Here is a 57671-nt window from a genome sequence, read left to right as displayed (position 1 = left end):
GGCAAACGGGCTCTGGACGTTGGCTGCGGCGGCGGCCTGCTGTCCGAAGGCATGGCACTTCGGGGCGCCCATGTTACCGGTATCGACATGGGCGAGGCGCCATTGTCGGTGGCCAAGCTCCATGGCCTGGAGTCCGGCGTGAAGGTGGACTATCGCCAGACCACCATTGAGGAACTGGCGCGGGATCCTGAACATGCCGGCCAGTATGACGTGGTTACCTGTCTGGAAATGCTCGAACATGTACCCGACCCGGCATCGGTTATTCGAGCCTGCGCCAGTATGCTGAAACCCGGCGGCCACCTGTTCGTGTCGACCATCAATCGCAACCCCAAGTCGTTCCTCTTTGCCATTGTCGGTGCCGAATACGTTCTGAACTTATTGCCCAAGGGCACCCATGAGTGGAAGAAGTTTATCCGCCCATCGGAGATGTCTGACCATCTTCGCCATGCCGGGCTGGAAGTCCGCGAGCTCACCGGCATGACCTACAACCCTATCACCAAGGTGTACAAGCTTGGGCGGGATGTAGACGTCAATTACCTGATGCATGCCCGGGATACCCGTGAAGACTGAGCAGACACCGGCGGCGGTGCTCTTCGACCTGGACGGCACCCTGATTGACACCGCCCCGGATTTCATCCGCTGCCTGAACCAGCTCCGACAGCAACACGGCATGCCGGCACTGCCCGCAGAACAGATCCGGCGCTCGGTTTCCAACGGCGCCCGGGCGATGATTCGGGTGGGATTCGGGCTGGAGCCCGAACACGAGGGTTATCCTGAAAAGCACACGGCCTTTCTCGATCTCTATGAAACCGGTGTGGCCGTTGAAACCAGCCTGTTCCCGGGCATGGACGAGTTGCTGAGCAGCCTTGAGAGCCGGGGCATTCCCTGGGGGATTGTCACCAACAAGCCCGCACGCTTCGCAGTGCCCCTGATCGAAGCCCTGGGCCTGGCGCAACGCTGTGCCGCCCTGATTTGCCCGGACCATGTGGCTGAACGCAAGCCGCACCCGGAGTCACTGCTGCTGGCCTGCCGTCAGATTCAGGTGGAACCGACAAAATCTGTTTATGTCGGTGATCATGAACGGGACATTGAAGCGGGCCGGAACGCTGGAATGCACACCATCGCGGTGCGTTACGGCTACATAGAGCAACCGGAGACCGTTGACCTGTGGCAAGCCGACCGCATCGCCGATACCGTCAGCGACCTGACAAAGCTGTTACAATAGCGCCCAAATATTTTCGACCGACCCGGCCAAGGCCTGGTCTGGCCTGATTTACGGAGACAGGTTATGCAAGATTACCAGGCACCCGCCGATCTTCTGAAAGACCGCATTGTCATGGTAACCGGTGCCGGCAGTGGTATCGGACGCGCTGCCGCCAAAGCCTATGCTGCCCATGGCGCCACCGTCATCCTGGTTGGGCGCACAGTCTCGCGGCTGGAGGAAGTCTACGACGAGATTGAAGCCGCCGGCCACCCCAAACCCGCGATCGTGCCTATGAACTTTGAAGGGGCGGCGGTCAAGGATTATGAAGAACTGGCCATGACCCTGGAAGACAATTTCGGTCGCCTGGACGGTCTCCTGCACAATGCCGGGATTCTGGGTGCTCGCAGCCCGGTTGAGCTGTACGATCCGGAAACCTGGAACAAGGTCATGCACGTGAACGCCACAGCGCCATTCCTGCTGAGCCGGGCGATGATTCCGCTGCTGCGCAAATCCGATGACGCCTCCATGATCTTCACCTCGTCCGGCGTTGGCCGGCAGGCACGGGCATACTGGGGCGCCTACGCCGTATCCAAGTTTGCCGTTGAGGGCCTGGCCCAGTTACTCGCCGACGAACTGGACGACGAGCGCCACAATATCCGGGTAAACAGCCTGAACCCGGGCGCGACTCGCACAGGCATGCGGGTGCTGGCCTACCCGGCGGAAGATCCGAAGAAAAACCCGGACCCGGAGCAGCTCATGCCCGTTTACCTCTATCTGATGGGCCGGGACAGCAAAGGCGTTAATGGCCAGCAAATTGACGCGCAGCCGAAAAAATAATGGAACTGCTTTTTTACACCACAGCCCAGTGCCATTTGTGCGAACTGGCAGAGGCGCTGCTGGTCAGCACCCCGATGCCCGAGCCCATTCCGGTGGATGTGGTGGACATCGCCCAGTCCGAAGCCCTGGTGGAGCGCTACGGCACCCGCATCCCGGTGCTGCGCCGCAACGACACCGGGGCGGAGCTGGACTGGCCGTTCACCAGGGACCAGTTACTCACGTTTCTGCAATGAGGATCCTCTGACATGCTGATGATCATCTCCCCTGCCAAGACTCTGGATTATGAGAGCCCCCTGGCAACGGAAACCCATACCCAACCGGACTTCCTGGACGATGCCTGTGAACTGATTGACCAGCTCAAGGAGCTGGAACCACATCAGGTCAGCAACCTGATGAGCATCAGCGACAAACTCGGGCAACTGAACGCCGAGCGCTTCCAGAGCTGGCGCACACCGTTTACGCCGGATAATGCCCGGCAGGCCGTTCTGGCGTTCAAGGGCGACGTCTATACCGGTCTGGATGCCGAGAGTTTCAGTAGTGAGGATTTCAGTTTTGCCCAGAAACACCTGCGGATTCTCTCCGGCCTCTACGGACTGCTGAAACCGCTGGACCTGATGCAGCCCTACCGACTGGAAATGGGCACCCGGTTTGAAAATACCCGGGGCAAAGACCTGTACGCGTTCTGGGGCAGCAAGATTACCGATGCCCTGAACCAGCTACTGGCCAGCGACGACAAGGTGCTGGTGAATCTGGCCTCCAACGAATACTTCAAGAGCGTGCAGAAAAAACACCTGGACGCCCGCCTCGTTACCCCCCAGTTCAAGGACTGGAAAAACGGCCAGTACAAGATGATCAGCTTCTACGCCAAGAAAGCCCGGGGGCTGATGTGCCGTTACGCCATCCAGAATCGAATTACCCAGGCTGATGATCTCAAAGGCTTCAACCTGGAGGGGTACTATTTCAGCGAAGACCAATCCGATAACAACAACTGGGTTTTCCTGCGGGACGAGCAGTAGTCAGGCGGTTTTCCGACCTGTGTTTAACACCTTCAGACATCTGTTGATATCGGAGTAGCAATGAACGAAGCAGTATTTTCCCAGATCGCCATGCTGGTGTTTCTGACCGGCCTTATTGCCTGGATGGGCTTCATTGTTTGGGATCTGGCCAAGAAATCCCAGGCCGGCAAATTTGGCACTATCGCGCTGTTTACCGTACTTGGCGCCGGCGTTGTCGGCTTTATCGTGAAAACCGTGTTGGTGGAGGTTATGCAGATCTGACCGGCCTGCCGTCACTTTACGGCTACCGCCTGGTAGCCGTATCATCCCTCCCCCTTTTTCGATTCGACAAGCTCCGACCTGACGCAAGGATTCAGACCCATGTGGTTTCGTAATGCCCGTGTTTTCCGTTTCACCAAACCTTTCGATATTTCCGCAGAAGCGCTGGAAGAGAAACTCCAGGCGGACGCGTTCAAACCCTGCGGCCCTCAGGAAACCAACCGCCAGGGCTGGGTTCCGCCCCTGGGTAAACACGGCGACCAACTGGTGCACAGCGCCAACGGTTATCACCTGATTGCCCTGAGAAAGGAAGAGAAGATCCTGCCCGGGCCGGTGGTGAAGGAGGCTGTGGAAGAGCGTGCCGAAGCCATTGAGCTGGAGCAGGGCCGAAAGGTGCGCCGGAAGGAAAAAGACGAACTGAAAGAACAGGTGATGCTGGAAATGCTGCCACAGGCATTTTCCCGCAACCGCCGTTGCTTTGCTTACCTGGCCCCTCAGGACGGCGTGCTGGTGGTTGATGCCGGCTCTGCGAAACAGGCCGAAGATCTAGCCTCGACCCTGCGCAAGAGCCTGGGATCACTGCCTGTGCGACCGCCGGCGGTTGAGCAATCCCCCGCCTTCACCTTCACCGGCTGGCTGAACGAAAGCATTGATCACCCTGCCAACATTACCCTGGGCAGCGAATGCGAACTGAAAGACCCGTCAGAAGATGGCGGCGTGGTACGCTGTAAAGGTCTTGATCTCAAAGCCGACGAGATCCGCAACCACCTGGAAGCTGGCATGCAGGTGACCAAGCTGGCCCTGACCTGGGACGACAATGTCTCGTTCGTACTGGACGAAGAGCTGGGCATACGCCGGCTGAAATTCGGTGAAACCCTGCAAGAGCAATTGGACGACGTCGATGTCGACGACGCCCTGGCCAAGTTTGATGCAGCTTTCACCATCATGACTCTGGAGCTGTCACGGCTGATTCCCGGGCTGCTGGAAGCCCTGGGCGGAGAAGATCGCTCCGCCATCGTCGAGGAGTAAAGGAACGGGGGGCTACAGATGCCCCCCTTTGCCCAGCCGTTCCTTCTGCCAGTCTTTCTGCGGCTCGTTCAGTACCAGTCGCAGATCCATCACTTCTTCCTCCGGGTTGTATTTGATTTCAAACCCCAGATGCTCGGCCAGCTGCAACATCGGCCGGTTGTCCGGCAACACATTGCCGATCATTTCCATGGTGCCCCGGGCACGGCAATAATCAATCATCTTCTGCATAAGGGCCACGCCCAGGCCTTCGCCTTTCATCCGGTCATCTACCATGACGGCGAACTCGCAACGCAGATTGTCGGCATCGGTCCAGGTACGCACCGTACCCAGGGTCTCCTCGCCTTCACCATCTTCACGGGGCGCATTGGCGATGAACACCATTTCCCGGTCATAGTCGATTTGCACCATCTGGGCCACGTCTTCCCGGGAAAAATGCTTGCGGTACTGGAAGAATCGGTAACGGATGGATTCCGGAGACTGATGCTCGTGAAACAGCCGATGAGCAGGCTCATCCTCCGCCAGCACCGGGCGAATAATCACGCGGCGACCGGATTTGGGCAATACCAGCCACTCCTCCAGCTCTCGCGGGTAGGGCTGGATAATGGGCTTGATCGGATGTTCATCCAGGTCAATAGCGATGTTTACAGCAACGGCGCCCTGCTCATTGAATAGCAATGGCGAGATTTCCAGGCCCTTGATCTCTGGTATATCGATCACAATCTGTGACAGCGTCACCAGGGTTTCGGACACCGCCCGGATATCCTCTTCCGGCTTCAGGCTGTGTTCTTTAAGCAGTTTGTACATGTAAGTACGCCGCAGCAGCTCGCGGGCCAGCACCATGTTCAGGGGCGGCAACGCAATCTGGCGATCGGTCATGATATTGATCTGGGCACCGGCTGCCCCGCAAACCACCAGCGGCCCGAACACCTCATCACGAGTGATCCCCACACTGAACTCGATGCCGCCAACATGCTGGTAGGAACGCTGGACGGCAAAACCCAGGAACCCGCTTTTCGGGAAATGCTCCCGATATTCGTCCATCAGGAAGCGGCAGCTGTCGATGATCACCTGTTCGCTGTTGAGCTTTTTGACCGTGCCCTTATAGCGGCGCTGGGTCGGGCTCAGATCCAGGAACGGATAACACACATCTTCGTGGATAACAGTTACATCAATGGGGCGGCGCTCGACTGCGAAGACCTCCAGCACCTCTTCCACGTCATCACAGTAGACGGTTTCAATGGTATTGATGCCATAGTCGCAAATCACCCGCCGGGCTTCCCGGTTGGACAGATGCCGCCGGCCATCCCGCAAGGCCCTGGCGACCAGTTTGCGGGTGTTGGCCCGGTCGGCGAAGTGGTCTGTAAACGATTCGGGCGTCTCGGTCAGCAGCCGCTGAATGCGCTGATGCCGAACATGCTGCATGAACGCCATCACCGCTTTTTCCGGGTTAAAGAACGATGGCAACCCCGCCCGGTAAAACTCTTCCCGGGAATCCATCACCGTGCTCTGCCCCAACCAGCAGGTAAAGATGTTCAAGCGGGTGCCCTTGGACGCCTGCACCACGGAATCGGCAATCTGCAGGCTGTCTTCGATCAGTGTGGGTGCGTACATCACCAGTACGTTAGCCACGTTAGGGTCCTTCGCCAGAATCTTGATAGCCTTGCCATATAGCTCGGGCGTTGCATCATAGTTAAGGTCAATGGGGTTCTTGCGGGTCCAGTACGGCGGCAGCAGTTCTCCCAGCTCCCTGACCGTATCTTCCGACAGCTCCGCCAGTTCACCGCCGAGATCCGCCAGCCGATCCACCGCCAATACGCCGGGGCCCACGCCGTTGGCCATGATGGCCAGGGATTCCCGACGCAGCGGGCGCATCCGGGTCAGGGTTTCCAGGGCATCAAACATCTGGCCAAGCCCGTCCACCCTCAACACACCGGCGCGCTGAAGCATGGCATCGTAGACCGGGTCACTGCGTTTGATACCAGCGGGCAAGGCATGGGTAAACCACTCGGATTCGGGCACCCGTCCGGATTTCACCGCAATCACGGGCTTGGTCCGGGAGGCCACCCGGACTGCCGACATGAAGCGCCTGGGGTTGGGGATGTTTTCAATGTGCAGCAGAATGGCTCGGGTCTGGGTGTCCTGGGCCAGATAATCGATCAGGTCGTCGTGATCGATGTCCATACCATCACCCAGGGTCAGGAAGTAGGAGAATCCCACCCCCCTGGCAAAGGCCCAGTCCAGCACCGAACTGGCAATGGTGCCGGACTGCCCCACGAAGGCCACCCGGCCGGGAATGGCCCCCATATGGGCATAGGTGGCGTTCAGATGCCGCGCCGGCACCATCAAACCGATAGTGTTGGGGCCCAGTACGCGGATGCCGGTCTCCCGGGCGGCATCGCGTACTGAATACATCAATGGCTGGCCGGTTTTACTGTGAGTCCGGGACATGCCCCCGGTCATTACAATGGCGGTACGCACGCCACATTCACCCAGCTTGCGGATCATTTTCGGCACCGTGTCCGGCGGGGTACAGATGATCGCCAGGTCCGGACTGAAATCCAGTTTGGACACTTTGCGCACACAGGGCACCCCGTGCACGTTTTCGTAGTCGCTCTGGTTGACCACCACGAGCCGGCCCGGATAGCCGCCGCCCAGCAGGTTCCGCAACACCATACCCCCGAGGTTGTCAGCGCGTTCCGAGGCGCCAATAACGGCAATGGATTCAGGATTGAACAGGCTTTCCAGATAGCGGGTACTCAACGCGGCTCTCCCAGTGGTGTGCGCGACAGGAATGTACAAACTTCAATAAAACGGCTTGCTTATCAGTGTATACCTTATCTTAGGTGGCGATTTCATGATGTAAATCGACTAACGAGTTATTAGACCAAAGAAATACGACAGGCTTCGGTTATCCCTGATAACATGAAAGCGATAATAAGCATACTCAGGTTCAGGCATTACCCATGACCACGGCATTTTTTTCCCACGACGACTGCAAGAAACACAACATGGGCCCGGAGCACCCGGAAAGCCCTGAGCGTCTTTCAAGCATTCTCGCCTACCTCGCGGATACCAACCTACAACAGGAACTGGACTGGGTTCGTCCGGAAGAAATCACCCGGGACCAACTGCTGACCGTGCATCCGGAAAGCTATCTGCACCAGCTGGACCTGATGCAGCCAACCCGGGGCCGGGTGTTCACCGACCCGGACACCGCGATGATGCCGGACACCCTGAGAGCGGCGAAGCTGGCCGCGGGGGGCAATGTGCAGGCTGTCGATATGGTGATGAGCAGCCAGGTAACCAACGCTTTTGTCTGCGCCCGGCCACCGGGACACCACGCCGAACGTGCCAAGTCGATGGGGTTCTGTTTCTATAACAATATCGCCCTGGCGGCGATGCGGGCGCTCACCTTCCATCACCTTGAGCGGGTGGCCATTGTCGATTTCGATGTGCATCAGGGTAACGGCACGGTAGATATTGTCAGTGGTGATGAACGCATACTGATGTGTTCCAGCTTTCAGCATCCGTTTTATCCGCATTCCCATGTGCACCGGCAGGCCGACAATATTGTCAATGCGCCGATTGCAGCCGACTGTTCAGCGGCTGAGTACCGCAAGACGGTTGAAGCCGCCTGGCTCAAGAAACTGCAGGATTTTCGTCCGCAACTGGTGTTGATCTCGGCAGGCTTTGACGGGCATCGGCTGGACCCCATGGCGGAGCTGAATCTGGAAACCGAGGATTATCGATGGTTAACGGAAATGCTGGTGAGTGTCGCCCATGACCACTCCAACGATCGCATCATCTCCACGCTGGAAGGCGGGTATCACCTGAAAGCCCTGGCAGAGGGTGTGGCCGCGCACCTGGAAGTCCTGAACGCAGTATATTGAAACTCGGGATGGCGTGTTCCGGCTATCCCGAAAACTCGCTCCCCATACCGTTAGCCTGCAGCAGTTCCGGGCGCTCACCCTGGCGTTGCAAACGAATGGTGGTGCGGCGGTTATCAGCCGGCCGGCGGGAAACCGGATACTGATCACCGTGGGCCCGGACCGTCAGCATAGTCTCATCGATTCCCCTGGATTTGAGATACTCGGCCACCACGTTGGCTCTTTCCTCCGACAGCGCGCGGTTATCAATCCGGCTACCAATACTGTCGGAATGGCCGTCCACGAAGATTCTTTCTACCGTGCTGTCGGCCATCACGTAGGTCACAATATTGTCGAGCAAGTTCATGTCTGCCTGTGACAGGCTGGTACTCCCGCTGGCAAACGGAACCCGGCTGCGCCGAACCTGGTCGAAGTTAACCGGCAGCAGACTGGCAACGCATTCACGATAGCCGGCGTACGGGCCGGAAAAATTCACATTCGACAACTGCACCCGCACGGGCTGGCCGCTGTATACCGCGGCTCGGGTTACTGTCGGCTGCATACCTCGGGACAACCCCTGGGCAATCAACACCGCTTCCCGATTCCCCAGGTTCACCGAGCGCGGACTATCCGTTACCTGCACAGCACCAATGGGGCTCGGTGGAACTCCTGGCCGCCAGGGCGGCGCTTCAACCACTAACTGGCCCTGGCCGGGGCGCATCACACTCAGATCCGATTCGAGATAGAAACGCAGGTCTTCCCCTGCCCGGTGCCTGAGCACGGCGCGGCCAAAGCCAGGAACCTCATGGACAAGGGAACACTCAAAGACCGACTCGGAGAGATACCACTGGCTGTTTTCAATACCGGCACCATAACTGGATGACAGCACAGGCGCAGAGGGCAATGACATCAACCCTGCCGTCGCCAGCAATTTCAGCAATCTGCTCTGCCTGAAGAACCAATTGGGTGAAACCATAGGAATGCCCCGTGGAGCCTTTAAACCAGTGAACTAACCGGTTAACGGCGACCCGACCGGGAACTTGAGCCGGATAACTTACGATCAGGTTAAAAACATCTGCTTTTCGCTTCTGATATAATCCGCGAAATTTTGCGCTCGCTTTCGGATACCTTCTCATGACCCGACAGATAACCATCACACGCCCGGACGACTGGCACCTGCACGTGCGCGACGGCGACATTCTGAACGATGTGGTGCCCGCCACCGCCGCCTGCTTCGGCCGCGCTATCATCATGCCTAACCTGGTGCCGCCGGTAACCGATGCCAGCGCAGCCATGGCGTACAGGGATCGCATTCTGGCCGCGGCCCGGGGAACGGACTTCCAGCCCCTGATGACCCTGTATCTGACCGAGAGCACCACTGCCGAGACCATTCGTGAAGCCAAAGCCGCCGGCGTAGTGGCAGCGAAACTGTACCCGGCTGGCGCCACCACCAACTCTGCCTCCGGCGTAACGGACATTCGCAATATCTACCCGGTGCTGGAGGCGATGGCGGATTGCGGCATGCTGTTGCTGGTACACGGCGAGGTGACCGACAGCGACATCGATATTTTCGATCGGGAAAAGGTGTTTCTGGAGCGGGTTCTGGCGCCCACGCTGACTGCGTTCCCGTCGCTCCGGGTGGTTCTTGAGCATATCACCACTGCCGATTCGGCCGAGTTTGTCCGTAACCATCAGGGCAATAACCTAGGGGCAACTCTCACACCGCAGCATCTGATGTATAACCGCAATCACATGCTGGTCGGCGGTATTCGCCCACACCTTTACTGCCTGCCCATCCTCAAGCGCAACAAGCATCAGGAAGCGCTAAGAGAGGTCGTGGCCAGCGGCGATCCCCGCTTCTTCCTGGGCACGGATTCTGCCCCACACGCGAAAGACAAGAAGGAAGCCGCCTGCGGCTGTGCTGGCTGTTACTCCGCCTACGGCGCCATCGGCCTGTATGCCGATATCTTCGAGGAACTGGGCATTCTGGACAAGCTGGAAGCCTTTGCCAGCTTCAACGGCGCCGATTTCTATGGCCTGCCCCGGAACACCGACACCGTGACGCTGGTGCGGGAACCCTGGACCATGCCGGAGAACCTGCCTCTGGCCGGCGGCGGAATTGTTCCGTTGAAGGCTGGCGAAACCGTTAACTGGCGCCTGGCGTAAACCCTATTCATTCACTACCACGAACATCGGAGTTCGAGTGTCAGACGAAAACAAACAGCCCCACCCCATGTCCCAGCGCTTTCGCGGCTTTCTGCCGGTGGTGGTCGACGTGGAAACCGCCGGCTTCAACCCGGAACGTGATGCTCTGCTGGAAATCGCTGCCGTAATGCTGACCATGGATGAGGATGGCTGGCTGCGCCGGGGCGAAACCCACGTGCAGCAGATCGACCCGTTCGAAGGCGCCAATCTGGAGCAGTCGGCTCTGGATTTCACCGGTATCGATCCCTGGAATCCGGAGCGGGAGGCGGTACCGGAACGGGAAGGCCTGAGCGAGATTTTTTCTCCCATCCGCAAGGCGGTAAAAGAACACGACTGCAAGCGAGCGGTACTGGTGGGCCACAATGCCACGTTTGACCATAATTTCGTTTTCGCGGCAGCGCTGCGAGCCGATATCAAACGCAACCCGTTCCATCCATTCTCGACGTTTGACACGGCTACCCTGGCGGGCCTCGCCTACGGCCACACCGTGCTGGCCCAGGCCTGTAAACTGGCGGGTATTCCCTTCAGCAACAAGGAAGCCCACTCGGCCGCCTACGACGCGGAAAAGACAGCAGACCTGTTCTGCGGCATCGTCAATCGCTGGCGTGAACTGGGCGGGTTTCCGCCGCCGCCAATCGAAATTGCCGAAGAACCCCAGGAATGAAATCTCCAACCTGAAACGAAAAAACCCGCCGAGGCGGGTTTTTTCTTGGCTTATAACGACGATTACCAGTATATCCCCCGCATAATCGCCGCAAAGGCCACCTGCTCGGTAGAGACTTTCGGCTTTTCGCCGGACTTGCTGCCAGCGGCTGCTGGAGAATCCGGGAACATCCGGTAGCCAGTGTTCATAATGATCTCACCCATCTTCGGTGCCAGCGCATGCAGAACCTGCGCGAACACGCCAAGACGGGTGGCAATGCGCTTGGGCCGGTACACAATCGCATCCGCCACCATCTGCGCGGCTTCATCCGGTGTCAGCGTCGGCACGGAATCGTAGATCTTGGTGGGCGCGATCATCGGCGTTTTCACCAACGGCATGTTGATGGTGGTGAAGGTCACGTTGCGATCCGACCATTCCGCAGCGGCACAGCGGCTGAACGCGTCCAGTGCGGATTTCGAGGCGACATAGGCCGAGAAACGCGGAGCGTTGGTAAGTACCCCGATGGAAGAAATATTCACCACGTGCCCGCGGCGACGCTCCAGCATGGCTGGCGCAAAGCCCATGATCAGCCGAACGGAGCCAAAGTAGTTCAGCTGCATGGTCCGCTCAAAATCGTGGAACCGGTCAAAAGACAACGCCAGTGAGCGGCGGATGGAGCGACCCGCGTTATTCACCAGAACATCCACGTGGCCGTGATTATCGAGCACCGTCTTCACAAAGCGGTCGCAGTCGTCCATGTCCGAAAAGTCGCACTGGTAAGCATGCACGTTGCCACCTTTGGCCTCCAGACTGGCCGCCACTTCATCCAGAGTTTCCTTGGTGCGGGCACCAATGACCAGAATGGCACCGGCCTCTGCCAGTTTCTCTGCCGTTGCCAGGCCAATACCCGAGGTCGCGCCGGTGACCACGCAAACCTTACCTTCAACCGTGCCCTTGAGGGTGCGGTCCTTGAACAGATCCGGGTCCAGATTTCTCTCCCAGTAGTCCCAGATCACCGGGGCATAGGACGGCAGTCGCGGCACCTCAATGTCTGTACCCTTCAGTACCCGCTCCAGCTCCCGGGTATCAAAACGGGTCGGATAATTAATGAAAGACATCACCGAGGGCGGAATGCCCATGTCATCCAGAAGCGCACCAGTAATGCGCTTGACCGGAGGCAGATTCTTGATGCTCTGGCGAATAAACGGCGGAATAAAACCGAACATCCGGGAATCGATGCGCATACCCATGCGGGGGGCATGGCCGGCCTCGCAGAAGATATTGAGGATCTCACCCACCTTGTACGGATCGGAGTCCACCAGATGGAAACAGTTGCCATCTTCGCCCTCCAGATGGGCAATGTGATCCAGGGCGTCGACCACGAAATCCACCGGTACAATGTTCAGCCGGCCACCTTCAATACCGATGGTGGGTACCCACTGGGGCAACGCGTGACGGATCTTCTGAATCATCTTGAAGAAGTAATAGGGCCCGTCCACCTTGTCCATTTCGCCGGTTTCCGAATGGCCAATGACCATACCAGGGCGGTAGATGCGGAACGGAACCTTGCATTCTTCACGCACAACTTTTTCGGATTCGTGCTTGGTGCGCAGGTAAGGATGATCAAGCTTCTCGGCTTCTTCGAACATATCCTCCCGGAAGATACCCTTGAACAGACCCGCTGCCGCGATGGATGACACATGATGGAAATGCTTGGCGCCCATGGCTTCTGCAGCCTGAACAGCCGCCCTGGTGCCTTCGATATTGGTGGCCGCCTGGGCTTCTTCGTCTGCGCCCATGTCGTAGACCGCGGCAAGATGGAATACGTGGTCAATATTTCCTTTCAGTGATTTCAGCGTTTTCGCGTCAATACCAAGGGTTTTGCTGGTGAGGTCGCCGATCACAGCCTTCACTTGCTTGTCGTCTGCACCCCAGCGCTCCCGGAGTCGCTCCAGCTTGTCCTGGGACTGCTCGCGAACCAGCACATACACGGTGCCGCCGCGCGCCAAGAGTTTCTCAACCAGAAAACGACCGATAAAACCGGTGCCGCCTGTCAGGAAATAATTCATAGGTACTCCATTCTGCCTGTTGTGTTTTTTGTCTTTAACCGACACAGATACGACTAAAGTCGTAGCCGATTCCATCGGTCGGCAATTCTACTTAATTGCAACCTTCATGTATCGAACTTTTTTAGAGTTTTTACTCTGTAACCCATTGTTTTTATTAGAGCCATTACTCTAAAAGCAGCCAACCCCACCTCACTCCCTGTCCGGTTTATCGACACAATGTGATTGAGATTAGCACAAGAAACCGCGACCACCGCATTGGGTCATTTAATTACGACCAGGCAATGCAAGAGGTTCTTACCAATGACATAATCGGGAACTTCCAGCGCCATCCGGCGTCACTAACCGAGCCAGACATCAAGGTTTAAAAGAAACTCCCATGCCGAAAAACAATCCGAACACCGAACGCTATATTGCCATCGCCCGGGCCTGCCTGAAGGCCATCAACGACACTGCCGCCGACAGTGGTTCCCGGGAAGACAAGATCCAGGCCGTATACCAGGCAATCGACAAGGCGTTTCAGGCCGAGTTTGCCGATTATCGACAGTCCGTTGCGATCATGGCGACGGTGCTGGAGCGGATCGCCTCTGGTGAACTCGACGCTGACCAGGCGGCCAAACTCGCGCGCCAAACCATAGAACAGAAGCCTGAGAGCGCCAAAAACAACCAGATGCACTGATCCCTTTTCCGACCTGAACGCCATTCCGGAACCCGAGGCCCCATGACTTCGAAACATCCGTTATCTGTTCGATCTCGCTACGCTCTGCTGCAGAGGCTGTTGCTTGTCGTCACCGTGTTACTGGCTCCACTGGCGACAGCCAGTGTGTCACCCACCCAAAGTCCCAACGATCCGAACCAGTACCGGTTCATCGAACTCGACAATGGCTTGCGCGTGATCCTCGCTTCGGACCCGGAAACGGACAAAGCCGCCGCCTCCATGAACGTTGCCGTGGGCAGCGGAAACGACCCGAAAGAGCGGGCAGGCCTGGCGCACTTTCTCGAGCACATGCTGTTTTTGGGCACCGAGAAGTACCCGGAGGCAGGCGAATACCAGCAATTTATTCGCAGCCACGGCGGCAGTCATAACGCGTTCACAGCGTTTGAGGACACCAACTATTTCTTTGATGTCGAAGCCGAGTTTCTGGAGTCGGCGCTGGACCGGTTCGCCCAACAGTTTTCTCATCCTCTGTTCACGCCGGAACTGGTGGATCGTGAGCGCAATGCCGTCCACTCCGAGTACAGTTCCAAGCTTAAAGATGACGGCCGGCGCCTGCTTTCTGTCAGGAAGGCTGCGGGCAATCAGAAGCATGCCTTCAGCCAGTTTGCGGTCGGCAACCTGGAGACCCTGGAAAACACCGAAAGCAACCCGCTTCGGCCTGACCTGATTCGTTTCTGGGAAGAAAACTATTCGGCGAACATCATGACCCTGGCAGTCTACGGCCCACAGCCGCTGGACGAGCTGGAACGCATGGTGCATGAGCGCTTTGGCGCCATCGCCAACCGTAACCTTGAACCCAAGGTTCACCCTCACCCGCTGTACGACACCTCCCGGTTGCCAGAGAAAGTGACAGCCGAGACGCTGAAAGACAATCGCAGCATGACGCTGTCTTTTCCGATCCCGTCTCAGCAGCGTTACTACAAAAGCAAACCCGCAGCCTACGTTGCCAACCTGCTGGGCCATGAGGGCCCCGGCAGCCTGTTTGACGTTCTGAAACGCGCAGGCCTGGTAGAAAGCCTTTCCGCAGGCACAGGGATGGACACCGGTGAACACGCCACTCTCGACATCAGCATGTCGCTCACCCGGGAAGGCCTGGAGCACCAGGATGAGATCGTTGCCCTCGCCTTTGAGTACATAGATCGTATTCGTGACAACGGCATCAGCCAGCAACGCTTCAACGAGATGCGACAGCTGGCCATGATTGATTTCCGTTTCCGGGAACGCGCTGAAGCGCAAAGCGAGGCCATGCGCCTGTCCAGACTCCTCAAGGACTATCCGCCTGAAGATGTTTTAAGCGCCCCCTGGCTGTTGGAGAGGTATGCCCCAGAGCAATACAAGGCGATCCTCGATCAGCTGAAACCAGCCAACCTTAAAGTCTGGGTTGCCGCCCCCAACCTGGACGCGAGCGAGCCGAACCTCACGCGGTGGTATCAGACGCCATGGGTCAGGACACCCCTGAACCTCGATAATCCGGCTGCTCCCAGCCTGGCTGAACAGCTTGCCCTGCCCGAATCCAACCCCTTTGTTCCTGAAGATCTCGAACTGGTGGGGGGGGACAGCATGGCTCACCCGGAGAAAATTGCCGAACTGGACGGACTGGATATCTGGTACGCCCGGGATACCCGTTTCGCCACCCCGAAAGCCAATCTGTTTGTCAGCCTGAGAACGCCGGCAGCGCGGGAATCCGCCCGGAGTTCAGTGCTCACACAACTGCTGGTGGACGCCATTAACACCAACCTCAACGCCTGGGCCTATTCTGCCCGGCTGGCCGGGCTGGACTACAGCGTCTACCCCCATCTTCGTGGCGTTACCATCCGTGTCGGCGGCTACAGCGACAAGCTGCACAAGCTGGCTAACCAGATACTGCTGGAGTTCGCCAATCCCGCCCTTACCGAACAGCGATTCAGGATCGCGCGACAGAACCTGATGGATGCTCTGGAAAACAAGAGCAAAGAACGACCGGTGCAGCAGACTTCGGAATTTGTCCAAACCGCCTTGCTGGAAGGCACGTTTCCCGCGGAGGAGCGCCTGGCCGCTGCGCGCGACGTCACACTGAATGAGCTGAGAGGGTTTGCCGGCAGTTTCCTCGCCCGCACTGATCCCGTCATGCTCGCCCATGGCAACCTGACACAGGCCAGTGCCCTGAATATGGCCAGACAGGTACAGGCTCTGGTGCTGAACGATCACCAGCGTACCAACGTGGATCGGGCGCGAATTCGCCAGCTGCCTCCAAGCCAGACCGCCGCGCATCTGGCGGTTGAGCACCCCGATACCGGTTACACCTTATACCTGCAGGGCAACAACACTTCCTACGCCGAGCGAGCCCGATATCGGTTGCTGGCACAAATCATCAGTAGCCCGTTCTATGAGGAAATCCGGACCACGCGCCAGCTCGGATACATCGTCTACGCGACCGCGTTCGAGATTCTGGAAACGCCGGCGCTCGGGCTGGTTGTGCAATCCCCATCCGCTGATGCATCTGCCATCGACTCGGCCGTCAAGGAATTCAGCCAAACCTTTGCGCAACAACTGGCGGAGATGGATGACACCCGGCTTAAGCGGGAAAAACAGGCGGTGATCAGCCAACTGCTGGAGCGTGACCGGCAACTGAGCGAAGTCTCCAGCCGATACTGGCGGGAGATCGACCGGGAAAATGCCGAGTTTAACAGCCGACAAGCCCTGGCCGACGCTATTCGGAACGTATCGCTGGAGGAACTGAAAGAGACCTTCGAACAGGCCATGCTTGAACGACAACGGGCTCTGCTGGTCACCACCGGAGGCGATGCCGTGAATGATGAGGCGATCCTTCAGACCCTGCGGGACCTGGGCCCTGTACCGAAGGATTGACGAGAGATACTACGAACCTGCCCGGCGATCATTCGCCTGCCGGGCAGGTTGTCGGGTTAACAAAGCCGGTTACAGATCCACCGCAAACTGATTGAAATACACCACAGACCCAGTGCCGGTCCCCACATTCAGAATGCTGAATGCCACCTTGCCCTTCTCCTGAATAAAAGCAAACTTGTCGCTTTCATTCTTTAATTCGTAGTTCTCGGTGTCGTTTTTCTTCTCGTTATACACAGACAAGGCTCCGTCCTGGCTGCCATGACGAATCTGGGCCATGGAGACAATAATCTGGGGAATATCCTTTGCCTTGTTGAACGTCAAAATCCAGATGCCCGAGTCGTTGGTGGGCAACATCACCTGCACAAAGCCTTTCTCGGCGCCATCCTGGTATTTAGAGCTGGCCAGGTCGTTCATGCCAACCCAGTAGGAGTACCAGTTGCCTTCCAGAGCAACGTCAATGGTGTCAAATACCTTGACCTTCACACTGTTGTCGGGATCACTGACACCCAGCTGTTTCACAACGGTAGTCAGCAGGGATTTCGTGCCCTCGCCGTAGGAGTCAAAGCCACCAAAACTCTGAGCCAGACTGGCCTGGGAGAAAGACACGACCAGCAACAGCGCAAGCAACTTATAGAACTTCATGCAGATTTCCTTTTTATCCGGTACTTGATCCGACGGCTCCGCGCCATCCCCTGCCTGAAAACAGGCCGAGCCTATGATAGTCAGCGACTACCCACGTGATCTACCCGGAAACGGCAAGACAGTGTGAACAAATGAAAAATGACGCCCTTGAGCCCGCTGCCTCAGGCCGTTATCATACCGCCTCCTTTACGAAGCCCCCGTAGCTCATCTGGATAGAGCGTCCCCCTCCTAAGGGGAAGGTAGCAGGTTCGAGTCCTGCCGGGGGTACCATTCTATTTTCAGGCTGCCCGCGGATCCGTTTCCCCTACCCCGGGCTGACCTCGGTGCCCGTCGCGAAATGCCACCAGACTATCCACTTCGGAAAAGTCCACCAGGTCACGGAAATCCAGCCAGTCCACCAGACAATAGAGACAGATGGCGGGATAGTTCCACTGTTCAAACTGCCCCGCTTCCACCATAGCTGCCAGGGTTCGCAACGTTGTCATGATGCGTTCGCGCTGAAGGTTGTAGAACATCGCATCCTGGCTGGTATCGATTCCGGACCTCTCAGAAAGCAGCATAGTTACCGCAGAATCGTTGGCGCCATCAATCAGCGTTAACTGGTTCTCCTGGTCCCAGGTGAGGGCGTCAAGCCCAAGCTTCTGACCAAGATAACGGGCGATAACCCGTGAGTCATAGAGCTCCTGATCGCCATCAATCAGTACCGGGATTTTCAGGGTGGGATTAGTACGCCGCAGCTCATCACGGCCTTCACCATAAATATCGAGATTGATGAACTCGTACGGTTCATCGCTCAGCAGGAGCCGAATGCGGCGTACGTAGGGCGACGTGGTAGATCCAATCAGTTTCATGATACCTCCAGGGAGCCAGGGTCAGGACCCCAGTAAGGATTCAGGGTCTGTATAGGGGTGCCCGGTAGCGTCTGCGACTTCCCGATAGGTGACTTTCCCCGCAGCGACATTGAGACCGGCCTTCAGGTGCGGGTCTTCCTTCATTGCCCGGTCAGCCCCCTTGTTGGCCAGCGCAACAACATAAGGCAAGGTCACGTTGTTCAAGGCCAGCGTGGATGTGCGCGCGACGGCGCCGGGCATGTTGGCAACACAGTAATGCACAACGCCATCAACAATGAAGGTGGGATCATCGTGCGTGGTTGCCCGCGAGGTTTCAGCACAACCTCCCTGATCAATGGCCACATCAACAATCACGCTGCCCTCGGGCATCCGGCGAATCATATCCCGGGTAATGAGTTTCGGAGCCGATGCACCCGGAATAAGCACGCTGCCAATAACCAGATCGGATTCAGTGACCGCCTGGTCAAGCGTCTGAGTAGTTGAGAACAAGGTGGTCAGACGATTCCCATATCGATGATCGAGTTCCCTGAGCACGTCCATATTGCGATCCAGTACTGTCACCTGGGCCCCCATACCGATGGCCATGGCAATGGCATTCTGACCAACCACGCCCCCGCCAACCACCGTTACTCGCGCCGGTGGGACACCGGGCACACCTCCCAATAAGACGCCGCGACCTCCCATGGCCTTTTCCAGGCAGTGAGCCCCCGCCTGAATGGCCATTCGTCCGGCCACTTCCGACATGGGTGCCAACAAGGGCAAATGGCCGGTACGGTCAGTCACGGTTTCGTACGCGATACAAGTGGCCCCAGAGCGCACCAGGTCGTCAGTCTGCGGTTTGTCCGGCGCCAGATGCAGATAGGTGAAAAGGGTGTGCTCCGGCTTCAGCATCGCCCGCTCTTCAGACTGGGGCTCCTTGACCTTCACGATAAGCTCGGCCAGCTCGAAAACTTCCCTGGGGCTTTCCACAATGTGTGCCCCTGCCTGCCGATAATCCTCATCGGAAAAGCCGATGGCGACACCTGCACCAGTTTCGACCAAAACCTTGTGTTTATGGCCACACAATTCATGAACCGCCGCTGGCGTCAAACCAACCCGATATTCGCGGTTCTTGATCTCCTTCGGTACACCAATCTTCATGCGCTACCTCCTTACGGCCGGCCCAAATGGACCTCTGTTGCAGTGTAGTCAAGGCTATCGGTCAGCACTCACTCCTGATAAATCATCTTGCGCGTCATGCCTCCGTCCACCACAAAATTCTGCCCGGTGACGAAGCCAGCCTCGGAGGAAATCAGGTAAGCCACCAGTGTAGCGATGTCTTCGGGCCTGCCAACGCGGCCGGCCGGATGCTGCTGGTGATCCGCTTCTGACAGAGGCTCGACAGCCTGCTCGCTTCCCTGCCAGTCGCGGGTATCTATCCAGCCCGGGCTGATACAGTTCACCCGTATTTCTGGTCCCAGGCTAATGGCCAACGCATGGGTCAGTGCCACAAGGCCGCCCTTGGTGGCGGCGTAGGCTTCAGTATCCGGCTCTGATTGCAGGGCCCGTGTGGAGGCCATATTCACAATCACGCCCCTCGCCTTTCGGAGATGCGGTATCGCATGTTTGCTCACCAGAAACGGCCCGGTCAGATTGACATCCATTCGACGCTGCCACTGTTCAAGGCCCAGTTGTTCTATCGGGCCGGTATGAGGGTCCGCAATGCCAGCGTTGTTAATAACGGCATTCAGGCCACCACCCCAGTGCACCGTTTGGGAAATGATATTCTCAACATCCGCTTCGCTGGCAACGTCGCCTGCCAGAAACACGACTTCACCCTCTGCGTTGGCAACCAACTGTTCACCTACGGCTTGGTCAGTATCACAGAATGCCACTTTCCAGCCCGCCGCCGCCAGGTGCAGCACTATGCCTCGGCCAATTCCCTTCGCGCCTCCTGTCACCAGGACTACCTTTTGCATTCGTTCCAAGTCTGCCTCCAACGGTTTCGGTTCCGTCATTACTATTCGGCGGGCTTTGCGCCGGACGGATTGATTGCTGCAGTTTAGCAGCAACTGATTGATACGGTTTTCGCCGAAGGCTGTATCAACAGGTTAGAATGCCCGCCTGCCCACACTACCGGAAACCAACCATGGCCCGCTTTAACGAAATTGGCACCGCAACCATCCCCGGCAACGGCACCTGCTTGCGACTGCTGCAACGTAATGACGAGTTTTCCATCAAGATTGCAGGCGCCCCGGGTGAACTGATGAACAGCCGCTTACATGGTTCGGAGGATGCACTCGCCACCCTCGCCTGTGAACGCCTGAGCCATCTGCCCGCGCCACGGATCCTGATTGGCGGGCTGGGTATGGGCTTTACCCTGGCGGCAGCGCTTTCGGCTACAGGCGATCAGGCTCAGGTGACGGTGGCAGAGCTGGTTCCCGAGGTAGAAACCTGGAATCGCGGACCATTGGGCGCAGCCGCCAGCTACCCTCTGGACGATCCCCGAGCCGCCGTTCACATTGGCGATGTGGCAGAACTTTTGCGGCAGGGCGATGGCAACTGGGACGCCATCTTGCTGGATGTGGATAACGGTCCGGAAGGTCTTACCCGTAAAGAAAACAACTGGATCTACTCTCCGGAAGGCATCGCCGCCGCCCAGAAATCCCTGAGCAACGACGGCATTCTCGCCTACTGGTCGGCCGGTCCGGAACAGGCCTTTACCGAACGCTTGCGGCGCGCTGGCTTTTCGGTGGAACCCGTTGTTGTGAGAGCCCTGCGTCCGGGTAAAGGCGCCCGTCACACAATCTGGCTGGCGTGGTAATTTAGGGGATGGCGGGCGATTCCCGATCGGTTTGTTGCCATACGGTCATTCGAAATACAGGTTCAGGTGTACTAGGGTTACTGATGAAGCCGCTATGTTTTGACGAGGATCTGGTCCTCGGCGAAACACTCAGGAGGTCTTTCCATGAAACCCTCAGTGAGTATTACCGGTGAACAGGAAGCCCATAAAGTAGCCGCAATATTCGAGACAGAAACCGATGCCAACGGCGTTGCAAGGGTGCTGTCGCAGGAAACCAGTCTGGATCACGAGCAAGTCATTGTTGTAAGCCCCCAGGACCAACACTCGGGTGAAGAGCTGGAGCCAGAGAATCAGGGCATATGGCAAACGCTGGTGCGTTCGCATCTCTGGCTCGGTATCGGCGGTGCAGTCGCAGGCTTTATTGTGTTCCTGATACTGAGCGCTATCGGCGTGGGGTTTATTGCCCAGAATGGCGTGGTTGCCGCAGCCGTTCTTGCGGCGCTCGGCCTGATACTTGGCCTGTTGGTGGCTGGAGGCGTTACGCTCCGGCCTGACCACACTCCCTATGTTGCCAAAGCGCAGTCGGCTCTGAAGGAGGGCAAGTATGTACTGACCGTGCATGCCTCCAGTTCTGAGCAACTCAAGGAGGCCACGACGGTCCTGAAAAACCGCAACGTCCGGTTAGTGCGCACTATCTGAGCCTCCGCCCCCGGAGCCACGTTATTGGGAGCAACCAGAGCACAGTGGCCAGTAGCCAGCGCGTAAGCAACAGCAGTGGCAGCATTACCAGGAACCATCCTGGTATCTGCACCATCCAGGCCGGCACGCCCAGTACCCGGGCAGCGCCGGCGAATACGTCGTTCAGTAAGGCGGGGTGTTTGACAACGACATAGACCAGAGCCACCGCAGCGGGCCACTTTGCGTTGCTAACCATGACCGAAGCCATTCGCCCGGCCCGCGCGAGGCGGGAAGAATAGGCCGCGGAACGGGCGGCGACACTCGAGGCTCTTGCAGTACCTGCTGCCGCCCGACCGGCTTTCAGGAATTTCACCGCACTGCCAATAATCAGCGCGTCTACGGCGGCCCAGCCGACATCTTCCATGCGGATCGGCTGATCGGTACGGTACCGGGATTCCAGAGTCCGGATGCCACTGGTGAAGAACTGCGTAATGCCCTCTGTAATCCGCTCCGTCCAGATCCACTCTATGTTATTGCCATCGGCCCCCACCACGAACTGGCCCGTGAAATCCTGCCCTTCTTTATTGGCGAAGTTGACGGCATACCAGGCACGCTGTTCCGGCGTCAGGACTTTACCGGTGCCGGCAACCCGGTTCATCATCTCAATCGAGCCAACCGGATTCTGATAAAAATGCATCACAGGAGGCATCAGATACTCGCCATGGGCTCGCAGGGCCTGCCGAAATTCCGGTTCTTCACCAAACAGATCCATTACAAACCTGGTCCACTCGGGGTATACCTGCAACGCGGCCTGAGCTTTCAGCAACAGCAGGCGGTCGTCCCGGTAATCCAGCAGGAGCGCCTGCAGAGCCAAGGCTTCGCCCAGCAGCGGTGATTCCGTACCGAATTCATTCTGGGCATGCAGGCGCACAAGCCGTTCTTCAACCGGTTGCGGTTGCAAGCGTACTGACACCAGAACGGCCACCACCAACGAGAAAAGCGCCAGCCACAATAGTCGCCGTCTGGGCCGGGACTGGAACAGTGCGGGCTCTGTCATTCAGTACTCCTGCTATAAAAACCTCAGTCTACATGGAAAATCTCAAACATGAAGGCTGACACATGTCAACATCGGTTACAGAAAACAACTCTAGGTGGGTATACCCGTTGCAAAAAACGGATACCATGTCCTTATAACCTCGCTTTCGTCCGACGGCACCTATGGATATCTTCGAGCAGAAACGCCGCATTATCACCACTGCCATCGTTGCAGTTGTTCTCACTGGAATCAGTATTGCCGTGGTGGTCTCCACCCCCCTGATCAATCAGATCCATACCCAGGCCGCAGACACTGCGAGCCTGGTGGCCGATGCCAAGGCCGAGAGCGTTCGGGCGGTATTCGATCAGCATCAGGATCTGGCGCGACAAACCGCCAGTCGCTCTGAGCTCGCGCGGGTTATGGTCGAATACAACAGGGGAAACCTGGCACTCGCTGACTTGCGGACCTTTTCTCGCCCCAGGCTTGACGATGCCGCAAAAAACATCGACAACCTTGCCGCCATCGTCCGGTTTGATGCCAGTGGCGCCGAAGTTGTGCGCGTCGGGCCTCTGGACGATCAGCTTCCCGCTGACCTGCCTATGCCCTCCGGGCTTGATATCCAGTCTTACCCGGTAGGGGTAAGTAACGAAGCGAGGCCGTTACTGCACGTCATCGCTGCGATACGCGTGGATGAACAGATCGTAGGCTATGATCTTCTGCTGTTCGAACTCTCCTCACTGATTCCCATCTTTCGCGTGGATGCGGACTCCAGTCTGTGCCTGCTTGATGTCGAGAGAACGCGGCGACTGATCTGGACCGAGGGCAGTCATCAGTTTCAATTGACAACACCCAATGGTTGCCTGGCCGAACAGGAAGGTATCGATTACAAACCAGACCTCGACTTTTTCCAGGCTTCGCTTCCAGACGGCACCCGTGTGCTGGCATTCATAAGACTAGTGGAAGGATATGGCTGGGAAATCCATATGAATGCCAGGACTTCCAGTGTGTTCGGTAAAGTGATTGAAGACATTGTTATCAGTGTTGTGCTGATACTCATGCTCTCCGCCCTTGCCGGCACAATGGTCTGGCGTTCACTGATGCCGATTGTGCAAGCACTGGCCAACCAGGCCTCCCAGATTGCCCGGTCTACCGATGAGCTTCGGCTGGCCCAGCAGGTCTTTAACCACACCCACGAAGCCATCGTGATTTGTGACACCGGTTTACAGGTTATTCGTGCTAACCCGGCCTTCAACGAGATTACCGGCGCAACAACGAAGACACTTCGCAATACAAACCTGATGGCATTTATCGACAGTGACAGATGCAAGGAGATAGACCGGGAAGAAATCCACCGGCATCTTGTCGCGGAAAATGCCTGGCAAGGCGAGGTCTGGCTGACCGGGCCCGATAATGATCCGTTCCCCAACCTGCTGACGGTTTCGCCGGTACGCAATGCCCGGGGACAAATCCAGCAACTGATCCTGACCTTCAGCGATATTACCGCACGGGTACAGGCAGAAAAGCAGATGTTCCGGCTGGCACATTTCGACAAACTCACTGGCCTGCCAAATCGCACGGCCCTGGAAACCCACCTGGAACAAGCCATCGAGCAGGCACGGCGCCAGCATCATCACTTCGCCCTGATGTTCCTGGATCTGGACAAATTCAAACCGGTAAACGACACCATGGGCCACCAGGCTGGCGATGAGCTGCTACGGAATGTCGCGAGAAGGCTCAAGCACAGTATTCGGGCCAATGATGTGGTGGGGCGCCGGGGTGGGGATGAGTTCGTGATCATAACCGGGCCATTGACCAACGATGCCGATGCCCAACCCATTGCTCGCAAAATGATCCAGGTGCTGAATGAGCCGTTTCACATTCAGGGCCAGACTGTGCACATTGGTGCCTCGGTGGGAATCGCCTTGTACCCGGACAACGGCCAGACCGCTGAGCTTCTACTGGCCACCGCCGACAAGGCCATGTATTCCGTGAAAACCAGCGGTAGGAACAACCTGGCGTTTGCCTGACCGGCAACTAACTCTGCTCATACTCCTGTACCAACTGGTGCAGGAAATAGCTGCCGGCGGAACTGAGGAAATAGCGCCCCGCCCCGGAGCGAAACAGCAGGTTCCGTTTTTCCAGGTAATCCAGCGCTTCGCTCAACCCTTTCTCGAAACGGGCGGCCCGAAGGATGTCCTGATACTCCTCATCCGCCCCCAGATTTGCCAGATCCTGCTCGTTTAAACCGGCTTCAGGGCGCCCCAGATAATCCAGATCTCTGCCGCTTCGGGCAAAGTAACGGCCGATCAGAAGCAATACCACCTGCACCCGGAAAGCGTTTTCATCGTGCTCTTCGCTTTCGTCGTCACTGCTCTCTTTCAGGAAGAAAAAGGCGCCGGTTTCATTGAACACCAGGTCGCTACCCAAATGCTCATAGAAAGTACGGAAGTGAGACAGGTGGTTATACAGCAGGTTGTAGAGGGGGTTGGCACGAAGTTCCGAGCGGTTGTTGTCCCACACATCCCGGACAATCACCCGGCCAGCCTGGAACTCCCGGTAGATGGCGGCACTGTGAGCCGGCAGGATCTGCTCGAAGCTGGTCGCGCCCTGCTCGTTCAGGGGGCTCTCTGTATCCCGGGTTTCCACGAAATCAGGCATGGTCTGGCTCTTGTTCTGTATCAGTCGTATTGGTTTCAAGGCGTCGTTTGCGGTACACAAACTGTTCACAGTCCGGCGCCTGTTCCAGGGTGCGGAAACGGTTAGTGGTTGTCACCTGCATACCCTCCGGCGGCGAATTGACCAGCCGGTTCAGGGCTGCCAGCAGGTCCGCAAAACGGTAGCCCGGGATGAAGCCATCCAGCCGGCCGTGAAGCTCCCGCACCAGATCCGCCGTGGGACGCAATTCCAGGGTTTCCAGCCATTGATACAGTTGGTTGATGCGCTGAACATCTACCCGGCTTTCGCGGCCGCTTCCGGCCACTTCCTGCAGTACCGGCACTTCGGATTGGCGGCGCAGATCGCTCAGGCGCAGCTCCAGTTCGCTGAACAACAACTGGTAGTAGCTCGACGACTGGCCAAAGGCATAATGCTTGGGCCGCTGCTGTGCCCGCAGGCCCACCAGGAAGCCGGTGCTGCGGGCAAAATCGCCGCCTTCGAGCCATTTTCGGCGCAGGCTGAGGGTTTCGGTGTCGTCTTTGAGCGCACGCAGCTTGCCGTAGAAATGCTCCATGGCGTTGTACTGGGCCATACCCCGGCGGGTTTTGCGCAGGAAGTGTTCGACCTCCTGGGCCACCGCCTGAATGGGCTTGTACAGGGCGTTCAGGCTGATAGAGGAACGGAACAGCTGATCCGCCAGGCTGTGGTCATCGTGGCCCTCCAGCAGGCGCACCATGGCTTCCAGGGTTTCGAACAGATTGCTGCCGTCAGGCAGCCGGGTGTCCGGGTTCAGGAACACCAGCGTGGGTTTGATATGGCGTTCATAAAGGGTCACGATCTGCTCAAACAGATTCTGGCGGAACTCCAGGTACTTCTCCGGCGCCCGGCTGGCATCACCGGACAGGTCCGCCAGCTGGGCACTGATGGTCTGCATGCGCAACACGTTCTGGCGCAACAGGCCGATCAGTTGGCTGACCCGCTCGTTCAGATCGTCCCGCAGCTCGGTGTAATCCGGATCAGCATCACTGAAACTGCTGGTTTCCAGGCGATTGCGCACATCCCGAAGAGTCACCAGATGGCCGCGCAGGCGGGCGTCAGTAAGCTCCTGGTAGAGCGAGGCGTTACAGGCCCGCATCAGATTGATCAGTGCGTCCTGAAATACCAGCCGGCGTTCGCCGTCGGCCTTGATGATGTCGATGATCAGCCCACTGCGAAACAGATTGTCGGTGTTCAGGGCCAGCCGCACGCGCTCCCGATCGGCCTTGCCCAGGCCTCGAGTGTAATCCATCACCTCGGCCACCAGGTCGCTTTCCCGGATGAACCGGGCTTCATTGCGGTCCATGCGCTCGATCATCCGGAACAGGATTTTCGGGTGCTCAAACAGCAGCCGGGTGGTGTCCAGGGTGCTGAAGCGTTTACTCATCCACCGGCTCCAGCAAGCTGTTCTGGGTCTGGTCTGCCCAGTGGCTCAGCGGTTCACCACCAGTAAAACCTTCCGCGCCGCCCCAGAACACCAGAGTGCGTTCCTTGCTGTAGGGCCGCGCGGTGCGCATCTGCCCCACTTCCAGGTGCCGGCCAATCAGGTAGATCACTTCGGCGCTGGCGCTGTGGGTAGCGGCAGAGAACAGGTTGAATCCCTGCTTGCGCAGCCGTTCCAGCAACGACGGCATCTGGCTAATATCCACGCTGGCCAGTTCGTCGAGCACCATAGGGAATGACAGCTGCACGCCAGGGTACAGCACCCGCTTGAGCAGGCGGTAAACCAGCTCCAGGTTGATCAGCGCGGTAGTAGAGGTGGATTGGCCTTTCTTGTCCAGATTGGCGGCGTTCTCCTTGCGGGTGCGGTAGGAAATGCCGGTGATGACTTTATCCATGGTGAGGCGCTTGCTGCCGCCCTGCTCCCCGAAAAAGTCCGCTACAAACACCCTAAGGCGGTCGTAGAAAGCATCGGACTGAAGCTTATTGCCATACGGATCAATGTTGTTGGCTTCTTCCACCAAGTTACGGAATTTCGGATCGGTGTGAATGTCCACCCGGATTTCCACCAGATCGTTGATGCGAACGCCGTCCAGTTCCCGATTGAGCTGGGCCTCGAACCGTGCAATGTGTTCGTGGTTGGACTTCAGGGCCTGGCGGTAGCTGGCGACGGTTTCATTGTGGATGCCGACCTGCTGCTCCAGAACACTCCAGCGCTCGGCCATGCCGGCGTACAGATCTGAAAGGCTCTTGAAGGTGCTTCGGATAACAGACGACGCGGGGCTGTCTTTCTGCAATCCCCCTTCGGTATCTTCATGGATACCCAGGTACACAAACTGGCGAAGGTGGTCGAGAATGTTGCGACGCCGCTCTTCCAGATCATCCAATTGGCTTTGCAGGGCGTCGAAGGCGGCCGCCGATACACGATCAATGTCCAGTGGCTGCTCCGCTTCAACCGCTCTCAGGTGCGGGAAGCGGTGCTCCACAGTGCCGACACTTTTACTCAGGGCCGCCAGCTCACGCTCTCGCTCTTCGATGCGATCTTTCTCAGATTTTGCTTTCGCGGCTTTCGCCTGAACCGCATCCTGTTTTTCCTGCTCCAGCCGGGCCTGCTCATCCAGCTTGGCGAGCTGTTCTTCCGCCGCCTGTTTTTCTTCGGTGGCATCTCTCAAGGTGGTGGAGGCTGCCGGGTAGCGCTGGAGCGTTTCCAGATCTTTCTCGATAGACCGGATTTCTTTCTCCGTGCGCTCGATCAACTGAGGTCGGTCGTGTTCCTGGTTGGCGGTGTCGGCCAGCTCTGAGCGTTCTTTCTCCAGACCATGAAGTTCACCTTCAATATATTGGCGTTGCTCGGCAAAATTGGTGTGCCGGGCAGGCTGGCTCTGGTATTCAGTATCAAACCAGTCAAAGCCGCGATCGTTGGGGGCAAACAGGCGAGCGAAGGCTTCAATGGTGGCTTTGCTATCGGCATCCAGATCCTGTCCGGGGCTTGCCATCATCAGCCGGGGATCAACCGCCCGCAAAGGCGCGGCGGTCGTTTCGTCCAGCTGGTTCTGCAACTGCCACTGCTGCTTGCTTTCCCGGTCTTTCAGGGTTTCCAGCTTGCGCTCCAGATCCTGCTTTTTGCGCTGAATCTGCTCAAGTCGGATTTCCGCGTGGGCGGCGCTTTTCAGGGCAGCAAGATGGCCTTTCTTGCTTTCCAGCTCCTCTGTCTGGATCTCTGCAATTTCCTGCAGGGTCATATCGCCATACTGCGAGATCAGCAGCTCACCGTCTTTCTGGCTCTGTTCGGCCTGCTTGATACGCCGATCGGCGGAGCGAATCTCGCCCTTCAGGCCGCTGGCCTCCTGCTCCAGTTTTTTCAGGGTTTGCAGCACGTGGCGCAGGGTGTCGTTCTGTTCGTTGAAAGCCTCAAGCGCCGCCCCGCGTTTGGCAGCAATATCGGCCAAGGCGTTGGTCACCCCGTCCCGGAAGGCGGCAAACTCGTGCTGGCTGCGCAGCAGGGTCTGGTAGGCCTGGTAGTCCCGGTTCAGCTTCTCAAACCGGTGTCGCTCTTTCTCGATACGGTTGAGCTGGCTTTGCTGCTGCTTGAGCTGATCGTGGCGATTGAGGAAATCATCGATGTTGAAGTCAAAGGCATCGTCAGCAAACTTCTTGTCCGCTTCGATAATGCTGGCCACGGCGTTGGCCATGGCCTGATCGTCCGCCTTCATCTCGAACAGCAGCAGGATCAGGGTGCGCAGTGATTGCACCCGGCGTTCGTCCGATTCGCCCAGGGGCAGCACGGAGTAACGCACCGCGTCGGCGTTCATCAACTCACTGCTGTAGAGCATGGTTTTCAGTTTGGCCGGGTCGTTGACCAGCCTGGTCTCTTTCGAGAGCTTTTTCAGCGCCTCCGACAGCCGGGTGAATGAGAGCTCCGGCACCGCCTGGCCAATGCCATCTTCATCGTCGCCGTTCCAGAACAAAGGTCGCAACTGGTCGTAACTGACCGGTACAAAGGCCCGGCCGTAGCTAAGCTGGCTTGCGTTGTCGCGATACAGGATCTGGCAATGGCTGCCCGCCGGGTTTTCCGCTTCCATAATCAGGAAGCTGAACTGGCTGGGGAAGTAGTGCTGGAAGCTTTCTTCGTTGGTGTAGAAGCTGCCGGCGCTGGCGTTGCGGAAGGCAAATTTCTTGCGGCTGTTCTTGAAGTTATTCTCTGGCAACAGGAACAGGCGCAGGGAGTTCAGCAAGCTGGATTTACCCAGGTTGCCCGGCCCAAGAATCAGGCCGTGGTTGTCCACCGGAATTTCCACGTAACAGAAGCCGGCGGAATCCACCAGCACCAGGCGGCGAATGCCGAAGGTGAACGTGCTCGCGCTCGCCTGTGAATCACTCATCCAGAATCATCTCCTGTTCCATGAATTTGCAGGTGGCCCGGAAAGCCTGCGCCAACGACACAAACCCCAGATCTTCCGCCAGCGACAGGGCTTTTGTAAACCTTTCGGTGGAGTCCGGGGTTTTGCGGAAACGGCTCAGCCAAGGTTGCCAGTCAGCCGGCTGCAGATAGCAGGCCTTGTCGCCCAGTGCCGATCGCACCGATGAAAACATCTGCAGGCCGCCGGCATCGTAATCAAAGGCGCAGAGCACCTCATCGTAACTGGTCAGCCAGTTCAAATCCGCATTACCGGTAATCCGATTGCCGCCACCGAGCACGACATCGCTGTTTGTGAGATCAACTGTCTGGCCCAGGCAGTCACCGGCAAAGGCCAGCATCTGTCGGTAGTAATAAAAATTTCGCTCATTCTCCACCACCAGCACCCGGGGCGCTGGCCGAAAACCGATATCCACCGAATCTCCGGTAATCACCACCGAATCCGGCCGGTTGCCTGTCAGGGCGTGATGATACACCAGCAGAAAACTCACATCGGTGCCGTGGCGGTGGGAATCGCCCTTCTTCGCCGCATCTACTCTGCTAACGGGTGAAGCGGCCTGTCGATGTAACTCCGCAAACGCAGCTTCATCAAGAATGGTTACCTGCCAGCGATTGGCGCCAACCTTCTCCGTTGCGAACAGCTCCCGATGCCGCCGACGCTGGGAATCCGGCAGCTTCTTCAGAAAGGCCTCGTAGTTAATCGCCTGGCCCTGAAAGATTTTCTGGAGGTAGTTCTTCAATAGCTCACCTGTCCGCAGATTGTTATTATCGGTCTACCAAAATATGACACCTTATGAGCCACGGAGGGCCCATGCCAACCATCAGTGAATTCTTCGGCATTCTGATACGGATGTATTACGATGACCATAATCCTCCCCATTTTCACGCTTATTATGGGGAACACGAGGCCATCATTCTGATCGAAACGCTGGAGATTGTTGAGGGCAAACTGCCCAAAAGAGCCAAAGCGATGGTTATCGAATGGGCCTTTGAACACCGGCAGGACCTTATCGCAGACTGGCGCCTTGCCGAGCTGCACCAGCCACTGAAGAAGATAGAGCCATTGGAATGAACAGCATGCCCAGAGTCACCCATGTGGAAGCCAAGGCCGATTACGTACTGGCCGTCACCTTCGATGATGGTACTCACGGCGAGATCAGCCTTGCAGATCGTTTGTTTGGCCCGATGTTCGAGCCCCTGAAAGACCCGGCATTCTTTGCTCAAGCAAAAGTTGATGAGTTCGGAGCCATCTGCTGGCCCAACGAAGCAGACATTGCCCCGGATGCTCTCTACCGCAAAATCAAATCTGAACAAACTGGAACAGTATGTCGCTGAAGTACAAGATCGTACCCGTCACACCCTTTGAACAAAACTGCACCCTGCTCTGGTGTACCGAAACCCACAAAGCAGCGGTGGTCGACCCTGGCGGGGACCTGGATCGCATTCTGGCGGCAGCCGAGGACGAAGGCGTGATTCTGGAAAAGATCCTTCTCACCCACGCCCACATAGATCACGCCGGCGGCACGGCGGAGCTGGCCAAATCAGCGGGGCTGCCCATTGAAGGCCCGCACAAGGACGACAACTTCTGGATTCAGGGCCTGGCCATGCAGGCACAGATGTTCGGGTTTCCGGCGCCGGAGGTGTTCACGCCCAATCGATGGCTGGAAAACGGGGATACAGTGACCGTTGGCAATGAAACCCTGGAAGTACTGCACACGCCGGGCCACACCCCTGGCCATGTGGTGTTTTTCCATCGAGGTTCAAAACTGGCCCAGGTGGGTGACGTGCTGTTCAATGGTTCCATTGGCCGCACGGATTTCCCGAAAGGCGATTACAACACCCTGATTCACTCCATCCGGGAAAAGCTGTTCCCTCTGGGGGATGACGTAAACTTCATCTGTGGCCACGGCCCCATGTCTACGTTCGGCCAGGAACGCGCCACCAATCCGTTTGTGTCTGATCACCGGGGCTGAACGCCCCGGTAAAAACGCCCACTTCAGCCCTGGGACAGGCGGAACTGCTCGATGGTTTTGCGCAAGGTTTCCGCCATGGACAGCAGATCCCCTGCAATCCGCGCGGTCTCCTGGGCATCGCTGGAGGTCTGCTCGGCAGAGCGGCTGATTTCAATCACATTCTGATTGATGGAGTCCGACACTTCGCTCTGCTCGTTAGCCGCACTTTCCATTTCCTCATTCAGGCCCGTGATCTCACGCACCGCTGCAGCAATAGTTTGCAGCTCGGTTTCCACTTTCAGAATTGAGTCCACCTGATGCTGAGCAAGTTCCGAGGCATGGCGCATGGTACCGACACAATCCACCACCTCTTTCTTCAGTCCTTCAATGGTTTGGCGAATTTCCTCAGTCGACGTTTGCGTGCGCGAGGCAAGTGCCCGGACTTCGTCTGCAACCACGGCAAATCCCCGGCCCTGCTCACCAGCTCTGGCCGCTTCAATCGCCGCGTTCAGGGCCAACAGGTTAGTCTGGTCGGCAATCTCGGAAATCAGCTCCAGCCGTGAGGCCATCTCCGTTGTCCGCTGATCCAGCTGCTCAATGCGCTGCGCACCGTTCTGGACTTCCGCATTCAGAGATTCAATACCCTGAACCGCATTTCGAGCCAGATGCTCTCCGGTTTCTGCCGACTTGGTGGTATCGGCCGATTTCCGTGCGGTAGTCACCGCGTTCTCTCGAACCTGCACCGCGGAAGCGGCCATCTCGGTGGTGGCACTGGCCACCTGGTCGGTATTGTCTTTCTGGGCCAGCACTTCCTGCTCGGTGGTCTCTGCCTTACCGGCGATGGTGCGGGCCGCCGCTTCAACCTGTTCTGCGTTGTCCATCACCGTATGCATGCTGGCGCGGATCTTGGCGACCATCCGATTGAACGCACGAGAGACCGAACCAATCTCATCGTTTCGGGTTACCTCCAGCTCTATGGAGAGATCCGAATTGCGGGAGATTTCATCCATTCGGTCGTGTAGCCGACGTAAGCGGGAAAACACCAGGCGCCCCAACACTACGGTAGTCAGTATGAAAATAACCACAAAGATCAGAATCTGGATACCGCCACTCACCATCAACTGCTGCTGCAGGCGCGCGTCGCTCTCCGCCAAAGAATAGTCGACCCGAATAGCGCCAAGCACGTCCCCTTCCTGGGCCTGGTGACAGCCGAGGCAGTTCACGCCCTGATAGTTTTCGCTGGCAATAACCGGCTCGATCAACGTGTAGACACGACCCGCGTCGTTCTCCGAATAGTGCTCTACCCGTTCACCATCCAGCGCTTTCATGTCCAGCGGCTCACGGCGTTGTTCCGCAGCATTCCCAGCACCGTACATGGCATTCAGCTGATCGCTGCGGATCACCCGAACATCCAGTACGTCCTCGGGAGCCATCACCTTCTCGCGCAGAACATCACGGTTATTAATGGTGCCCGTCACCATCATGGTGTTCAGGCCATCGAAAAAGGACTTTGCCAGACCATCCACGTATTTGTGACTGTACTCTTCGAGGTGGGCTCGCTGGGACTGCGCGCTGTAAACAACCGTAAACACGAGAATGACGGTGAAAGCCGCAGCCAGTGCTGCCAATAACAGGAAACGGATTGAATATTGTTTTTTCATGTGACCCCGACAACGGAAGATGATCTGGACATCCAAGAGTAATGACGGCGAATTGGCGCATAACTTTATAGATATGCATCAATTTTTTTATGACGCAGATCATCCGGACGCGCCCGCTATGTCATTCCTTGCAATGTTTTACATTCGTCCCGGCACACTCAAACCAGAAGGCAAGGCAGATTGGCCCGAAACCTGCACAGCCTGATGCGACACGGGCTAATTCCGTGATATCCGGCAGAGATTTTCCGTTCAGGGGAGGCAACCATGTCATTGCTGACATCACTGTTACAGGCCAGCACGCGCTTTCAGCAAGCCATGGACAACCGTGTGCCGCGCACTGACGTACCCGCCGGTAAAAGCAATGAAGGCGCCGCCACAGGCGAGCCCCAGAGCAGCACCGACGACCGCTTCACGCCGTCACAGTGGCAGGAGCGCAACCCGGCCAGTCAGAAAACCCGGCAATTGCCACTGACCCAGTACAAGCAGACGGTTGCCCAGGACCTGTCCTACGTTCGTGAAACCTTGCGGCACAAACTTGCCGAATACAACGTACACCCGGCAACGGCGCTGAGCGTGAGCAAAACCGAGCAAGGCAGCATTCAGCTGGACGGCAAAATTCCCGACCAGGTGCGGGAGAGGATACAACAGGATCTCAACAACAACCGGGGATTTGGTGAGGCGTTAAGCCGCTTGAGCGTGACCGAACCCACCCTGCACTTCATGGATAATGCGCTCAAGCTCAATCAGGCTTATGGCGTGAACAATTCCCTGCTGGATTCACTGCTCAGCGAAAACCAGCAGTTCAATGGACTGCAAGATGTCATCCACCGTTATGACAGCCTTCGCCGCACCGCCACACCCGCCGAGACGGGTATCACAGCGCAGCAACGCTACGCCTTCAGCCTGAATACCCGGGCCTGAAGCCCGGGGGTAACTGCTAATCAGATCAAACCTGAAACGGGGCCGGATCACCCTTGCCCACCCGCGTAACTTCAGGCACATCACCGGTAAAGTTGACCACCGTGGTAGCCTCCATACCGCAGAAACCGCCATCAATAATCAGATCAAGCTCATGCCCGAGGGTCTCGCGAATATCGTAAGGATCGGTCAAAGGTTCGGTTTCACCCGGCAGAATCAGGGTGCTGCTCATAATCGGCTCACCCAGCTCACCCAGCAATTCCCGAACAATCTCGTTGTCCGGAACCCGGATGCCGATAGACCGCCGTTTGGGATGCAGCAACCGGCGAGGCACCTCGCTGGTCGCGTCCAGAATAAAGGTGTACGGGCCCGGCGTGAAATTCTTCAGTAACCGATACTGGGTATTGTCCACCTTGGCATAAACCCCGATGTCTGACAGGTCACGACACACCAGGGTGAAGTTGTGCTTGTCGTCCAGGCGCCGAATTCGCTTGATACGGTCTGCCGCCTGCTTGTCACCAAGGTGACAGCCCAGTGCGTAGCCTGAATCTGTGGGATAGACAATCACCCCACCCTTGCGCAAAATCTCCACCGCCTGCTTGATCAGACGCTTTTGCGGTGTTTCCGGGTGAATCTGAAAAAACTGGCTCATCCATTAGCTCCTTGTTGAAGCTTCTTGTCCATTGCTGCATCACCTTTCGACCCGCCCATACAGTTGGGCGAAACCGGAGACGCCTGACCACTGGCCGTCCACTCTTCCGGCGTATACAGATGCAATGCCAGAGCATGCACCGGCCCCGCCAGTTCATCCGCCAGAACCTTGTAAATTGCCTGGTGGCGCCGCACCTTCATCTGCCCTTCAAAATCCGCTGACACCAGCGTTACCTTGAAATGGGTTTCAGAGTTGGGTGGCACCGAATGCATATGGCTTTCGTTCTCCACAGAAATCACGCTGGCGTTAAAGCCCGCGACCAGCTTTTCCTCTATGCTTTCCTGTACTTTCATAAAACACCTACTTCGGACTTTAAGCATCAATGTCCCGACCTGCTGTGTAAACAGTCTACTACAGTACGCCGCGGAACCCCGAAGCCCTTGACACAAAAGCCTCAAAGCGACACATTCCCCTGCCAGCAACCAATCCCCAGATACCCATGCACCTGTACATCGCCGAAAAGCCAAGTCTGGCCAGGGCCATTGCCGCCGCACTGCCCGGCCCCCACGAGAAAGGCCAGGGCTGGATACGCTGCGGTAAAGGACCAGATGCTGCCACGGTAAGCTGGTGTATAGGCCACCTGCTGGAGCCCGCCGAGCCTGCGCGCTATAACCCGGCCTGGAAAAAATGGCGCATTGAAGACCTGCCCATGTTCCCGGAACCCTGGCAACTGGTGCCCAAAGACAGCGTGCGCCTGCAATTCAAAGTTCTTGAAGCCCTGGTTCGCAAGGCCGACCTGATTACCCACGCCGGCGATCCCGACCGTGAAGGCCAACTACTGGTCGACGAAGTCCTGCGCTATCTCGGCACCAAGGCACCGGTAAAACGGATACTGATCAACGACCTTACCCCCAAGGCGGTAGCCCGCGCCATACAGAACCCCCGAGACAACCGGGAGTTCCGCCCACTCTCCCATTCTGCGCTGGCGAGACAGCGGGCCGACTGGCTCTATGGCATCAATCTCTCCCGGTTTTATACCCTCAGCTATCAAACCCGGGGCGAACAGGGCGTCTTCTCCGTGGGTCGGGTGCAAACTCCGGTGTTGGGGCTGGTGGTGGATCGAGACAACACCATCGAGCACTTCCAGCCCAAGCCCTGGTACCGGGTCGAAGCCACCTTCCAGGCCAGCGAGCCGGAGGCCGACCAGCGACCGTTCATTGCTCGCTGGTTACCCGGTGACGAATTTCAGGATCATCTGGATGAAGAAAACCGGCTGCTGGACAAGTCGGTAGCCGAGCAGATTGTCTCCGCCATCAGCGGCCGACCCGGCAGAATTGATGAAGCCCGGTTTCGCGATCGCCCGGAACCGCCGCCGTTACCTCTGTCGTTGTCTGCACTCCAGATAGAGGCCGGCCGACTATACCGGATGGGCGCGAAAGACGTGCTCGACACCGCCCAAAACCTGTACGAACGCCATCAACTGATTACCTACCCAAGGTCAGACAGCCGCTACCTGCCAGAGGAGCATTTCAGCCAACGGGAGGCGGTGATTCGTGCCATCGCCCGTGTCGCCCCGGATTTGTCCGGATTCTGCGAGAAAACCGGGACAGAACGCCGCTCTGCCGCCTGGAATGACCAAAAAGTGGATGCCCACCACGCAATCATTCCCACAGTGCGGCCCGCACCAAACGGCAAGCTGTCTTCGGCCGAACAGAAAATCTACGATCTGATCAGTCGATTCTATCTGATGCAGTTTGCACCTGACGCCGTGCATCGGGAAGGCCGGCTGACGGTCGCGATTCAGGACTATCGCTTTCGCGCCGCCGAGACAGCCGTGATCGAGCCAGGCTGGAAAACGCTGGAAATCCGCAAGCGGGAACCCGGGCAAGAGCCAGAAAAAGCTCCGTTGCCAAGACTGGAAAAAAACGAGCCGGTCCTTTGCACTGACCCCCAGACTAACGAGCGCAAAACCCAGCCGCCACAACACTTCACCGATGCCACGCTGCTATCGGCCATGACCAATATCGCCCGTTTTGTCGCCGACAACGAGCTGAGAAAAACGCTGCGGGAAACCGATGGCCTTGGCACCGAAGCGACTCGCGCAGCCATTATCGATACGCTGTTCCGCCGCGATTACCTGTTCCGGGAAAAACGCTTTATCCGCGCCACCGACAAGGGGAAATCCCTGATCGCGGCGCTACCGGAATCGATTCGTACGCCAGATCGCACCGCTGTCTGGGAGGCCACTCTCGAGGGCGTTCGCCGGGGCGAAGAGGACCCAAGAGCGTTTCTGGAATCCCTCAAAGATGAAATCCGCGGATTCATGGCGCAAGCGCCCGCTGCGGGTTTGGCGAATACAGAGACACCAGGCACCGCCATTCACTGCCCGAAATGCCGGGCGCCGATGGTTGAACGGGAGGGCAAGTTCGGCGCTTTTTTTGCGTGCACCCGGTACCCCGCCTGCAAGGGCACCCGCCCCCTGGAGGACCATCAACCCGAGGACGGAACCAGCCAGAAACCGGTACCCTGCCCCCACTGTTTCTCGCCCCTGGTGCGGCGCAAAAGCAAAAAAGGCTGGTTCTGGGGCTGCAGCAATTTCCCCGGCTGCCGACAAACAGTTGATGATCACAACGGCCGGCCAGCGGTGGACTTACGGAATTCTACATAACGATACTGAACGGGAACTCATTTTTTGGGATAATCCCCGACACTGCAGGGTCTGACCAAGGGCTCTGCGCTACGGTATATAAACCAGGCAACACGATCGAGGGCCAGGCTTAATGCGCATTGCTCTGCTGGAAGACGAACACGAACAGGCGCAGCACATCCAGTCCATCCTTTCAGAGAAAGGACATCACTGTGACAGCTTTCCGACCGGCCAATCGTTTCTCGGTGCCGTTTTGCACCGCAGTTATGATCTGATCATTCTGGACTGGCAGATCCCGGACATGACCGGAATTGAGGTACTGGAAAACATCCGGGCACAGCTGAACTGGCCTGTGCCGGCCGTTTTCCTGACCCAGCGTGACAGTGAAACCGACATCGTTCGTGCCCTGGATGCCGGCGCCGACGACTATATCGCCAAACCGGCACGAGCGGCTGAACTGGTCGCACGCATCAATGCACTGGCCCGCCGCAGCAACCCGGAAATCGAAAAGGAGGTTCTGGTCTACGGGCCCTTCGAGATCAACACCAACCAACGCATAATTCTCCTGCACGGGGAGCCACTAACGCTCACCGACAAGGACTTCGACCTGACCCTGTTCCTGTTCCAGAACCAGGGCCGCCTGCTCACCCGCGAAATGCTGCTGGAGCGGGTGTGGGGATTGACCAGGGACATCAATACCCGCACGGTGGATACGCATATGAGCCGCCTTCGCAGAAGGCTCGGGCTCAACCCTGAAAACGGATTTCGCATCAAGACCATCTACCAGCGAGGCTATCGGCTCGAAGCCATCAAGCCCGGTGACGCAAACGAAATTCGGAACGATGACACTGCAAATGCCTGACGCTCTGAGCAAGCACCTGAAAACCCTGGCCTTCCTTGCACTGGCGTTCATGGTACCAGCGACCACTGTCGCGGAGCTGTCAATCGCACGGGGTTCTGCGGTATCCGGCAGCCAACAACGGGACAATGCCCCAGAGTGGGTTTATACCTTACGCCAGGGTGATACGGTTGCGAGCATAACCCAGACGCTGCTTTCCCGGCAGACCACACAGCAACGACTGCTGGAGCATAATGGCCTGGCCAGCAACGCCAAACTCGGCGCCGGGGATACCCTGCGCATTCCCGTAAACTGGCTGAAACGTCAGCCCGAACCGGCCCGGGTGATTGCGGTCACCGGCAACGTGCAACAGATCTCCGGAATGGATGGGCGAAAACTCCCTCTGTCCGAAGATTCGATTGTCCGGGTTGGCGACGAAATTCTCTCCGGTGCCGGATCGGCAACCATTGAACTGGCCGACGGCTCGGAACTCCGGATCTCCCCGAACTCCCGCCTCATGTTCAATCGCCTGACCCAGTTTGGCAAATCGGGCATGGTCGACACCCGGCTTCGCCTGCAACGGGGCGAGGTTCACACCCGTGTTCGCCCGGTCATTGAGGGCGGAGCCCGCTTCGAAATCGAAACACCATCCGCTGTCGCCGCGGTCCGGGGTACGGTATTTGCCATTCAAGCCACCACCAACGGCAGCAGCGTGCAGGTTACCGAAGGTGTGGTGGACTTCGGCCAGCCAGGCAACACCCGCCGCATTCCAGCCGGCTATGGCGCGAGTGTTTCCACCGCCAACGGAGGCGCCCTGAATATTCGGCAACTTCCGCCAGCGCCAACCATGAATCCCTTGCCATCGGTGCTTACTCAGCTTCCGGCCGAACTGTCCTGGCAGGCAGGCGGTTACCCGGCCTATCGGCTGGACATTTTTGACCAGGCATCAGGCACCTGGGTGCAGAGTCGTGATGTGGCTGGTACCCGTTTCGACATCGCCCAACTTGACAATGGCCGCTACGAAATCCAGCTCGCCGCGATTGATCAGCGCGGTATTGCCGGAATGCCCGGTACCGCGGAACTTGAGGTAGACCTTCAGGCAAAAAAGCCGGACCTCACCGCACCGGCTGATGGCGAGAGCGTGAACGACGACATGCCGGAATTCCGCTGGCAACTCAATGGCGCCAACGAAGTTGCCCGGGTGGAGATCGCCGAAGATGACAGCTTCCGGCAGTTGGTGACAACCAGCGAGTGGGCGCCGGAAAGCCAGGCGCTTCCGTCGCGCCCCCTGAGCCCCGGCCAGTATTACTGGCGCGTGGTTACGGAGGCGGGAGGCAGCTCTGTTGCCACCTCCGAACCGCGCAAGATCGTTGTTAACGGCACTCTGCCGCCAGTCCGGATTATCAGCGTGAACTATCTGGACAGCCAGGTTCGGGTGTTCTGGGAAAACATCGACACCGCCACGGATTACCGTCTGCAACTGGCTGAAGAGCCGGCGTTTCGCAATATCATCAAGGAAGCCGATATCGCCGATACCACTGCGGCCTTGCGCCTGATTCCCGGAAGAAGGTATTTTGTCCGCGTCAAAGCGCTTTCTGACGGCCCTCTTGCCAGTCGCTGGGGCCCGGGCAGGGAGCTGTATCTCGACTAACCTTCTACGACAAAAAGGCCGATGCGAAGGGACTGGTTACCGATAACAACAACACCGTGGTCCTTGGGCCTGCTACTCGTCACCACCCTGCTACTGATTCAGGCGACTGAGCTGCCGAGTCGAATCAATGACTGGATGTATGACAGGGCGATCACAACCTGGCCAGCGCCCATGGATGATTCGGTGGCCATCATTGCCATTGATGAGTTCAGCCTGGAACAGGTTGGCCGATGGCCCTGGGACCGAAGTCTGCATGCCTCGCTGATCGACACCTTGCGGCAAGCGGGCGCAGAAACCATTGTACTCGACATCCTGTTTCCGGAAGCCGGGCCGGGCGATGAGGAACTGGCTAGCGCCATGGCCCGCCATGGCAACGTTGTTCTACCAGCCTATCTTACCGCTCCAACCCGGGAACGGCTGATCAGTGAACAACTCCCCACACCCAGCCTGGCAGGTGCCGCAGGGGCAATCGGGCATGCCCATATCGAGCTGGACACAGATGGCGTCGCCCGCGGGCTCTATCTGTACAACGGCCTTGCCGGCCGATTATGGCCGACCCTGTCACTCGCCGCTCACCTGCCAATATCGAATCAGATGCAGGCGCAATTGCCGAACTACATCAACGTCCGGGAGGATTATCGGCTGGTGCCCCTGGCAGGCGGGGCCGGCACCTTACCCACCTACTCCTACGCGAGCGTGCTGAGCCACCCGCCCTCACCGCAGGAGTTTGCCGGCAAAACCGTTCTGGTCGGCGCTACCGCTGCGGGGTTTGGCGACATACTGCCAACGCCGTTTTCCGGTCTGAGCCGACCAATGTCCGGGGTGGAATTCCATGCCAATGTCTATTCCGCGAGTAAGCAGAATATACTGATCGTGCCGGCGGAGCCCTGGGTAGCACCCGCACTGAACCTGCTCGTGCTGTTGTTGTTAGCTCTGCTTCTTCCTCGCCTGCGCCCTGCTGCCACCTTGCTGGCATGTGCAACCATTGCCGCAGGACTGGTAGCCGGTTATGTATTGCTGCTAATTGGGGCCCGGGTTCAGCTGTCCGTAGCCAACGCCCTGATTCTGCCGATGGCCGCGATGCCCATTGCCAGTGCACTCCGGCTTGCCATGACCAATCGCTTTCTCAACCGGCAACTGGACGAGATGACCAGAACGCCGCGGCTATCCCTCCCTGAACCTTCGAACCGGCATCCTCACCAACTGCTGATGCACTTGCGTGCGCTGTTCCACCCACCCGGATGGCTGCTGGCAGCAGAGGATGACCTGTTGGAAGTACAGGAAATGACCCTTGCCCAGGCCCCACCCACGGAAACGCCAGGACGGTGGGAACACCAGCAGAACCAAAGCTGGATAACGCTGATTCGTGGCGGCACCAGCTACCTGCTCGGCCTGACACTGCCGAACGACCTCAGTCGGGAGGTCATCCAGCGCTATCTGAACCAGCTGGAGCTGGAGCCCCATGCAGACAGTGAACGCCAGAAGGGGCCCCGGGAAAACATTTCGGCCCGGATCGAGAAAGTGCGCATTGCCACCCAGAAGCTGGCAGAAATGCAGGCGTTTATTCGCCACAGCTTCGAGCACATGCCCGATGGCATCATCGTGACCGATGAATTAGGCGTTATACGGTTTACCAACCGTCACATTGAAGACTGGTTTTGCGAGCCTATGCCAAGTCTCAGCGGCATGCCCCTGGCCACCCTCCTTGATGGCCACGACCCCCGGGACTTGCCGCCCTGGTTCGAAACCATTTCAGAGGCGCTGACCCTGAGACAAAGCCGAACCGTAGACCTGACATTGAACGGTAAAGATTTTCTCATCCACCTGGCACCTTTTGCCCTGCAAAACAGTCGCCAGTTTGGCATTATTGCCAACATCTCAGACATCTCCGAACTCCGGGAGCAGCAACGGCAGCATCGTGAGGCGATCGACTTCATCTCACACGATGTTCGCTCACCTCTGGTCTCTCAGCTGGCCCTGATTGAACAACTGAAACGGGATCCCCGCCATATTGACGCCAACCAACTCGACCAGTTGGGGCGGCTGGCGCGGCGTAGCTATCATCTGGCCGAAGAGTTTGTGCAGCTGGCTCGCGCCGAGCAACTGACCGAAACCCGGTTCTACGAGTGCGAATTTCTGGCGATTGTTGAGAACGCTCGGGATAGTGTGTGCGAGCAGGCCCAGGAAAAAGGCATTTCGATCGTGCTGAACGGTACCGAAGACCTCTGGCTGAAAGGCAACGCCGAACTTCTGGAACGGGCCGTCATCAACCTTTTGACCAACGCCGTGCAATACAGCCCCCCGGACTCTGCAGTCAGCGTTCACGTCTATCAGGCAGCGCATCTGGCCTGTCTGGCCATATCAGACGAGGGCTATGGCATTGATCCGGAGGAACTGCCTTTACTGTTCGACCGCTATCATCGACAGAAGCGCAGCGAGATAGCCGGAGCGCATGGCACCGGCCTGGGGCTTTCGTTCGTTAAAACGGTGGTGGAAAAACACCGAGGGGAGATCAACGTCGACTCACGGCCGGGCGAAGGCACCACTTTCACTCTGAAGCTACCAATCGCAGACCCGATGTTCTGAACCGGTATGCCTGCTCAGGACTGGATGGTCTTGCTGACCGGCTCAGAAGGCTCACTCAGAAGACCGGCAGTGTCCTGAACCTGGATGGTGAAATACCAGGTACCCGCATCAAGATTATCGACCACATAGGACATCTCTGCCTCACCACTGGCACCATCTACGGTGATCTCTCTGGACAGATCATCAGCATCCTGCCCGTAACGAATCACGTATCTGTCCAGCTCTCCCATCGCGATCGACTCACCGTTTACACGAGTCATAGGCGCAGACCAGCTCAATACAGCAGAGCGCTCTGCAACCGGCTGAGCACTGCCAACACTACTTCCGGTATTGGGTAGGCTGCCAGATTGAGTCGCGGATTCACTACCCCCGGAACCACCGCCGCCGCACCCCGCGAGCACCATCCCTACCAACAACGCGGCAATCCATGCCCTTGACATATAAATGACGCGTTTCACGGTTATTCACCACCATATTTCCGTCGATTTTGTGAAATACTATAAAATCGACGCCGATGATGATGCGATAAATGTCATTTTTATAGATAAAAAATCGTCATTTTTCCGTCACCATAATGCAAGACGGAAATCGAAAGGAATTGAGGGGACACCGGCACATCGCAGAGAAGCGGAAACAGCGAGTAGGGTGAGGCGTTACCGCCTCATCCCTCTCACAGAACCGTACATACGGGCCACGTATACGGCTCATGCCATTAACTTACCCCGAACTCGGGGACAGTGATGCCGGTTTTGACCTTCGCAAGATCCATCAACTGCAGGTCATTGTGCAGGTAGGTGTTGGGCAGGGCCAGACTGGCCAGTGGAGATGCTGCATTGCGCCAGCTTTGCATCCGGATGTGCCGGAACGGGGGTTGGTAACCCAGCTGTTTCAGCCTCCGATGCAGCCGACTCGGCTTTTTCCACTGCTTGAGCTGGATGCAGCGCAGGCGCCGCCTTAGCCAACTCATCACCTGCTTTAACACCCGCGCGCAGTTCGCCACCCGGAAGTAGCTGACAAAGCCCCGCAACACCGGATTCAGCTCACGTATAATGGCCGCGAGTCCGATGCCCCGGTTTCGCTTCGTCAGTGATTTCAGCTTCTGCTTAAGCCTGACCACCTTCTTTCCCTGTATGCGGGTGTACTTGCTATGTATCACCACGCCCAGGAACTTAACCCCTTCATCACTATGGGCGATGTGGGTTTTGGTGGTATTGACCGTCAGCTTCAACTCATTTTCCAGATAGCGCCGGGCAACCCGTAACGCATTCTTCGCGCCCGCTCGTGAGCCGCACAGGATCAGGATGTCGTCCGCGTAGCGGACGATCCGGTGACCCCGGGCTTTCATGAACTGGTCGAAGGCGTCCAGATAGACGTTCGCAATCAGCGGGCTGATCACGCCGCCCTGCGGGCTTCCCAGCTCCGTTTCTTCAAGGTGGTACCCCACCATCACGCCGCTTTCCAGGAACTGGCGCAGCAGTGACAGGACACTGCCGTCCGTGATCCGTTGGCGGAACTGGCGGATGATCAGGTCATGGTTGAGCGTGTCGAAGCATTTCGACAGGTCCATGTCCACAACCCAGTCACGCCGGTAGCGGCGGATAAACAACTCCGCCTTGCCGATGGCGTGGTGACCACTGCGTCTCGGACGATACCCGTAACTCGACGGGTGGAAATCCGGCTCGAAGATCGGTTCGATAATACGGCGCAGCGCCTGTTGCACAACCCGGTCCCGAACCGTCGGAATGCCCAGCAGACGCTCACCGCCGTCATCCTTGGCGATGGCAACGCGTCTGACCGGTTGCGCCTGATAGCGCTTTTCCTTCAGCTCGAGCAACAGGCACGACAGCTCCACCTCCAGATTCGCCTCAAACGCACTCAGGCTCTGCCCATCGATTCCGGCCGCGCCCTTGTTGCGTTTGATGTGTCTGAAGGCTTCATACAGGCACTGTTTTGACAGCAATTGCCCGTACAGACTGTAGTATTTCCTCATGCCTGCTCATCTCTGTGGTGACGGCTTCGAGGATCGGTCTGGCTGCCGGTCTGTTTCAGGCGATCCGTCCGGGTACTAGCGCTCTGGCAATCTGCCGCCACGGTATCGCTCTACTCCCTTGTTCGGAGAACACCAGAGCCACTGCGTTCCCGCAGCACCCCGATGCACGTCCCTGCCCCGTCGGGCAGCTTGTGAACGCAGCGTCCACCTGTTCGCTCGTCGTCCGTCACTCTCGTTAATGACTTCCGCCCTTCGCATCCGACCAGAGCTTTTGACCCTGACCGGTCCGCTGAACCTCCGCCAGCGGTCGTTCCGGTTTTGTCCTCCACGCTGTTACCAGGCTTCTCAGGCCGGAACTTCCTCACTACTACGGCTTCATCTGCCACCTCGCACCGACTACGGCCTCGGCTTTCACCTTGCGCCACAGCCTCCGGCATCGCCGGATTCGGTGTCAGGCTTCCCCGGTTACTGCACCGGCTCCCTGTTAACGATGCCACCCTCAAGCACAGCCCAGGTCTGACTGAGTATCGGGCTTCGCGTTATTTTGCACGCTGACCCACCTGGACTGCCGAAGCAGGTTCACTTGCGTTGTGTACCGTTAACTTCCTATGGCTTCCTTCAGACCCCACCGTTGGCCAGTGACGCCCTTGCCAGTCGGATTGTCTTCCCCTCAGTCGGGGTGACGCCATCTTCTTTCAGATGGCCGGGTTTGCCGGCTTCGCCGGGCAAACAAAAAAGGCAGACCAGTAAAACTGGCCTGCCTTGCAAGAATCAGGGCCAAAACAAAACACTGGCCCCGGAAACGAGAAAAGCCAGCAAAAGCTGGCTTTTCTGGATTGGTAGCGGGGGCTGGATGGTTATGAGACTGATGTTTTAGGCACACTTTTTTTGTGCCAAATTGATGATATTTGATATAAATTGATGTGTGAATTAGAATTTTGGATAGAAGGGAGAGTGGAGACTAAGTACAACAATGCCAAGTAACGACAAGCAGAAATGGCACGGGGCTGATCAATCAGACAACGAGGACTTGACCTTAAGGCATCCAGGCCCTCACTTTCAAGCCATCCGTTCTTGGGCTGAACAAAACAACGTCTCCGACATCTTCGACGCCATAGCGCTCGCCTTTGGCTTCACTGAAAACTTCACGATCATCGGAAACCTGTATCGCGAACTCTCTAACCCGGACTCAAAGGCCATTCTGCATCAGTGGGCTGACAATCCCTACATCAGCCACCTAAACAGGCTTCTTTTCTCATTAAACCAAGATAAAGACTTTGCCAATAACTATTCTGGTCTTCACCAGGGCGTATCAAGAGGCAACACGAAGACTATTCTGCGGTCGGCAGGAGCAGATCTGAAAAACGAGCATTTTCTACTCGAACTAATTATCCAACCTCAGCCCCCTTCCGACAATAACCTGCTCGACCGTTTACGAAGAACTTTGAAAATATGGCTGATCGTACAGGCACTGGAAAGAACCGCAGAGCATAACTGCCCACACGATAACCAGATTCAGCAGGTCGCCAGCACACTCTGCCTCCCCGGAGAGAACAGCAAATGGACACTTATTGACAACATTCTTGAAATGTCATTGAAAGCCTGCCCGTCAGACCACTACTCCTACTCCCAATTCAACCTGGCCATCCGACACGCTGCATCTCAGTTAATTGCCAGATACTCAGGGCCAGAAACCCGTAAAGAGCTGCTGCTTCTTAAAGCCATCCAACGGGTTGCAGAGGGCCAACTCAACCCCACCAGAGTTCAAAAAACAGAGACCGCTTTTCAAACTTCCTTTACAAACCTGCTCAAAGCAACAGAGAGCGCATTGGATCTGAGTAGCTCGGCGGGTGGGCCTCAACTTCTTGCCTATTCAGACAGCGAAACAGACTCTGCTGACGAAGAAGCCCTGCAACAAATGCTGCTGTTCGGCATCAACCCGGAAGAAACACCAGAACAGCAGAAACTCTCGGGCCGAAGCATACTAATGCAGACGGCAGAACTGTCGAACTATCTTCCCTGGTCATGGGAGAAACCTCTTCCCCCAGAAGCTCATCAACTCGATCAGTGGATTAACTGCACTCTGGCTGATGACCGTCCTGAAGACAAACTGGGGGCTGCGTTAGTCTGGCTGGCCGTTCATCTTGAACGCTCCTTGGAGTTCATACAGGAAATTGAAATAACGGATGACTTACGCGATGAATGGAGCATTTCCCAAGACCTAGTAACAGCCCACAGGGAACGACCAAGGCGACACAGCTCTTGGCTTCCGGATGCCGAAGCTCAACCTCTGATCGAACCCTTCCAAGACAGTCTCCGCGTCACTCTGCCAGAGCAGATACAGAGCGTTCTCCGAGAGGCTACTCATGTTTTCCCAGACATCTCCACTCTGCGGCAACTATGGGCGAGGGCCAGCCCTCTTGCTCTAACAACCTGGTTCAGGCAACACGCAAATCGGCATTTCCCGAGACTCACCAGCGCCAAACTCGCTAACGCACAGTCCCAAAGTGTTTTCGATCAGTCGAGCGATCATTCATTGGCCCGCATACTTTCTGCCCACCCTCGAGCAGCGCTACCAGCAGCTTGTGGGTACGCCAACTGGAGCATCGCTCAAGTCCAAAACGGATTTGGGCTTCCATTGCAGAACCCCGCATTAGGCGATGAGAGGACCAATCTCCTCGGGAGTCTCCTTACGCCACTCGAGTCCATTTTGGTCGAGGGCGTTCGGGAAGCCACCCAAACACTGCTGGATAGCTCGCAAGGCGACCCCATCATTTTCCACAACCATCTGGTCCAATACACTGTCACGGCACTGAATGCCGCAACCGGTTGCCGTAACCTGTCAGAGCCTTTCGAGTCGATCGCCCACTTTTGTGATCACCCTCCGGCCGTCTTTATCAACGATAAATCCGACGACGGCCTTCATTGCGGACGAATGGTTCCGCTTGCAGGTGGCGCAAACAGGCTATTGGCGGACTATCTTGAGCACCTTCGTCGGTTTAAGGCGAGCCTTCCAGATCAACACAAAAACCTTGCACATCGCATCCAACAGGTTCTGGAAGGAAACTCCGACACCCTGCCCCTGTTCTTCCTGCTCGATAGCCATGGTGCCTGGCATCCCTTAAACGATTTAGCTGTCCCAGGGACGGAACTCTTCTCGTGGCCTCTTCCAAAGAACTTGTTTCGGCACAGGTTTGCCCAGCAGCTGGCTCGAATGAACGTTCACCCCGAAGTCATAGACGGCTGGATGGGCCATGGGGAGCGGGGAACAACCTCCTACAGTGATCACTCGGCGAGGTGTTGGCGAGAGGACCGTGAACGGTATAAGGACGCCCTGGACGACTGCTTTGACCGGCTAGGTTTTATGGTGCCGCTACCCAAAGCCAGCTACGGCATCACTGCTTTTGAACCCAAACAAACCGTTGATACTTACCGGGAGCCTGATTGTTTTGGCCAGGCACGGCGACACACGGAACGGCTCAGAGCTCGTGATCTGGCACGCTCTGCAGCCCGGAAAGAATTGGACTTGGCGCTAGATGCCAGGCCAGCAAGCGATGAGCACGAACTAAACCAAAGCGACGTTGATGGCCTGGTAAAAAGGATGATCACCCGCGAAAACGGGATGCCGCACCCTCAGGCGGCTGTTCGGATGGAAGTATTGGTCCAATGGCTGGAGGAACACAGTCCCCATACACGACAATTCATACGACATAGAACATTGAGGCTAGGCTCCGAACGCTCACTGGTCAGAGACACTTGCCCCAAAGCGCTTCAAATCATGCCTAATCTTGAACGGTGGGCACAGGACACCAAGCAGGCCATCCGGCAAGCCCGACTTTCAAAGTCTGATAGTCTGGCTCTGGCCACAGCATTCGTTGCAATCGAAAAGCGCATTTCCTATCTCGGACTGCTGGAAGATCTGGTTCAAGGAAAAAATTTCCGGGTCATACAACACAAGCAACGAGTGTACGTGGAATACTCCGAGTCCTTGGAGCTAGAAAATTACAATCAACCGGTTCAACGGCATCAGATCGACCACACCACCGGACGACTGCTGGCAAAAGGACTCGGAATCAAAGACAGCAAGGATCTCGACACAGCACCCTGCCCGAAGTCGTTACAATCACTGGCCACAATACTGGCGGAAACCAGACACCTTGATGATGTAAAAAGAAACGAGCGGTCGGTAGGCGCGCTGTTAAAAGAGCTGAGCCGGTTAATTGAACAGGCCAACCTGATTGACCTTCCAGGTATGGTGGCAGGCGCTCTCAGCAATAGAAACCCTCCTACCAGCCTGTGCTTGTACGATTATTTTCGCCTTACAGAAGGTCAGCGATATCAACCACCAGAATCCGCTCCAGAGCAGAGCCTACCAGAAACTGAAAATTTACCCCCGATTCCAGCATCAGCCTCTGGTACTTATCCCGAACCTTTTTACGACTCAGCGAAGGCTTTTCTTGGAGGGCTGCAGGACATCCTGAACCAATACACAAAAGCCAAGTCACGAGAGATCGCCAAACAGGTCGAACAGTATTGCCGGGCCCATGCTCACTCTGTAAGCAGCGCCATTTTGCTACTTGGCTACTGGGTCGCACACCGAATCCGAAAAGGTAAAGGCCGAGCTAACCTCGCGCACAAAGCCTACGCGACTGGGTCTATCAAACGGTACTTAAGTGAACTGTCTGGCCCATTTCGTGGTTTCGCCTACAAGGCGGATTTGCTGTTGATGGCCGAGGAGGACGTCACTGAGCTTTGCGCCAAAATGCTGTCTCACTGCGCTGACAAACTGAAAGACCTGGCGTATTTTTCGGCACGCCTTATTGAGTTCTTCGACTGGGCGAGTGAGCGCGGAGTATCCACTCCCGACTGGGACGAACTTGATCTCGGCAGTGCCCGACGCTCGGTTCGCCCCAGGCTCTTTTCAGAAAGCGAGTACCTCCAGGCCCTCCAACTGCTCCTGCATCCTGACACCGAGGAGATCGAACGGGGTATGCAAGCCGCCTTTGTACTTCTGTTAGGTTTCCGCTTCGGGCTCAGGGCCCAGGAGGCTATTGGCTTACTCCGCTCGGACTGGTGCGAAGCCGCTGGGTTGACCTGGGTACTGGTTCAAAGCAATTCCATACGTGGCCTGAAAAGCAGCGTCCACAGCCGGCGAGCTGTACCGCTGGTATTTCAACTGAGTGCTGTCGAGCGGTCACTGGTTACATCAATACTGACACGATATACGACCAGGCTGGGTAACGCCGACAATAAGCCGATCCTTGCCGACAAAGAGGGTAACCTCACGCCGTTTGCGGGATCCATTCCATCGGATATTGCCCGGACGCTTAAACTGGTGACGGGAAACACCCGCATGAGCCTGCACCAGGCCCGCCACGGATTCTGTAATGTGCTGAACAGCGCCTTGTTTGAGATAGACACACCGCTTGCCCAAAAACTCACTGAATCGGTCGATAGGGAGAGCCTCCGAAAGATACTGCTCGGCAACCACGGGCTGCCGTCAAGACGCGGCTCTATGGCGATCGCCCGGGCGCTCGGGCACCACTCGCCTCGAACGCAATTTCGCTCCTATAACCGCATGATGACAGAGTGGGCAGACAGGCTCACTCCGGTAACCACCCACTACGCCGGCACGATTTCAAAGGCCCTCCAGATTGATCGTTGGCCTGTAAAATCCGCCAGTGAAGTCGAGAGTGCGGCTCCCACCATTTTTGCACAGCGAACCAGACTCACGCCCCTTATTGTGATGGAAGCTCTGAGACTGATGGCGCTTGGGTACGCGGCTCACGGAATCGAACCGATGCTTCGCCTACCACCAGGAGAACTTGCCGATGTGGAAATTCTAGTTGACCGGATAAATGCGGGGCTGCGGTTCAAAGTCTATGACCCGGAACAAATGAAGAAAGCATTCGTGTATGGCACCAAATTGCCGAAGTATTTACTGAAGTCCCGCTCGGCTGCCGTTTGGCCCAGATTGCTGCATATGTGCGACGAGCTGCACAACTTTGAGGAACTGGACACTGACCGACCACTGCCATCTCTCGCCCAGGCCTCGAATCTCGTTGGTAGAAATGGCCACCTGCTGATGAATGAGGTCGAAGATGCTCACCTGATGCGGCTTCTGGTGGACGCCTTCAAAATCCCCGAGAATTCGTACAAAGTCGTCATAAAGAGCAAACCGGATTATGCTCCCCGAGCTCAAAGAGTGGTTTTAGCAGGTGAATTTGTAACGGCGGTCGAACCGCTGCAATTGGATACCTTCAACGAGGATTACGATAAAAGTTACACAAGGGCCCGCTCTTACGCGGGATTAGTCCTCAGCAGTCCGGTGGCTACCCAAATCCATGACCGTTTGGAGTTGGTACTACTTTATATCGCCATTGCATCGTCCTACTGCCCGAAACCCGCACCACTGAAACCGTTACCCACCTACCCTAACTGAAGGTTGAAGCTCTCCGCAGGGTCCACCGCCACTGCAGCTAGTTCAAGAAGAGTCAATACCGTTTTTTGCTTTCTGGCATCTTGCTGGCTCACCGCTTGAAACTTCACCAAACTGCGATTCGCATAAGCTCTGGCGAAGACACGAAGGAACTCCAGATCATGGCACAAAATCTCAGTTCTTCCCTCGAGTTCCGGGGTGTCATCATCGCTGGAGCTAGGTGTCACCCACAGAGTCACCGTACTTTTTTGCTCGTCGAACCCTAACGGCCTGCCAGTTGCCCGCACAGTGCCAAGAGCTTTTTGCTCGACCGTCAAAGCCGGCATGACACCCTGTACCGTTGCACCACTGAGATCTTCAAAGCCAAACCTCACCATGACGCCTTGCTTGATCGACCGGTTGGCAAATTTTGCCGCTATCCCCCGGCTAAGGGTTCGAAGAAACTTTTTTTCCTTAGTAGAAAGAAGATGCTCGTCTTCCGGCTCTCCCAGGAGACTCTGCGGAAGCAAATCTCTAAATACAAAGCGAGCCGCAGCTCTAAATCCTTCTACTTCTGAAGTGGTAACCCCAGCTCCTACCAGCCTCACAACGTAGGTTGCCGGAAATTCAACATTGTGCGCAGGCTCAATCCTTAGACGCCACTCTACGTAAATCGCCGCCAATTTCTTCAAATCTCGAAAATCGTTAAGAGCTGAAACGACGGCGTCCTTTAGCTGTTTTTGGGCGGGCAGGACAATTGAAGAATCTTCCTCAAACTCAAGCACCCCGCCGGAATTAACGACGTGCGGTGCACTTGCCGGGTGTAATACTACGATAGTGCCGTCGAACGAATCGGATTCTTCATAAATACCCATAAGAGTTTATTTCCCAGAGCTTTCCCATATTTTTTTTCGGAAGTTGCCCAAACGATATCGCTGCCATTACCCCGTGACTAAGCTCTCACCGTATCTTGTCCGGATAGCCGGACATTTGACTTCTACCGCATGGTTTTGGGGTGAAGTTATTGCCTAACCGCACCAGCTCGCTGGATTACAACTCAACCATTCTGCTATTACGCTCCAGGCTCGAATTGGTCGAGCAGCTCTAAACGATGGCAATACCGGGCAGTTAGGCGACATCCATGACGTGCCAAGGCAAACCATAGGCATCACGACTTCATATTTTTTCAGAGAAAAAAGACCAGGGGGCGCCGGAAAAGTGTGTTTTTTGCGTACTTTTCAGCATGCGGAAAGCAAATCAGGCAGGTGGGACAACTTTTTAGTATGGTTTTGGTCGTGTCGAAGATCCTAGCCACGCCGGCCGGACTGATTGGCGGTTTGGTGCTCAGATCACATGCCAGGCTCTGGCGGGAAATCCACGAATTATCCGAGTCCTCCGATTCAAACTGACACCACCAAAATCAGTCTTGAAGTGACTCTCAAGCCAATCACGTGCCGGACACCTCGGCGTTCTGAGAGTCAGTAAGAAAATCGATCAATACGGACGGCAATCTTCCGCAGTTGCAGTTGACGGCTTGATTGAGTGGTCAGGAAGCACACTGGCAGGTAAAGACGGTTTCCTTGACTGCCAGAGAGGATCCAATAGCAATATGGCGACCGGCGACAGCATGCATCAACAGAAGTCTCCCCACGCAATTTTCTGGAGCGCAGAAGCTACTGAGAAGCAGCCCTCATCAGTGCCCAGCAGGTCGAAAGGTTTTTCACCCTCGAGCGCCGGAACAGGGCGCTGTAGCCACTCGAACGCAAGCTCCTGGGACTCAAAAACCCGTATTGCCTGGAGAATGACATCGGCCGCTTGCTGTGTGATTTCCTGCTCCAGGCCAACTGGCACCATCTGATCCCATTCTCGAAATGCCTCTGGCATTGGGGCACTCAGGTCACATTGGGCCATCAGATCACTCAAGCTGTAGCGTTTGCGCCCTATCATCGTCTTACCTTCTATTTCCATTTCGGCCGCGTATCACCGCGGCTTGCATCGCCGCAGTCTCCTGGCTGGAGAACCTATCGAGTGGTTGGTATTCACCATCCCACTCCTGAGCATGTCGGTACCGGACAACCTGTTCTGAGGTGAACTCGACAATATCGTCGAATCCTGTTTCGTACCCCTCAACCAGGACAGGCGTTTCCGGCGGCAGTAATTTCAGATGTTCAATCAGTTCTTCCGCTGTCATTCAAACTCCTTGGTCAAATATGACCTTGTCATATCTCTACCACGACAGGCTCGTTGTTGGGTTCGTAGCGAGCAGTACAGGTGCTGGCATTGATCAGTCTCGTGCTTCCCAGCCAGTATTCCCCGTAGCCCTCGTGGATATGGCCAAAGATATGCGCTTTGAGTGAGAGTTGCTGGATTCGGTGAAGCAAATCAACGCATCCGACATTCTGGCATTTGAACCCCAGGTTGACCTCATCTCCAATGCCGTGAGGCGGGCCGAGGGTGATGAGAACATCGGTGTTGTCCGGAATGCCTTGCCAATTTTCGTACAGCGGCTCACCACGCTCCAGCATGAACGCCCAATCCATGAAAGTCGGCGTCCAGGGGGACCCCCAAAATCGTATGCCTTCAATCTCGACGCCGCTGTTTTCCAGGTATATGGCGTTGGTCAAAGCCTGCCTGGCCAGATCTGGCGTCTCCTGAAAGGCCCGGTCGTGGTTGCCTGCAATCACAATCTTATGGCGATGCGGCAACGTTCCGAGCCAGTCATTGAGCTCTTCAATGTTCTCCAGTGTGCCCTGGCCCAGACTATCGCCTGCATGAACAAGCACAGGACCATTATATTCATCCCTTCTTTGGCTGCTCTCGATCCTCCATAAAGTCGTCACTAGCGCCTTCAGACTCGAAATACTCGTCCCAAACCGGGTCGGTCGGCCTGTCATAGCGCTTAACCGAACCCTTGAGGCGTTCCAGAGGTGTAAGCTCCCGAGGCAGCGGCTCTGCCAACTCATCGGCATGGGCAGTGTGGGGATTGAGCCCTTCCAGTAGTTCCTTTTCCGTTGGTCGTTCTGTTTTCATCTCGGGACATGCTCCGTGTTGCCTGCCAACGAACAATCAAATGGACGGTCAAATTTGACCACGAATTCGACGGGCCTGCACCAAGCCGTCGGCGATCAATGTTGTCGGAAAAGGGCAGCAAATGACTGGTTTCGGGGATCGCCCAACAAGTGATCCAGAATCGAGGTGCCGTTGAGTCCCCATAATTGGACCGGTTTCCTGAACCAATCTGCCGCCATCCCTTCGTGACCATCCCCCTCTGCCATCGCTAGTGCAATAAGGCTTGAAAGCGTTAACTGTTGTAAGATTAAGGATACCCAATTGCCAAAAAACAATGATAGATAGAAGGTAACTTGCACCAATATGGAACAGAACTCTGTGCCAGTCTCGTTCACAAATGCATCGCCAGCTTTGTGCTGCTGATCCGAATGGAGGGCTTGGGATTTGCAATCAAACAACGAAATTCATGATCAGCGTGCTAAGGAGGTGAGTCAAGACTATCTGGCCTACATGCTGTCTCAAAACATCCAGAACAGCATTTCGAACTCACAGCCCAATAACGAAACTCGTCAGAAAAGCCAGCCCCTATCGCCAAATGAAAGGGACATTCTCAAAGCCGGCGGAGCAAGGTTCACAGACGCTGACGGCCATACCAGCGACGAAATAATCCACCGCCAGATCCAGCAACTCCAGAATGAGGTGCGAGACATCATTCAGCAAGCGCTTACTCTGGACGAGGTAGCCCAACGTCTTTCCAAGCCAAAAGAAGCGGTTCGCGGTCTTATTGCGAAGACACCCCCGGGGCTTTATACGTTTGAGTCTCCCAACGGAGAGTTGTTGTTTCCTCGTTGGCAGTTTACAGAGAAAGCCACTCTCCCCCACCTTCAGATCATTTTTCAGAACATTGGCCCAGGTGTGAACCTGCTTACCCTGAACCGGTTTATGACGGCCGAAAACGGTGATCTGCTGCTCGGCAACCGCCGCCTAAGCCCAAGGGACTGGCTCGCCTCAGGCCATGACCCTTCAGAAGTTGAGATACTCGCCAGAGATATCTCCGGGCAGGTATGATGAACACCCAGCACTAGATAACACGGAGGCACCATGAACATGACAGCAGCGCTCATCGGTTATGGAAGCTTTGTCTTGTCGTTACTGGCCATTGGTGTTGTTGGGTATTGGAAGGCTGATGCTCTGGAAGCTTGGGCAACACGGAGGTTTAAAGGCTTCAGGGGCTGACGGGGGACTCAGCGCTTTAGTGTCCAGGAAAGCCCATCGTCCTCCATATAAGAATGCCACTCCGTTCGCAGTGGTAGTGAAGCTAGACGTTACATCAGCTCTCCGATAACTAATGTCGCTTTATGCCAATAATCTGCTTGGAGTCATAGTCCGGGATTCACATTACGATTCTGCACTGCGCGTGTTCAGCATTTCAATAGCGTCTGCCCCGAATGGTGACCACCACCCTCCATCCTCAGAAACCTCAGCCAAGTGGATTATTCTGTGAAAAATCCACTTGGCCAGGACTCCTACCTCCGGCGATAAAAAATTACCCGCTAAAGACATAAGGCTTCAAATCGTCCAGATTCGCCACAACCAAAGGCTGCTCAATCGGTGGACGTAAGATCGCACCTGGCTGACTGCGGTTTGTTTCACTTCGTACTTCGCCATATTGTTCTCGTCCCTACCCCAAGTTCCTAGATACTCAACAACCTTATCCACTGACAAAAGCCGCGTTCACAAGCCAAATTAGCCACAATCACTCTGTTGCCCGCCCAAGTTCCCAAATCCGCGACGAATAACAGCTCTCAAAGCCATCCTCAACAACGCAGTCAAGGACCCCGCTCAGCCAGCGGCGCTGATCATTCAGCACAGTCTTCGGATCACCAGCTTTTTCCCGCGCGGCAAAGTACGCTGATGACAAGTTCTTATCGAGGGCAGCGAACTCCGATGAGCCGCAGGTCAGCAATTCAATTCGTCGTTGCGCCAACGAACAGTCAAAGCTAGCTTCAGGCAGAGATAGCCCTATCGACTGAATCATGCCTACGAGCTCTTTTCTCTCCTTCTCGCTCACTTTCTCGTTCAGGCCCAAGTAGAACAACGCATTTCTGCCGGCTGAATCAGTTTCAGGAACAAAAAAATCACCAACATCCCGTAATACAGCGCTGACAAAGTCAAACTCCGAATTTTCCAGCGCATAGGTCAGCACGTTCCTGCCAAATATCTCTGGCCCCCCATATTCGTTCTCTACCGTAGTACTCGCTAGCAGCTCCGGGCGGGAATTCCGAAGGATTTTGTAGGAAACAAAATTATTGTGGTGAGCGGCATACATCACGGGGGTCTTGTTGAAGCTTCCCCACTGACCGTAATCAAACTTGATCCACTCCATGATAGCCCCGAGTCCATTAGAGTCCTGTGCAGCCAAGTTACCCGTTAGCGTCGCGGCGACGGACGGCCCTGTTTCTTCATCCACGAAATATTCAGAGTATCCATCGGTCTGTTCACTCAGCCTCTCCAAAAATAGACCAAACTTTTCTCCGGACAACCAATTGATATAACGCTCTAACTGGCGGAACTTGCCCTCTGAAATCAGGTGGCCACCAATAATTTGAAGCTGAAACTCAGCAGACTTAGGGTGAAATCTATTGATTAATAGAATTCCCTCAGACCAACCATAATTTGAAACATTACTAATCAGGCTTTCTGTGTCCTCCGCATATCGACTGTTCGCAACCCCAAAAAAATTGTTCTGTATCTGATGGGTAAAAGTCTCGACTATTAGGGTGGCATCCTCCGGCTGCAAATAATGCCGCTCAGTCAGCCGCTCAACGAGCAGTCGTTTCAACTGATTTTCTAACGCAACAATCCTGGAATTAAGTTCTTTCTCGTAGGGGCCAAGAAACTGCCAGGAGTCCAGCCAGTCAGAGCTGTCCGAGTTCGAAGCATAGCTAGAGTACAATTCTGGCCGATACTCAATAAGTGCAATGGCCTGCAAATTAGTCTTGTGCACAAGGTTGAACATTGAGCCTAGACGGACACCTGCCGGGTTCATAACATCGCTCAACAAGCTCCGCCAGTCAGAAAACACATCCAGCCACTCACGGGAGTCCTCAGGCAGCGTTACCTGAAAGTAGGCATCTCGTGTCGCTCCCCAGACCGGCGTATGGTTAAAAAAGACCTCCGGGTAGGCTTCCACAAATGCTCCCGGTACGGAGAAAATCGTGTTGTTTACAAGCCAACCATAACAAGAGACCAGAACGTCCTGTCTTGAAGTTGCACGGTTGGTGGGGAGGTTATCCATGTACGTTGTACTGACCTGATCACGGTAACGGCTAATCAGTTGAACTGATTCCGAGGTCTTGCCCTCTGCAGCCAACGCCATCGCCAGGAGAATGATGACCCTGGACTTTGTCTCGGTATCGGCGATCAGTTCAATTGAGTGAATCCAACGCTCATTCCGTCCAGTGTTCGTTCTGGAAATACTCATCCGGTGCAGAAATGCCTCGATGTCATCTCCAGTGACTTTTTCTCCGGCAATGGCACTTCGTAATAATCGATCCATGCCAGATTGCGGCTCCGCCATTACCTGCGCTGGCCCAGGCTCCTTAGTTGCGGTAGGAATGCCT

General features: G+C 56.5%; 48 protein-coding genes, 1 tRNA gene and 1 pseudogene (1 of these 50 running past the window's edge). 27 read left to right on the top strand and 23 right to left on the bottom strand.

What is annotated here, in order from left to right; translation table 11 throughout:
* From ubiG to rdgC, 7 genes are all read left to right on the top strand, one after another.
* Positions 1-570 carry the 3' portion of a bifunctional 2-polyprenyl-6-hydroxyphenol methylase/3-demethylubiquinol 3-O-methyltransferase UbiG gene (gene ubiG, locus Q669_RS14925; RefSeq protein ID WP_014421957.1) on the top strand. It extends 147 nt beyond the left edge of the window, so the window shows 570 of its 717 coding nt (coding positions 148-717); its start codon lies off the left edge, out of view; the stop codon is at positions 568-570.
* Positions 560-1225, top strand: a complete 666-nt coding sequence (gene gph, locus Q669_RS14920) for a phosphoglycolate phosphatase (protein ID WP_022992898.1) — start codon at positions 560-562, stop codon at positions 1223-1225. The genes ubiG and gph overlap by 11 nt, the downstream gene beginning before the upstream one ends.
* A gap of 63 nt (positions 1226-1288) precedes the next feature.
* Entirely contained in the window at positions 1289-2041 is a 753-nt protein-coding gene (locus Q669_RS14915) for a YciK family oxidoreductase (RefSeq protein ID WP_022992897.1), read from the top strand.
* On the top strand, positions 2041-2274 hold the full coding sequence (locus Q669_RS14910; RefSeq protein WP_022992896.1) for a glutaredoxin family protein: 234 nt from the start codon (positions 2041-2043) through the stop codon (positions 2272-2274). Before Q669_RS14915 ends, Q669_RS14910 begins: the two co-directional genes overlap by 1 nt.
* A 12-nt stretch (positions 2275-2286) precedes the next feature.
* Positions 2287-3057, top strand: a complete 771-nt coding sequence (yaaA, locus tag Q669_RS14905; RefSeq protein ID WP_022992895.1) for a peroxide stress protein YaaA — start codon at positions 2287-2289, stop codon at positions 3055-3057.
* A 60-nt stretch (positions 3058-3117) separates the two neighbouring features.
* Entirely contained in the window at positions 3118-3318 is a 201-nt protein-coding gene (locus tag Q669_RS14900) for a DUF2788 domain-containing protein (RefSeq protein WP_011785959.1), read from the top strand.
* A gap of 99 nt (positions 3319-3417) precedes the next feature.
* Positions 3418-4344: a recombination-associated protein RdgC gene (rdgC, locus tag Q669_RS14895; RefSeq protein ID WP_022992894.1), complete on the top strand. Its 927-nt coding sequence runs from the start codon at positions 3418-3420 to the stop codon at positions 4342-4344.
* A 12-nt stretch (positions 4345-4356) separates the two neighbouring features.
* Here the strand turns inward: rdgC and Q669_RS14890 are convergent, their stop codons facing one another.
* A complete protein-coding gene (locus Q669_RS14890) occupies positions 4357-7104 on the bottom strand; it encodes a GNAT family N-acetyltransferase (protein ID WP_014421963.1) in 2748 nt (915 codons plus the stop codon).
* A gap of 203 nt (positions 7105-7307) precedes the next feature.
* Here Q669_RS14890 and Q669_RS14885 point away from each other — a divergent pair, with 203 nt between their 5' ends.
* Positions 7308-8234: a histone deacetylase family protein gene (locus Q669_RS14885; protein WP_022992893.1), complete on the top strand. Its 927-nt coding sequence runs from the start codon at positions 7308-7310 to the stop codon at positions 8232-8234.
* A gap of 22 nt (positions 8235-8256) precedes the next feature.
* Here the strand turns inward: Q669_RS14885 and Q669_RS14880 are convergent, their stop codons facing one another.
* Entirely contained in the window at positions 8257-9186 is a 930-nt protein-coding gene (locus tag Q669_RS14880; RefSeq protein WP_011785963.1) for a flagellar protein MotY, read from the bottom strand.
* 158 nt (positions 9187-9344) lie between these two features.
* Between Q669_RS14880 and pyrC the strand changes: the two genes are divergently transcribed.
* Positions 9345-10376 carry a dihydroorotase gene (gene pyrC, locus Q669_RS14875; RefSeq protein WP_022992892.1) on the top strand — a complete coding sequence of 344 codons (1032 nt, stop codon included), beginning with the start codon at positions 9345-9347 and terminating at the stop codon, positions 10374-10376.
* A gap of 37 nt (positions 10377-10413) precedes the next feature.
* Complete coding sequence (gene rnt / locus Q669_RS14870; RefSeq protein ID WP_011785965.1) at positions 10414-11079, top strand: ribonuclease T; 666 nt, start codon at positions 10414-10416, stop codon at positions 11077-11079.
* Between the two features lie 62 nt (positions 11080-11141).
* Here the strand turns inward: rnt and Q669_RS14865 are convergent, their stop codons facing one another.
* The gene (locus Q669_RS14865; protein ID WP_022992891.1) at positions 11142-13127 is read right to left on the bottom strand and encodes an SDR family oxidoreductase; all 1986 of its coding nucleotides are present in this window, start codon (positions 13125-13127) and stop codon (positions 11142-11144) included.
* A gap of 376 nt (positions 13128-13503) precedes the next feature.
* Between Q669_RS14865 and Q669_RS14860 the strand changes: the two genes are divergently transcribed.
* Together Q669_RS14860 and Q669_RS14855 are read left to right on the top strand one after the other, a co-directional pair.
* Positions 13504-13803, top strand: a complete 300-nt coding sequence (locus Q669_RS14860) for a hypothetical protein (RefSeq protein ID WP_022992890.1) — start codon at positions 13504-13506, stop codon at positions 13801-13803.
* 42 nt (positions 13804-13845) lie between these two features.
* The gene (locus tag Q669_RS14855) at positions 13846-16689 is read left to right on the top strand and encodes an insulinase family protein (RefSeq protein WP_022992889.1); all 2844 of its coding nucleotides are present in this window, start codon (positions 13846-13848) and stop codon (positions 16687-16689) included.
* A gap of 69 nt (positions 16690-16758) precedes the next feature.
* Here the strand turns inward: Q669_RS14855 and Q669_RS14850 are convergent, their stop codons facing one another.
* On the bottom strand, positions 16759-17331 hold the full coding sequence (locus tag Q669_RS14850; protein ID WP_022992888.1) for a hypothetical protein: 573 nt from the start codon (positions 17329-17331) through the stop codon (positions 16759-16761).
* Between the two features lie 193 nt (positions 17332-17524).
* On the opposite strand from Q669_RS14850, the gene Q669_RS14845 reads away from it, so the two are divergent.
* A tRNA-Arg gene (locus Q669_RS14845) sits at positions 17525-17601 on the top strand.
* 8 nt (positions 17602-17609) lie between these two features.
* Here the strand turns inward: Q669_RS14845 and Q669_RS14840 are convergent.
* The 3 genes from Q669_RS14840 to Q669_RS14830 form a co-directional block, all read right to left on the bottom strand.
* Positions 17610-18182, bottom strand: a complete 573-nt coding sequence (locus Q669_RS14840) for a glutathione S-transferase family protein (protein WP_022992887.1) — start codon at positions 18180-18182, stop codon at positions 17610-17612.
* A gap of 21 nt (positions 18183-18203) precedes the next feature.
* Positions 18204-19322 (bottom strand): alanine dehydrogenase, encoded by a 1119-nt coding sequence (gene ald / locus Q669_RS14835; RefSeq protein ID WP_022992886.1) that lies wholly within the window; start codon positions 19320-19322, stop codon positions 18204-18206.
* 68 nt (positions 19323-19390) lie between these two features.
* Positions 19391-20179, bottom strand: coding sequence for an SDR family oxidoreductase (locus Q669_RS14830; protein ID WP_052000825.1), 789 nt, complete (start codon positions 20177-20179; stop codon positions 19391-19393).
* 131 nt (positions 20180-20310) lie between these two features.
* Here Q669_RS14830 and Q669_RS14825 point away from each other — a divergent pair, with 131 nt between their 5' ends.
* Both Q669_RS14825 and Q669_RS14820 read left to right on the top strand, forming a co-directional pair.
* A complete protein-coding gene (locus Q669_RS14825; RefSeq protein WP_022992884.1) occupies positions 20311-20985 on the top strand; it encodes a spermidine synthase in 675 nt (224 codons plus the stop codon).
* A 144-nt stretch (positions 20986-21129) separates the two neighbouring features.
* On the top strand, positions 21130-21663 hold the full coding sequence (locus Q669_RS14820; protein ID WP_022992883.1) for a hypothetical protein: 534 nt from the start codon (positions 21130-21132) through the stop codon (positions 21661-21663).
* Here the strand turns inward: Q669_RS14820 and Q669_RS14815 are convergent.
* Complete coding sequence (locus Q669_RS14815; protein ID WP_022992882.1) at positions 21656-22699, bottom strand: hypothetical protein; 1044 nt, start codon at positions 22697-22699, stop codon at positions 21656-21658. The genes Q669_RS14820 and Q669_RS14815 overlap by 8 nt on opposite strands.
* Before the next feature lie 161 nt (positions 22700-22860).
* Here Q669_RS14815 and Q669_RS14810 point away from each other — a divergent pair, with 161 nt between their 5' ends.
* Entirely contained in the window at positions 22861-24705 is a 1845-nt protein-coding gene (locus Q669_RS14810) for a sensor domain-containing diguanylate cyclase (RefSeq protein WP_022992881.1), read from the top strand.
* Positions 24706-24712: 7 nt separating this feature from the next.
* Here the strand turns inward: Q669_RS14810 and Q669_RS14805 are convergent, their stop codons facing one another.
* Genes Q669_RS14805 through Q669_RS14790 form a run of 4 tightly spaced genes read right to left on the bottom strand, consistent with a single transcriptional unit; the run spans position 24713 to position 30466 of the window.
* Positions 24713-25336 carry a condensin complex protein MksE gene (locus Q669_RS14805; RefSeq protein ID WP_014421975.1) on the bottom strand — a complete coding sequence of 208 codons (624 nt, stop codon included), beginning with the start codon at positions 25334-25336 and terminating at the stop codon, positions 24713-24715.
* A complete protein-coding gene (locus Q669_RS14800) occupies positions 25329-26756 on the bottom strand; it encodes a hypothetical protein (RefSeq protein ID WP_022992880.1) in 1428 nt (475 codons plus the stop codon). The genes Q669_RS14805 and Q669_RS14800 overlap by 8 nt, the downstream gene beginning before the upstream one ends.
* Positions 26749-29691 (bottom strand): hypothetical protein, encoded by a 2943-nt coding sequence (locus tag Q669_RS14795; protein ID WP_022992879.1) that lies wholly within the window; start codon positions 29689-29691, stop codon positions 26749-26751. Before Q669_RS14795 ends, Q669_RS14800 begins: the two co-directional genes overlap by 8 nt.
* Positions 29684-30466, bottom strand: coding sequence for a Wadjet anti-phage system protein JetD domain-containing protein (locus tag Q669_RS14790; RefSeq protein ID WP_022992878.1), 783 nt, complete (start codon positions 30464-30466; stop codon positions 29684-29686). Before Q669_RS14790 ends, Q669_RS14795 begins: the two co-directional genes overlap by 8 nt.
* Before the next feature lie 71 nt (positions 30467-30537).
* On the opposite strand from Q669_RS14790, the gene Q669_RS14785 reads away from it, so the two are divergent.
* From Q669_RS14785 to Q669_RS14775, 3 genes are read left to right on the top strand one after another with little or no spacing between them, the layout of a single operon-like run.
* Positions 30538-30798, top strand: coding sequence for a DUF4160 domain-containing protein (locus Q669_RS14785; protein WP_022992877.1), 261 nt, complete (start codon positions 30538-30540; stop codon positions 30796-30798).
* Complete coding sequence (locus Q669_RS14780; protein WP_011785982.1) at positions 30795-31061, top strand: DUF2442 domain-containing protein; 267 nt, start codon at positions 30795-30797, stop codon at positions 31059-31061. Before Q669_RS14785 ends, Q669_RS14780 begins: the two co-directional genes overlap by 4 nt.
* Complete coding sequence (locus Q669_RS14775; protein ID WP_022992876.1) at positions 31052-31699, top strand: MBL fold metallo-hydrolase; 648 nt, start codon at positions 31052-31054, stop codon at positions 31697-31699. Before Q669_RS14780 ends, Q669_RS14775 begins: the two co-directional genes overlap by 10 nt.
* A gap of 23 nt (positions 31700-31722) precedes the next feature.
* Here Q669_RS14775 and Q669_RS14770 read toward each other — a convergent pair whose 3' ends face one another.
* The gene (locus Q669_RS14770; RefSeq protein WP_022992875.1) at positions 31723-33339 is read right to left on the bottom strand and encodes a methyl-accepting chemotaxis protein; all 1617 of its coding nucleotides are present in this window, start codon (positions 33337-33339) and stop codon (positions 31723-31725) included.
* A gap of 264 nt (positions 33340-33603) precedes the next feature.
* Between Q669_RS14770 and Q669_RS14760 the strand changes: the two genes are divergently transcribed.
* Entirely contained in the window at positions 33604-34260 is a 657-nt protein-coding gene (locus Q669_RS14760; protein WP_022992873.1) for a hypothetical protein, read from the top strand.
* A 25-nt stretch (positions 34261-34285) separates the two neighbouring features.
* On the opposite strand, the gene Q669_RS14755 is transcribed toward Q669_RS14760, so the two are convergent.
* Positions 34286-34909, bottom strand: coding sequence for an L-threonylcarbamoyladenylate synthase (locus Q669_RS14755; RefSeq protein WP_011785986.1), 624 nt, complete (start codon positions 34907-34909; stop codon positions 34286-34288).
* Entirely contained in the window at positions 34906-35262 is a 357-nt protein-coding gene (locus Q669_RS14750) for a BolA family protein (RefSeq protein ID WP_014421985.1), read from the bottom strand. Before Q669_RS14750 ends, Q669_RS14755 begins: the two co-directional genes overlap by 4 nt.
* Positions 35263-35408: 146 nt before the next feature.
* On the opposite strand from Q669_RS14750, the gene Q669_RS14745 reads away from it, so the two are divergent.
* From Q669_RS14745 to Q669_RS14730, 4 genes are all read left to right on the top strand, one after another.
* On the top strand, positions 35409-37577 hold the full coding sequence (locus Q669_RS14745; RefSeq protein WP_022992872.1) for a DNA topoisomerase 3: 2169 nt from the start codon (positions 35409-35411) through the stop codon (positions 37575-37577).
* 112 nt (positions 37578-37689) lie between these two features.
* Complete coding sequence (locus Q669_RS14740) at positions 37690-38418, top strand: response regulator transcription factor (protein WP_011785989.1); 729 nt, start codon at positions 37690-37692, stop codon at positions 38416-38418.
* A complete protein-coding gene (locus Q669_RS14735; protein WP_022992871.1) occupies positions 38411-40045 on the top strand; it encodes a FecR domain-containing protein in 1635 nt (544 codons plus the stop codon). The genes Q669_RS14740 and Q669_RS14735 overlap by 8 nt, the downstream gene beginning before the upstream one ends.
* A gap of 21 nt (positions 40046-40066) precedes the next feature.
* Positions 40067-42631: a CHASE2 domain-containing protein gene (locus Q669_RS14730; RefSeq protein ID WP_036149847.1), complete on the top strand. Its 2565-nt coding sequence runs from the start codon at positions 40067-40069 to the stop codon at positions 42629-42631.
* Positions 42632-42645: 14 nt separating this feature from the next.
* Here Q669_RS14730 and Q669_RS19575 read toward each other — a convergent pair whose 3' ends face one another.
* Both Q669_RS19575 and ltrA read right to left on the bottom strand, forming a co-directional pair.
* Entirely contained in the window at positions 42646-43089 is a 444-nt protein-coding gene (locus Q669_RS19575; protein WP_014421988.1) for a fibronectin type III domain-containing protein, read from the bottom strand.
* 254 nt (positions 43090-43343) lie between these two features.
* The gene (gene ltrA / locus Q669_RS14720) at positions 43344-44621 is read right to left on the bottom strand and encodes a group II intron reverse transcriptase/maturase (RefSeq protein WP_022992869.1); all 1278 of its coding nucleotides are present in this window, start codon (positions 44619-44621) and stop codon (positions 43344-43346) included.
* A 973-nt stretch (positions 44622-45594) separates the two neighbouring features.
* Here ltrA and Q669_RS14715 point away from each other — a divergent pair.
* Entirely contained in the window at positions 45595-51063 is a 5469-nt protein-coding gene (locus tag Q669_RS14715; RefSeq protein WP_022992868.1) for a hypothetical protein, read from the top strand.
* Here the strand turns inward: Q669_RS14715 and Q669_RS14710 are convergent.
* The 5 genes from Q669_RS14710 to Q669_RS14690 form a co-directional block, all read right to left on the bottom strand.
* Complete coding sequence (locus tag Q669_RS14710) at positions 51051-51914, bottom strand: hypothetical protein (RefSeq protein WP_022992867.1); 864 nt, start codon at positions 51912-51914, stop codon at positions 51051-51053. The genes Q669_RS14715 and Q669_RS14710 overlap by 13 nt on opposite strands.
* Positions 51915-52671: 757 nt before the next feature.
* On the bottom strand, positions 52672-52986 hold the full coding sequence (locus Q669_RS14705) for an antitoxin Xre/MbcA/ParS toxin-binding domain-containing protein (RefSeq protein WP_022992866.1): 315 nt from the start codon (positions 52984-52986) through the stop codon (positions 52672-52674).
* 4 nt (positions 52987-52990) lie between these two features.
* Complete coding sequence (locus tag Q669_RS14700; RefSeq protein ID WP_022992865.1) at positions 52991-53230, bottom strand: hypothetical protein; 240 nt, start codon at positions 53228-53230, stop codon at positions 52991-52993.
* A 28-nt stretch (positions 53231-53258) separates the two neighbouring features.
* Positions 53259-53879, bottom strand: coding sequence for a metallophosphoesterase family protein (locus Q669_RS14695; protein ID WP_036149846.1), 621 nt, complete (start codon positions 53877-53879; stop codon positions 53259-53261).
* The gene (locus tag Q669_RS14690) at positions 53836-54069 is read right to left on the bottom strand and encodes a hypothetical protein (RefSeq protein ID WP_022992863.1); all 234 of its coding nucleotides are present in this window, start codon (positions 54067-54069) and stop codon (positions 53836-53838) included. The genes Q669_RS14695 and Q669_RS14690 overlap by 44 nt, the downstream gene beginning before the upstream one ends.
* A gap of 423 nt (positions 54070-54492) precedes the next feature.
* Between Q669_RS14690 and Q669_RS19125 the strand changes: the two genes are divergently transcribed.
* The gene (locus Q669_RS19125) at positions 54493-55116 is read left to right on the top strand and encodes a hypothetical protein (RefSeq protein WP_022992861.1); all 624 of its coding nucleotides are present in this window, start codon (positions 54493-54495) and stop codon (positions 55114-55116) included.
* 33 nt (positions 55117-55149) lie between these two features.
* Positions 55150-55284, top strand: coding sequence for a hypothetical protein (locus Q669_RS20030; RefSeq protein WP_022992860.1), 135 nt, complete (start codon positions 55150-55152; stop codon positions 55282-55284).
* A gap of 520 nt (positions 55285-55804) precedes the next feature.
* On the opposite strand, the pseudogene Q669_RS14675 reads toward Q669_RS20030, so the two are convergent.
* Positions 55805-57671, bottom strand: a pseudogene (locus Q669_RS14675) (hypothetical protein); the annotation flags it as partial.

Origin of the sequence: Marinobacter sp. C1S70 (assembly GCF_000475355.1) — a bacterium.
GTDB classification, from domain to species: domain Bacteria; phylum Pseudomonadota; class Gammaproteobacteria; order Pseudomonadales; family Oleiphilaceae; genus Marinobacter; species Marinobacter nauticus.
Note: the sequence above shows the minus strand (reverse complement) of the source record. Positions and strands in the feature narration are given on the sequence as shown.

Excerpts from the sequence above, each read along its gene's own strand:
- Q669_RS14915 (WP_022992897.1), top strand. The coding sequence starts at position 1,289 with ATGCAAGATTACCAGGCACCCGCCGATCTTCTGAAAGACCGCATTGTC.
- Q669_RS14910 (WP_022992896.1), top strand. The coding sequence starts at position 2,041 with ATGGAACTGCTTTTTTACACCACAGCCCAGTGCCATTTGTGCGAACTG.
- yaaA (WP_022992895.1), top strand. The coding sequence starts at position 2,287 with ATGCTGATGATCATCTCCCCTGCCAAGACTCTGGATTATGAGAGCCCC.
- Q669_RS14900 (WP_011785959.1), top strand. The coding sequence starts at position 3,118 with ATGAACGAAGCAGTATTTTCCCAGATCGCCATGCTGGTGTTTCTGACC.
- rdgC (WP_022992894.1), top strand. The coding sequence starts at position 3,418 with ATGTGGTTTCGTAATGCCCGTGTTTTCCGTTTCACCAAACCTTTCGAT.
- Q669_RS14885 (WP_022992893.1), top strand. The coding sequence starts at position 7,308 with ATGACCACGGCATTTTTTTCCCACGACGACTGCAAGAAACACAACATG.
- Q669_RS14880 (WP_011785963.1), bottom strand. The coding sequence starts at position 9,186 with ATGGTTTCACCCAATTGGTTCTTCAGGCAGAGCAGATTGCTGAAATTG.
- pyrC (WP_022992892.1), top strand. The coding sequence starts at position 9,345 with ATGACCCGACAGATAACCATCACACGCCCGGACGACTGGCACCTGCAC.
- Q669_RS14865 (WP_022992891.1), bottom strand. The coding sequence starts at position 13,127 with ATGAATTATTTCCTGACAGGCGGCACCGGTTTTATCGGTCGTTTTCTG.
- Q669_RS14860 (WP_022992890.1), top strand. The coding sequence starts at position 13,504 with ATGCCGAAAAACAATCCGAACACCGAACGCTATATTGCCATCGCCCGG.
- Q669_RS14855 (WP_022992889.1), top strand. The coding sequence starts at position 13,846 with ATGACTTCGAAACATCCGTTATCTGTTCGATCTCGCTACGCTCTGCTG.
- Q669_RS14850 (WP_022992888.1), bottom strand. The coding sequence starts at position 17,331 with ATGAAGTTCTATAAGTTGCTTGCGCTGTTGCTGGTCGTGTCTTTCTCC.
- Q669_RS14840 (WP_022992887.1), bottom strand. The coding sequence starts at position 18,182 with ATGAAACTGATTGGATCTACCACGTCGCCCTACGTACGCCGCATTCGG.
- ald (WP_022992886.1), bottom strand. The coding sequence starts at position 19,322 with ATGAAGATTGGTGTACCGAAGGAGATCAAGAACCGCGAATATCGGGTT.
- Q669_RS14830 (WP_052000825.1), bottom strand. The coding sequence starts at position 20,179 with ATGACGGAACCGAAACCGTTGGAGGCAGACTTGGAACGAATGCAAAAG.
- Q669_RS14825 (WP_022992884.1), top strand. The coding sequence starts at position 20,311 with ATGGCCCGCTTTAACGAAATTGGCACCGCAACCATCCCCGGCAACGGC.
- Q669_RS14820 (WP_022992883.1), top strand. The coding sequence starts at position 21,130 with ATGAAACCCTCAGTGAGTATTACCGGTGAACAGGAAGCCCATAAAGTA.
- Q669_RS14815 (WP_022992882.1), bottom strand. The coding sequence starts at position 22,699 with ATGACAGAGCCCGCACTGTTCCAGTCCCGGCCCAGACGGCGACTATTG.
- Q669_RS14810 (WP_022992881.1), top strand. The coding sequence starts at position 22,861 with ATGGATATCTTCGAGCAGAAACGCCGCATTATCACCACTGCCATCGTT.
- Q669_RS14805 (WP_014421975.1), bottom strand. The coding sequence starts at position 25,336 with ATGCCTGATTTCGTGGAAACCCGGGATACAGAGAGCCCCCTGAACGAG.
- Q669_RS14800 (WP_022992880.1), bottom strand. The coding sequence starts at position 26,756 with ATGAGTAAACGCTTCAGCACCCTGGACACCACCCGGCTGCTGTTTGAG.
- Q669_RS14795 (WP_022992879.1), bottom strand. The coding sequence starts at position 29,691 with ATGAGTGATTCACAGGCGAGCGCGAGCACGTTCACCTTCGGCATTCGC.
- Q669_RS14785 (WP_022992877.1), top strand. The coding sequence starts at position 30,538 with ATGCCAACCATCAGTGAATTCTTCGGCATTCTGATACGGATGTATTAC.
- Q669_RS14780 (WP_011785982.1), top strand. The coding sequence starts at position 30,795 with ATGAACAGCATGCCCAGAGTCACCCATGTGGAAGCCAAGGCCGATTAC.
- Q669_RS14775 (WP_022992876.1), top strand. The coding sequence starts at position 31,052 with ATGTCGCTGAAGTACAAGATCGTACCCGTCACACCCTTTGAACAAAAC.
- Q669_RS14770 (WP_022992875.1), bottom strand. The coding sequence starts at position 33,339 with ATGAAAAAACAATATTCAATCCGTTTCCTGTTATTGGCAGCACTGGCT.
- Q669_RS14760 (WP_022992873.1), top strand. The coding sequence starts at position 33,604 with ATGTCATTGCTGACATCACTGTTACAGGCCAGCACGCGCTTTCAGCAA.
- Q669_RS14755 (WP_011785986.1), bottom strand. The coding sequence starts at position 34,909 with ATGAGCCAGTTTTTTCAGATTCACCCGGAAACACCGCAAAAGCGTCTG.
- Q669_RS14750 (WP_014421985.1), bottom strand. The coding sequence starts at position 35,262 with ATGAAAGTACAGGAAAGCATAGAGGAAAAGCTGGTCGCGGGCTTTAAC.
- Q669_RS14745 (WP_022992872.1), top strand. The coding sequence starts at position 35,409 with ATGCACCTGTACATCGCCGAAAAGCCAAGTCTGGCCAGGGCCATTGCC.
- Q669_RS14740 (WP_011785989.1), top strand. The coding sequence starts at position 37,690 with ATGCGCATTGCTCTGCTGGAAGACGAACACGAACAGGCGCAGCACATC.
- Q669_RS14735 (WP_022992871.1), top strand. The coding sequence starts at position 38,411 with ATGCCTGACGCTCTGAGCAAGCACCTGAAAACCCTGGCCTTCCTTGCA.
- Q669_RS14730 (WP_036149847.1), top strand. The coding sequence starts at position 40,067 with ATGCGAAGGGACTGGTTACCGATAACAACAACACCGTGGTCCTTGGGC.
- ltrA (WP_022992869.1), bottom strand. The coding sequence starts at position 44,621 with ATGAGGAAATACTACAGTCTGTACGGGCAATTGCTGTCAAAACAGTGC.
- Q669_RS14715 (WP_022992868.1), top strand. The coding sequence starts at position 45,595 with ATGCCAAGTAACGACAAGCAGAAATGGCACGGGGCTGATCAATCAGAC.
- Q669_RS14710 (WP_022992867.1), bottom strand. The coding sequence starts at position 51,914 with ATGGGTATTTATGAAGAATCCGATTCGTTCGACGGCACTATCGTAGTA.
- Q669_RS14705 (WP_022992866.1), bottom strand. The coding sequence starts at position 52,986 with ATGATAGGGCGCAAACGCTACAGCTTGAGTGATCTGATGGCCCAATGT.
- Q669_RS14700 (WP_022992865.1), bottom strand. The coding sequence starts at position 53,230 with ATGACAGCGGAAGAACTGATTGAACATCTGAAATTACTGCCGCCGGAA.
- Q669_RS14690 (WP_022992863.1), bottom strand. The coding sequence starts at position 54,069 with ATGAAAACAGAACGACCAACGGAAAAGGAACTACTGGAAGGGCTCAAT.
- Q669_RS20030 (WP_022992860.1), top strand. The coding sequence starts at position 55,150 with ATGAACATGACAGCAGCGCTCATCGGTTATGGAAGCTTTGTCTTGTCG.